Annotated in this window: 62 protein-coding genes and 1 other annotated feature (1 of these 63 running past the window's edge); of the genes, 54 read left to right on the plus strand and 8 right to left on the minus strand. The window is 37.4% G+C overall.

Annotated features, from left to right (window positions below):
• The first annotated feature begins 63 nt into the window (after positions 1-63).
• Genes G3O09_RS12670 through G3O09_RS12685 form a run of 4 tightly spaced genes read left to right on the plus strand, consistent with a single transcriptional unit; the run spans position 64 to position 756 of the window.
• A complete protein-coding gene (locus tag G3O09_RS12670) occupies positions 64-204 on the plus strand; it encodes a YrzI family small protein (protein ID WP_163101859.1) in 141 nt (46 codons plus the stop codon).
• Between the two features lie 40 nt (positions 205-244).
• Positions 245-382: a YrzI family small protein gene (locus G3O09_RS12675; RefSeq protein ID WP_163101860.1), complete on the plus strand. Its 138-nt coding sequence runs from the start codon at positions 245-247 to the stop codon at positions 380-382.
• A gap of 47 nt (positions 383-429) precedes the next feature.
• Positions 430-570: a YrzI family small protein gene (locus G3O09_RS12680; protein ID WP_163101861.1), complete on the plus strand. Its 141-nt coding sequence runs from the start codon at positions 430-432 to the stop codon at positions 568-570.
• 45 nt (positions 571-615) lie between these two features.
• Positions 616-756 carry a YrzI family small protein gene (locus tag G3O09_RS12685; RefSeq protein ID WP_163101862.1) on the plus strand — a complete coding sequence of 47 codons (141 nt, stop codon included), beginning with the start codon at positions 616-618 and terminating at the stop codon, positions 754-756.
• Positions 757-1154: 398 nt separating this feature from the next.
• Here the strand turns inward: G3O09_RS12685 and G3O09_RS12690 are convergent, their stop codons facing one another.
• Positions 1155-1343 (minus strand): hypothetical protein, encoded by a 189-nt coding sequence (locus tag G3O09_RS12690; protein WP_163101863.1) that lies wholly within the window; start codon positions 1341-1343, stop codon positions 1155-1157.
• Between the two features lie 171 nt (positions 1344-1514).
• Complete coding sequence (sigK, locus tag G3O09_RS12695; protein ID WP_163101864.1) at positions 1515-2228, minus strand: RNA polymerase sporulation sigma factor SigK; 714 nt, start codon at positions 2226-2228, stop codon at positions 1515-1517.
• Between the two features lie 196 nt (positions 2229-2424).
• On the opposite strand from sigK, the gene G3O09_RS12700 reads away from it, so the two are divergent.
• Positions 2425-4236 (plus strand): M3 family oligoendopeptidase, encoded by a 1812-nt coding sequence (locus G3O09_RS12700; protein WP_163101865.1) that lies wholly within the window; start codon positions 2425-2427, stop codon positions 4234-4236.
• A gap of 352 nt (positions 4237-4588) precedes the next feature.
• Here G3O09_RS12700 and pssA read toward each other — a convergent pair whose 3' ends face one another.
• Positions 4589-5128 (minus strand): CDP-diacylglycerol--serine O-phosphatidyltransferase, encoded by a 540-nt coding sequence (pssA, locus tag G3O09_RS12705; protein ID WP_163101866.1) that lies wholly within the window; start codon positions 5126-5128, stop codon positions 4589-4591.
• A 125-nt stretch (positions 5129-5253) separates the two neighbouring features.
• Between pssA and G3O09_RS12710 the strand changes: the two genes are divergently transcribed.
• Entirely contained in the window at positions 5254-6045 is a 792-nt protein-coding gene (locus tag G3O09_RS12710) for a phosphatidylserine decarboxylase (protein WP_163101867.1), read from the plus strand.
• Between the two features lie 102 nt (positions 6046-6147).
• Here the strand turns inward: G3O09_RS12710 and G3O09_RS12715 are convergent, their stop codons facing one another.
• The gene (locus G3O09_RS12715) at positions 6148-6288 is read right to left on the minus strand and encodes a sporulation histidine kinase inhibitor Sda (RefSeq protein WP_163101868.1); all 141 of its coding nucleotides are present in this window, start codon (positions 6286-6288) and stop codon (positions 6148-6150) included.
• A 471-nt stretch (positions 6289-6759) separates the two neighbouring features.
• On the opposite strand from G3O09_RS12715, the gene G3O09_RS12720 reads away from it, so the two are divergent.
• From G3O09_RS12720 to G3O09_RS12755, 8 genes are all read left to right on the plus strand, one after another.
• Complete coding sequence (locus G3O09_RS12720; protein ID WP_163101869.1) at positions 6760-7281, plus strand: YqeG family HAD IIIA-type phosphatase; 522 nt, start codon at positions 6760-6762, stop codon at positions 7279-7281.
• Positions 7263-8387, plus strand: a complete 1125-nt coding sequence (yqeH, locus tag G3O09_RS12725; RefSeq protein ID WP_163101870.1) for a ribosome biogenesis GTPase YqeH — start codon at positions 7263-7265, stop codon at positions 8385-8387. The genes G3O09_RS12720 and yqeH overlap by 19 nt, the downstream gene beginning before the upstream one ends.
• Before the next feature lie 20 nt (positions 8388-8407).
• A complete protein-coding gene (gene aroE, locus G3O09_RS12730; protein ID WP_163101871.1) occupies positions 8408-9253 on the plus strand; it encodes a shikimate dehydrogenase in 846 nt (281 codons plus the stop codon).
• Complete coding sequence (gene yhbY, locus G3O09_RS12735; RefSeq protein ID WP_163101872.1) at positions 9247-9537, plus strand: ribosome assembly RNA-binding protein YhbY; 291 nt, start codon at positions 9247-9249, stop codon at positions 9535-9537. The genes aroE and yhbY overlap by 7 nt, the downstream gene beginning before the upstream one ends.
• 11 nt (positions 9538-9548) lie before the next feature.
• Positions 9549-10121, plus strand: coding sequence for a nicotinate-nucleotide adenylyltransferase (locus G3O09_RS12740; RefSeq protein ID WP_163101873.1), 573 nt, complete (start codon positions 9549-9551; stop codon positions 10119-10121).
• Positions 10111-10680, plus strand: a complete 570-nt coding sequence (gene yqeK, locus G3O09_RS12745; protein WP_163101874.1) for a bis(5'-nucleosyl)-tetraphosphatase (symmetrical) YqeK — start codon at positions 10111-10113, stop codon at positions 10678-10680. Before G3O09_RS12740 ends, yqeK begins: the two co-directional genes overlap by 11 nt.
• Before the next feature lie 75 nt (positions 10681-10755).
• Entirely contained in the window at positions 10756-11112 is a 357-nt protein-coding gene (gene rsfS / locus G3O09_RS12750; protein ID WP_163101875.1) for a ribosome silencing factor, read from the plus strand.
• Positions 11109-11855, plus strand: a complete 747-nt coding sequence (locus G3O09_RS12755; protein ID WP_163101876.1) for a class I SAM-dependent DNA methyltransferase — start codon at positions 11109-11111, stop codon at positions 11853-11855. Before rsfS ends, G3O09_RS12755 begins: the two co-directional genes overlap by 4 nt.
• 83 nt (positions 11856-11938) lie before the next feature.
• Here G3O09_RS12755 and comER read toward each other — a convergent pair whose 3' ends face one another.
• Positions 11939-12766, minus strand: coding sequence for a late competence protein ComER (gene comER, locus G3O09_RS12760; protein WP_163101877.1), 828 nt, complete (start codon positions 12764-12766; stop codon positions 11939-11941).
• A gap of 89 nt (positions 12767-12855) precedes the next feature.
• Here comER and G3O09_RS12765 point away from each other — a divergent pair, with 89 nt between their 5' ends.
• The 3 genes from G3O09_RS12765 to G3O09_RS12775 all read left to right on the plus strand — a co-directional run bounded on the left by G3O09_RS12765 (position 12856) and on the right by G3O09_RS12775 (position 16476).
• Positions 12856-13494, plus strand: coding sequence for a helix-hairpin-helix domain-containing protein (locus G3O09_RS12765; protein ID WP_163101878.1), 639 nt, complete (start codon positions 12856-12858; stop codon positions 13492-13494).
• Positions 13495-13577: 83 nt separating this feature from the next.
• Positions 13578-14135: a ComE operon protein 2 gene (locus G3O09_RS12770; protein WP_163101879.1), complete on the plus strand. Its 558-nt coding sequence runs from the start codon at positions 13578-13580 to the stop codon at positions 14133-14135.
• A gap of 358 nt (positions 14136-14493) precedes the next feature.
• Positions 14494-16476 carry a DNA internalization-related competence protein ComEC/Rec2 gene (locus G3O09_RS12775; RefSeq protein ID WP_163101880.1) on the plus strand — a complete coding sequence of 661 codons (1983 nt, stop codon included), beginning with the start codon at positions 14494-14496 and terminating at the stop codon, positions 16474-16476.
• A 113-nt stretch (positions 16477-16589) separates the two neighbouring features.
• Here the strand turns inward: G3O09_RS12775 and G3O09_RS12780 are convergent, their stop codons facing one another.
• Positions 16590-16724 (minus strand): YqzM family protein, encoded by a 135-nt coding sequence (locus tag G3O09_RS12780; protein ID WP_163101881.1) that lies wholly within the window; start codon positions 16722-16724, stop codon positions 16590-16592.
• Positions 16725-17035: 311 nt separating this feature from the next.
• Between G3O09_RS12780 and holA the strand changes: the two genes are divergently transcribed.
• Positions 17036-18061: a DNA polymerase III subunit delta gene (gene holA, locus G3O09_RS12785; RefSeq protein WP_163101882.1), complete on the plus strand. Its 1026-nt coding sequence runs from the start codon at positions 17036-17038 to the stop codon at positions 18059-18061.
• A 337-nt stretch (positions 18062-18398) separates the two neighbouring features.
• Here holA and rpsT read toward each other — a convergent pair whose 3' ends face one another.
• Positions 18399-18665, minus strand: coding sequence for a 30S ribosomal protein S20 (gene rpsT / locus G3O09_RS12790; protein WP_163101883.1), 267 nt, complete (start codon positions 18663-18665; stop codon positions 18399-18401).
• A 246-nt stretch (positions 18666-18911) separates the two neighbouring features.
• Here rpsT and gpr point away from each other — a divergent pair, with 246 nt between their 5' ends.
• The 12 genes from gpr to mtaB all read left to right on the plus strand — a co-directional run bounded on the left by gpr (position 18912) and on the right by mtaB (position 33166).
• Complete coding sequence (gene gpr / locus G3O09_RS12795; protein ID WP_163101884.1) at positions 18912-20030, plus strand: GPR endopeptidase; 1119 nt, start codon at positions 18912-18914, stop codon at positions 20028-20030.
• A gap of 191 nt (positions 20031-20221) precedes the next feature.
• Positions 20222-21427 carry a stage II sporulation protein P gene (gene spoIIP / locus G3O09_RS12800; protein WP_163101885.1) on the plus strand — a complete coding sequence of 402 codons (1206 nt, stop codon included), beginning with the start codon at positions 20222-20224 and terminating at the stop codon, positions 21425-21427.
• 24 nt (positions 21428-21451) lie between these two features.
• A complete protein-coding gene (locus G3O09_RS12805) occupies positions 21452-21781 on the plus strand; it encodes a YqxA family protein (RefSeq protein ID WP_163101886.1) in 330 nt (109 codons plus the stop codon).
• Between the two features lie 152 nt (positions 21782-21933).
• Positions 21934-23769, plus strand: coding sequence for a translation elongation factor 4 (gene lepA / locus G3O09_RS12810; RefSeq protein ID WP_163101887.1), 1836 nt, complete (start codon positions 21934-21936; stop codon positions 23767-23769).
• A gap of 73 nt (positions 23770-23842) precedes the next feature.
• The gene (hemW, locus tag G3O09_RS12815) at positions 23843-24985 is read left to right on the plus strand and encodes a radical SAM family heme chaperone HemW (protein ID WP_163101888.1); all 1143 of its coding nucleotides are present in this window, start codon (positions 23843-23845) and stop codon (positions 24983-24985) included.
• A gap of 150 nt (positions 24986-25135) precedes the next feature.
• Positions 25136-26164 carry a heat-inducible transcriptional repressor HrcA gene (gene hrcA, locus G3O09_RS12820; protein ID WP_163101889.1) on the plus strand — a complete coding sequence of 343 codons (1029 nt, stop codon included), beginning with the start codon at positions 25136-25138 and terminating at the stop codon, positions 26162-26164.
• 137 nt (positions 26165-26301) lie between these two features.
• Complete coding sequence (gene grpE / locus G3O09_RS12825) at positions 26302-26868, plus strand: nucleotide exchange factor GrpE (RefSeq protein ID WP_163101890.1); 567 nt, start codon at positions 26302-26304, stop codon at positions 26866-26868.
• Positions 26869-26901: 33 nt separating this feature from the next.
• Complete coding sequence (gene dnaK, locus G3O09_RS12830) at positions 26902-28734, plus strand: molecular chaperone DnaK (protein ID WP_163101891.1); 1833 nt, start codon at positions 26902-26904, stop codon at positions 28732-28734.
• 129 nt (positions 28735-28863) lie between these two features.
• Entirely contained in the window at positions 28864-29985 is a 1122-nt protein-coding gene (dnaJ, locus tag G3O09_RS12835; RefSeq protein WP_163101892.1) for a molecular chaperone DnaJ, read from the plus strand.
• Positions 29986-30011: 26 nt separating this feature from the next.
• Complete coding sequence (gene prmA / locus G3O09_RS12840) at positions 30012-30953, plus strand: 50S ribosomal protein L11 methyltransferase (RefSeq protein ID WP_163101893.1); 942 nt, start codon at positions 30012-30014, stop codon at positions 30951-30953.
• Positions 30954-31065: 112 nt separating this feature from the next.
• On the plus strand, positions 31066-31818 hold the full coding sequence (locus G3O09_RS12845; RefSeq protein WP_163101894.1) for a 16S rRNA (uracil(1498)-N(3))-methyltransferase: 753 nt from the start codon (positions 31066-31068) through the stop codon (positions 31816-31818).
• A gap of 4 nt (positions 31819-31822) precedes the next feature.
• Positions 31823-33166, plus strand: coding sequence for a tRNA (N(6)-L-threonylcarbamoyladenosine(37)-C(2))-methylthiotransferase MtaB (mtaB, locus tag G3O09_RS12850; RefSeq protein WP_163101895.1), 1344 nt, complete (start codon positions 31823-31825; stop codon positions 33164-33166).
• A gap of 582 nt (positions 33167-33748) precedes the next feature.
• On the opposite strand, the gene G3O09_RS12855 is transcribed toward mtaB, so the two are convergent.
• Positions 33749-34696 (minus strand): Na/Pi symporter, encoded by a 948-nt coding sequence (locus G3O09_RS12855; RefSeq protein WP_338048410.1) that lies wholly within the window; start codon positions 34694-34696, stop codon positions 33749-33751.
• A gap of 204 nt (positions 34697-34900) precedes the next feature.
• Between G3O09_RS12855 and rpsU the strand changes: the two genes are divergently transcribed.
• The 24 genes from rpsU to G3O09_RS12975 form a co-directional block, all read left to right on the plus strand.
• Positions 34901-35074, plus strand: coding sequence for a 30S ribosomal protein S21 (gene rpsU / locus G3O09_RS12860; RefSeq protein WP_009333009.1), 174 nt, complete (start codon positions 34901-34903; stop codon positions 35072-35074).
• A gap of 14 nt (positions 35075-35088) precedes the next feature.
• Positions 35089-35535: a GatB/YqeY domain-containing protein gene (locus tag G3O09_RS12865; protein ID WP_163101897.1), complete on the plus strand. Its 447-nt coding sequence runs from the start codon at positions 35089-35091 to the stop codon at positions 35533-35535.
• A 133-nt stretch (positions 35536-35668) separates the two neighbouring features.
• Positions 35669-36997 (plus strand): NfeD family protein, encoded by a 1329-nt coding sequence (locus G3O09_RS12870; RefSeq protein WP_163101898.1) that lies wholly within the window; start codon positions 35669-35671, stop codon positions 36995-36997.
• A 16-nt stretch (positions 36998-37013) separates the two neighbouring features.
• Positions 37014-38006: a flotillin-like protein FloA gene (gene floA, locus G3O09_RS12875; protein WP_163101899.1), complete on the plus strand. Its 993-nt coding sequence runs from the start codon at positions 37014-37016 to the stop codon at positions 38004-38006.
• A gap of 42 nt (positions 38007-38048) precedes the next feature.
• Positions 38049-38510, plus strand: a complete 462-nt coding sequence (locus tag G3O09_RS12880; protein ID WP_163101900.1) for a hypothetical protein — start codon at positions 38049-38051, stop codon at positions 38508-38510.
• An 80-nt stretch (positions 38511-38590) separates the two neighbouring features.
• A complete protein-coding gene (yqfC, locus tag G3O09_RS12885; RefSeq protein ID WP_163101901.1) occupies positions 38591-38875 on the plus strand; it encodes a sporulation protein YqfC in 285 nt (94 codons plus the stop codon).
• Positions 38876-38889: 14 nt separating this feature from the next.
• A complete protein-coding gene (yqfD, locus tag G3O09_RS12890; RefSeq protein WP_163101902.1) occupies positions 38890-40077 on the plus strand; it encodes a sporulation protein YqfD in 1188 nt (395 codons plus the stop codon).
• A 3-nt stretch (positions 40078-40080) separates the two neighbouring features.
• Positions 40081-41043, plus strand: a complete 963-nt coding sequence (locus G3O09_RS12895; protein ID WP_163101903.1) for a PhoH family protein — start codon at positions 40081-40083, stop codon at positions 41041-41043.
• Positions 41044-41373: 330 nt separating this feature from the next.
• The gene (locus G3O09_RS12900; protein WP_240338423.1) at positions 41374-43587 is read left to right on the plus strand and encodes an HD family phosphohydrolase; all 2214 of its coding nucleotides are present in this window, start codon (positions 41374-41376) and stop codon (positions 43585-43587) included.
• Positions 43584-44054, plus strand: coding sequence for an rRNA maturation RNase YbeY (gene ybeY, locus G3O09_RS12905; RefSeq protein WP_163101904.1), 471 nt, complete (start codon positions 43584-43586; stop codon positions 44052-44054). Before G3O09_RS12900 ends, ybeY begins: the two co-directional genes overlap by 4 nt.
• The gene (locus tag G3O09_RS12910) at positions 44038-44421 is read left to right on the plus strand and encodes a diacylglycerol kinase family protein (RefSeq protein ID WP_163101944.1); all 384 of its coding nucleotides are present in this window, start codon (positions 44038-44040) and stop codon (positions 44419-44421) included. Before ybeY ends, G3O09_RS12910 begins: the two co-directional genes overlap by 17 nt.
• Positions 44422-44648: 227 nt before the next feature.
• Positions 44649-45560 carry a GTPase Era gene (gene era, locus G3O09_RS12915; RefSeq protein WP_163101905.1) on the plus strand — a complete coding sequence of 304 codons (912 nt, stop codon included), beginning with the start codon at positions 44649-44651 and terminating at the stop codon, positions 45558-45560.
• Positions 45561-45966: 406 nt separating this feature from the next.
• Positions 45967-46110 (plus strand): YqzL family protein, encoded by a 144-nt coding sequence (locus G3O09_RS12920; protein ID WP_163101906.1) that lies wholly within the window; start codon positions 45967-45969, stop codon positions 46108-46110.
• Positions 46111-46143: 33 nt separating this feature from the next.
• Positions 46144-46896: a DNA repair protein RecO gene (gene recO / locus G3O09_RS12925; protein WP_163101907.1), complete on the plus strand. Its 753-nt coding sequence runs from the start codon at positions 46144-46146 to the stop codon at positions 46894-46896.
• A 63-nt stretch (positions 46897-46959) separates the two neighbouring features.
• Positions 46960-47143: a binding site (T-box leader), on the plus strand.
• A gap of 162 nt (positions 47144-47305) precedes the next feature.
• Positions 47306-48196: a glycine--tRNA ligase subunit alpha gene (gene glyQ / locus G3O09_RS12930; RefSeq protein ID WP_163101908.1), complete on the plus strand. Its 891-nt coding sequence runs from the start codon at positions 47306-47308 to the stop codon at positions 48194-48196.
• Positions 48189-50261, plus strand: a complete 2073-nt coding sequence (gene glyS / locus G3O09_RS12935) for a glycine--tRNA ligase subunit beta (protein ID WP_163101909.1) — start codon at positions 48189-48191, stop codon at positions 50259-50261. The genes glyQ and glyS overlap by 8 nt, the downstream gene beginning before the upstream one ends.
• A 428-nt stretch (positions 50262-50689) precedes the next feature.
• Entirely contained in the window at positions 50690-51328 is a 639-nt protein-coding gene (gene ccpN / locus G3O09_RS12940; protein WP_163101910.1) for a transcriptional regulator CcpN, read from the plus strand.
• A gap of 22 nt (positions 51329-51350) precedes the next feature.
• Positions 51351-52154, plus strand: coding sequence for a pyruvate, water dikinase regulatory protein (locus G3O09_RS12945; protein WP_163101911.1), 804 nt, complete (start codon positions 51351-51353; stop codon positions 52152-52154).
• A gap of 304 nt (positions 52155-52458) precedes the next feature.
• The gene (locus G3O09_RS12950) at positions 52459-52920 is read left to right on the plus strand and encodes a YaiI/YqxD family protein (RefSeq protein ID WP_163101912.1); all 462 of its coding nucleotides are present in this window, start codon (positions 52459-52461) and stop codon (positions 52918-52920) included.
• Between the two features lie 62 nt (positions 52921-52982).
• Complete coding sequence (dnaG, locus tag G3O09_RS12955; RefSeq protein WP_163101913.1) at positions 52983-54788, plus strand: DNA primase; 1806 nt, start codon at positions 52983-52985, stop codon at positions 54786-54788.
• Between the two features lie 50 nt (positions 54789-54838).
• The gene (gene rpoD, locus G3O09_RS12960) at positions 54839-55963 is read left to right on the plus strand and encodes an RNA polymerase sigma factor RpoD (RefSeq protein ID WP_163101914.1); all 1125 of its coding nucleotides are present in this window, start codon (positions 54839-54841) and stop codon (positions 55961-55963) included.
• Positions 55964-56195: 232 nt separating this feature from the next.
• Positions 56196-56759 carry a hypothetical protein gene (locus tag G3O09_RS12965; protein WP_163101915.1) on the plus strand — a complete coding sequence of 188 codons (564 nt, stop codon included), beginning with the start codon at positions 56196-56198 and terminating at the stop codon, positions 56757-56759.
• A 219-nt stretch (positions 56760-56978) separates the two neighbouring features.
• The gene (cccA, locus tag G3O09_RS12970; protein WP_163101916.1) at positions 56979-57344 is read left to right on the plus strand and encodes a cytochrome c550; all 366 of its coding nucleotides are present in this window, start codon (positions 56979-56981) and stop codon (positions 57342-57344) included.
• 150 nt (positions 57345-57494) lie between these two features.
• Positions 57495-57671, plus strand: the 5' end (the start) of a protein-coding gene (locus G3O09_RS12975; protein ID WP_163101917.1) for a tRNA (adenine(22)-N(1))-methyltransferase. It continues 531 nt past the right edge of the window; 177 of the gene's 708 nt are visible here — the first part of the coding sequence; the start codon lies at positions 57495-57497; its stop codon lies off the right edge, out of view.

The raw sequence follows: 57671 nt of genomic DNA on the forward strand, positions 1-57671 counted from the left end.
AGAAATTTAGACAAATGCTGTAAGTAAATCAAATTAAAAATTTAGCATTGGAGGTGAACTCAAATGACATTGAACCTTATATTATTTACCATCACGATCAAAACTAATAGCACTACTCTAGAAGAGGCTATCCATCAAGAAAACATTAAAAAGATCCATGAAAACAATTTCAATAAAGCCCTAGAATTTAGACAAATGCTGTAAGTAAATCAAATTAAAAATTTAGCATTGGAGGTGAACTCAAATGACATTGAACCTTATATTATTTACCATCACGATCAAAACCAATAGCACTACTCTAGAGGCTATCCATCAAGAAAACATTAAAAAGATGCATGAAAACAACTTCAATAAAGTTCTAGAATTTAGACAAATGTTGTAACCATAATGAGAAACGATAATACACTTATTAACTGGAGGTGAATTCAAATGACACTGAACCTTATATTATTTACCATTACGATTAAAACCAAAAGCACAACGCTTGATGAGGCCATTCATCAGGAAAACATTAAAAAAATGCATGAACACAACTTCAATAAAACTCTAGAATATAGACAAATGCTGTAAACATAATGAAAAACAATAATACACTTATAAACGGGAGGTGATCATATGACACTGAACCTTTTATTTTTCACCATAACCATAAAAGCCAACCAGACTTCGTTAGAAGGAGCTATCCATCAAGAAAATATCAAAAAAATTCATGAAGAAAATTATAGAAAATCACTTGATTTTAGACAAATGCTATAATTTTTATTTTATTAAATAATGAAAGGTGGAGATTATGATGAGTAAAATTATTGCAAAAAGAAAAGAAATCATGTGGGTTTATAAGGATACCGGCTAACGGGTTTTTCTGTCACAAAGTTGTAATGGTTTCTCTATAAAATGTTCAAATCTCCGATCGTTAATAAAACCTACAGTATGGTAAATTCAAATTATCATATATGGTAAGGGGGAGATTTGAAATGTTCTCCATGGTATTTACTTTAATCATATCAGCCGCTATTGCGTTGATTATCTCAGCTGAAGTAAGTGTAGAGTAGGATAGGGAAATTTACTTCATAAAAAGGGGCCGATTCAAAATTGCACGTCAAATGCAATTTTGAATCGGCCCCTTAGTTGTTTCAAGGAACCTCCCGATATCTTTAACAGCGGAATCTGTCAAAACCGCAGCTAAAAAACCACCAGCCTCCAAATATTAATACTATTATCAATAATACAATGAATAGTGCATATGCTGCTCCAGCACCACCATACCCACCATAACATGGATAAGGTACTGGAACTGGGACTGGGACTATTGGATACCCGTAAGGTCCACAGCCATTGACCATATGTGACCCTCCCTTCATGAACACATAGCTTGCTCCTTAATAGCATATGGGATGGACAAATTATAGGTGAAAGTTTGGTAAATCGTTTAATCCTTATTTTCGTAAGTGTCCTTGTTAGTATCAGTAAAAATAAAGACGACCTGTACAAGGTCGCCAAGATGTATGAACAGATTATTTTCTTTTCTTTTCTTTTTCCGCACGATAAAATTCGTGGAACATTTTCATTAAGGCCCTTTTTTCGATCCGTGATACATAGCTTCTGGATATATCAAGCTCCTTCGCTATTTCACGCTGGGTTTTTTCTTTTTGCAAACCTAATCCAAACCTTCCGACTATGACTTCTTTTTCACGTTCATCCAGGACATCAATGTATTTTTTGACTTTTTCAATTTCCATATTCAGTTGTATCATTTCAATAACGTCCTCAGATTCTGATTTCAGGACATCGATCAAACTTATTTCATTTCCTTCTTTGTCTTGACCAATGGGATCATGTAGAGAAACATCTTTTTTTGTTTTTTTGGTGGCCCTTAGATGCATGAGAATTTCATTTTCTATACATCTAGCCGCATAGGTTGCGAGCTTTGTACCTTTTCCTTCTGAATAGCTTTCAATGGCCTTGATTAGTCCGATCGTCCCTATAGAAATCAGATCCTCGGTATCCTCTCCGGTATTCTCGAATTTCTTCACAATATGTGCAACCAATCTTAAATTATGTTCAATTAATAAGTTTCTGGCTTCTGCGTCTCCGTTAGCCATTAGTTTTAAGTATTTTTGCTCATCTTTTGATGATAATGGTTGAGGAAACGCATTATTCTTCACATAAGAAACCAGGAAAAATAATTCTTTCACCAAATAGCCGAGCGCAGTAAGAATGTCTGGCATAAAATCACCCCCGATTTATTAGACATTCGCCTATTATTAATACCTATGAAAATACTCCTTGAATCGTGTCTGTACTACACAATTATTTTTACATTTTCTAGAACTAACTGATTCAATAGTAATTATTATTGTGCAATAAAATAGAAAAATTCTGAAAAATGAGATATAATTGGAACAGTTTAGGAGGTATGTACATATGAAAACGTATTCACCGGTATGGGATTTAGATGTATTTTTCAAAGGAGGAAGTGAGTCTAAAGAATTTGAATCATTTCTTAACGTTGTAAAAGAAGATCTAAGTGTATTCGAAGAAAAGCTTAATCAATGGGAAGTTTCCAATAGCTTAGAAGATGCGGCCACTTTGGAAATGATTCTAAATCAATTTGCAAAGGCTTACAGTAAACTACGGCAGGCTGGAGCTTTTGTAAGCTGTTTGGAAGCACAAAATTCCAAGGACAAAAAAGCTACGACCTTGAGAGCGGAAATTACGGCAAATAGTGCAAATTTCCAAAATATCTTAACTAAATTAGATGAAAAATTAACAAAGATTGATGATGAAGTATTCAACAACTTAACAAATACTGATAAGTTAAGGGAACTTCAATTTATTCTTAATGAACGAAGAGCACGTGCTAATGAAAAGCTTTCTGTTGAGGAAGAGACGTTGATCACTCAATTGGGTGTAGATGGATACCATGGCTGGGGACAGTTATATGATACGATTGTAGGAACAATTACAATTCCTTTTGAAGTTGATAGGGTAGTTCAACACCTTTCAGTAGGTCAAGCTTCCAATAAGTTTTCGCATCCGAAACGTGAAGTACGCCAAGCAATTCTCAAGGAGTGGGAAAAAGCTTGGAGTGATAAAGAGGAATTGTTTGCAAAGGCATTGAACCATCTGGCAGGATTCCGCCTTTCTGTCTATAAAAAACGTGGATGGGAAGAGGTTCTTAAAGAGCCATTAGAGATCAACAGAATGCAAAAAGTAACCCTGGAAAGCATGTGGGGGACCATTGCAGAAAATAAAGAGCCACTAGTGAAATTTTTAAATCGAAAAGCGCAATTGCTAGGTGTGGAAAAGCTAAGCTGGAGTGATTTGGATGCACCTCTTTCTGAAAGTGAACAATCAACTGTTAGCTATCAAGAAGGGGCAGAGTTCATCCTAAAACATTTTGCTAAGTTTGGTGAAAAGCTGACAGCGTTTACTGAAAAAGCTTTCGAAAATCGCTGGATTGAAGCGGAGGATCGTCCTAACAAGCGTCCAGGTGGTTTTTGTACAGGATTTCCAGAAGATGAACAATCCCGTATTTTCATGACATATTCCGGAACTCCATCCAATATCTCAACACTTGCGCATGAACTAGGCCATGCCTTCCATTCTTTTGCCCTTAAAGGAACACATCCATTAAACAGAGGATATGCGATGAATGTTGCCGAAACAGCGTCAATGTTCGCTGAAATGGTAGTTTCGGATGCATCGTTGAAGGAAGCGAAAAATGAAAATGAAAAACTGGCATTGCTTGAAGATAAAATCCAACGCACAGTTGCACTATTGATGAATATACACGCTAGGTTCCTATTTGAAACGAGCTTTTACGCGGAACGTAAGAAAGGAATGGTCAGTGCTACAAGATTGAACGAGTTGATGCTTGAAGCACAAAAGGAAGCATATGGAGATGCATTGTCTGAATACCATCCGACTTTCTGGGCATCCAAACTGCATTTTTATATCACAGGCGTACCATTCTATAATTTCCCTTATACGTTCGGTTTCTTATTTTCACTAGGTATCTATGCCCTGGCTCTAGAGAACGGGGGAGACTTCGAGGAAGCCTATATGAACTTGTTGAAGGACACTGGTTCAATGAGGGTGGAAGAGTTGGCTAAAAAGCATCTTAATGTTGATTTAACACAAAAGGATTTCTGGAAAAAAGCAGTTGACGTTTGCTTATCGGACATCGAAGAATTCTTGCAATTGACAGATGATCTCGTAAAGCAGACAAACTAATAAAAATGCTCCCATGTCTGGGAGCATTCAGATTGTCGACAAAAGGTATCGAGAGTACGCTCTCTCGATACCTTTTGACATTTTTGATAAGTATGGTAGGCGAAAAGGTTGATTTCCGCTCCAGCCGCTTGCTTTCCGGGGGGAGTTCGCCGAGCCTCCTCGTCGCTACCGCTCCTGCGGGATAAGCGTGAGCCTTGAGACCCCGCACGAGCGTAGCGAAGGAGGAGGCTCAAGCCACGCCCGCGGAAAGCGTTCGCCCTTCGCTGCAATCACCTTCTCTAGTTCTTAGTTAACTTCTTTCATTGTAAAAAAATGCTCCCATGTCTGGGAGCATTTTTTTACATTTTAAGCATTACACTTTTCTCAACTTAAATGGACTGACCATTAATAAAGCCAGTATAAGAACAAAGAATAAATAAAATACAGGAGGGAAAATAGACTGTCCTAAAAAACTCAAAGTTGCAAGGCACCCTGCTGCTGTTATTGGCAACCCAACAAAAAAGCCATTGCTTTCGGTGATATTGAATCTAGCTAAACGGAAAGCCCCGCAACCAATATATAAAACTGTAAAAAACATTCCTGGTGCTCCAAAATCAAATAGAATGCCTTGATATAATAGTAGAGCTGGTGCTACCCCAAAAGAAATGATATCACTCATGGAATCCAGTTGTTTACCAAGTTCAGATTCAATATTGAATTTACGTGCAATCATGCCATCAAATCTGTCTGCCAATGCAGCCACAAAAATCAATAATAGTCCTAAATGCAGCTGTCCTCGAACGACAGCCAGTATGGCAAACCCACCAAGGGATAAATTAGTTAATGTCATGACGTTAGCCGTTTGGGCCTTTAATTTTTTTATTGTATGATCGAAAACTTCGGATAAAAACATAAATTTTCACTCCTTATTCAAAAACAGAAGGGACATAAACAGGTTGTTTATTATATAATAATATTTTATTCTGTACAGGATATGCAATAGGTTATGAATTATTTTACCTTAATGGAGGTTCTACCTTGATCGAACCATTATATAAAGCGATGATTGAATTGACGAATGGAAAGCTGACATCTCAGTTTATGAAGAAATTTTCACAATCCAAACTTAGTAAGAATGTGATTCCTTCATTTTCCAAGCTGTATCGCATAAATCTTCAAGAAATGAAGAGAGAATTACATGAATTCGAGACTTTGCATGATTTTTTTACAAGGACCTTGAAAGCAGATGCCAGATTCATTGATCAACAAAAAAATAGCTTAATTAGTCCGGTAGATGCGGTTTTTGAGGATTTTGGGAGTATAACGGATACGAGTGAAATCACTGTAAAAGGTAAAATTTATTCGATTCATGAAATGCTCGGTAATGAAGAGGTATTGAAAAAGTATATAGGTGGAAATTATGCGGTCCTTTATTTAAGCCCGAGTCACTATCATAGAATTCATTCACCAATTGAAGGACAGATTAAAGGGCGTTGGACACTAGGTGGGAAATCCTATCCAGTCAATAAGGCGGGATTGAAATTTGGAAAGGCCCCTTTATCCAAGAACTACAGAGTCATAACTGAAATCAAGCATGCAGAAGGGCATGTTGCTGTCGTGAAAGTGGGAGCGATGTTTGTGAATTCAATAGAAATAACCAATCCAAAAGACAAAATTGAAAAAGGTGAGGAAATCGCGTACTTCAGCTTTGGCTCTACTATCGTTTTGCTTTTTGAAAAAGAGACTTTTATTATGGAGAAAAGCCTGCCCCTTCCTGCAGACATAAAGCTAGGACAGGTTTTAGGATATGTAGGTAAAATCAATTCCTAAGAAACGGCTACTACTTACATGCTTTGTTCATTAGTAAATACAAAAAAACCCGGGCGCCTTTATGTGGCGTCCAAGTTTGTTATCAACATGCTTTTTATATTTTTATGAGGAAACTTTAATGCTGTTAGATAAAGAGCGCCGGTGAATTTCTTTTTCAATTAATCGAATAAACTCTTTGCTTAGTTTTAATTCTGTAGCTTTGTAGTAGGATTCAATTAATAGATCATCTGATAGTTTATTCATAGAGAAGCCTATCGGCTATTCACCTCCATAATTTAATAGGAACTTCAACAAGAAAATACATAAAATGGTAGGTTCTATGTTGTACCCTTACTCTATCAAAAATAAACGTATAGAACAACCGTTCCCTTATCCACAGCTTTAGGTGGATAAGTTGTTAATAAGTTGTTTATAACTATAGGGTTTGTGGATGTATCAAAGGGAATAATGTTAATAAGGTTATCCACACAAAAAAGACCCTTGAGTTTTGTCGAAAAATATTCTGCTTTTTTTTGGAATAACTCATAAAATAGTCATTTACAGAGAAAAAATACCCTAATGAAACCATACAGGTAGATGTAGAAAAATGGAGGATTTTGAAAGAAACATGGAAATTCGATATGATGTATATGTCCAGAAAAGTATATTAGGGTGTGTTTCTCGTTTTATTAATAGATAAAAATCAAATTGTAGTGTGAATGAGGTGTATACCGAATGTTAAAAAATTTCTTGCCAAGCGAACACGTAAAAAGCATATTCGATATTAATCCTGAAAGTCTGTTGGAAAAAGGCATAAAAGGAATCATTACGGATTTAGATAACACATTGGTTGAATGGGATCGACCTACAGCTACACCGAAGCTTATTGAATGGTTCGAAAATATGCGCTCACATGGAATCCTTGTAACAATTGTTTCTAACAATAATGAGAGACGAGTGCGTACTTTTTCCGATCCACTTCAAATTCCCTTCATATTTTTGGCGCGTAAACCAATGGGACGAGCTTTTCGTAAAGCAATTCAACAAATGGGAATTAAAAGGGAAGAAGCTGTCGTGATTGGTGATCAGCTCTTAACAGATGTTTTAGGTGGTAATAGAAATGGTTTTCATACGATTCTTGTCGTGCCTGTTGCACAGACAGACGGTTTAATAACAAGATTTAATAGAAAAGTTGAGAGACGGATCCTTGCGTTTTTTAGGAAAAAAGGGTTGCTGCAATGGGAGGACCAAAATTGAATAATATTGAACTTATTAGCTGTATCGGATGTGGAGTAGAAATCCAAACAGAGGATGCGACGAAATTAGGCTATGCTCCAAAATCTTCATTGGAAAAAGAAACAATCATTTGTCAACGATGCTTTCGATTAAAAAATTATAATGAAGTTCAAGATGTTTCTTTGACTGATGATGACTTTTTAAAAATTTTGAATGAAGTTGGAAAAAGGAATGCCCTTATCGTTAAGATTGTCGATATCTTCGATTTTAACGGTAGTTGGCTGCCTGGCCTTCATCGGTTCGTCGGAAACAATGATGTCCTTTTGATTGGAAATAAAGTGGACTTGCTACCGAAGTCAGTCAAGCATAACAAAGTGATCAACTGGATGAAGCAAGCCGCTAAGGAATTGGGCCTAAAGCCAATTGACATAATGTTGGTAAGCTCCCACAAAGGGAGTTTTATTAAAGAAGCTGCGGAAGCGATTGAGCAATATCGAAATGGTAAAGATGTATATGTGGTAGGATGTACGAATGTTGGTAAATCAACATTCATTAATCGAATTATTAAGGAAGTGACGGGCGAAGGCGATATTATTACTACTTCACACTTCCCTGGCACTACGCTTGATACAATTGAAATCCCACTTGATGACGATAAAGCATTAATCGATACTCCTGGTATTATCAATCATCACCAAATGGCACATTTCGTTGATAAAAGAGATTTAAAGTTTATTACTCCCAAAAAAGAAATCAAACCTAAAATTTATCAACTGAATGAGGGTCAAACCTTATTTTTTGGAGGTTTAGCCCGATTTGATTATATAGCTGGAGGGCGAAAATCCTTTACGTGCTACTTATCAAATGAACTGATGATTCATCGTACGAAGCTCGAAAAGGCGAATGAACTTTATAAAAATCATGTAGGTGAGCTTTTGACTCCACCTAGACCTGAGCAGTTGGAAAACTTCCCGGAAATGGTCGCGCATGAATTTTCAATCAAAGAGCCGAAGACAGATGTTGTTTTCTCAGGATTAGGCTGGGTTACAATCAATGAGCCTGGGGTAAGAATCGTTACGCATGTACCTAAAGGCGTTTCAGTTATGATAAGAAAATCATTAATTTAATATAGAAGGGGATGGAAAGTGTGAAGCAACTCTATGGTGTGATAGGCGACCCAATTAATCACTCTATGTCCCCTGCAATGCACAATAGTGCTTTTTCAGCTTTAGGAATGGATGCGTATTATCATCCTTTTCATGTAAGGCCTAGTGAGTTGACTGATGCCATTAAGGGATTGAAAGCCTTAAATATAAAGGGTTTTAACGTAACAGTCCCTCATAAAACAACGATCATCCCACTACTGGATGAAATTGACCCCTTGGCTGCAGCAATTGGAGCTGTCAATACAGTCGTGAACAGAGATGGGAAATTGGTCGGCTTCAATACTGACGGTTTAGGGTTTGTGTCGGCTCTTTTACATGAAATGGGTAATCTTATTAATCCAGAATGCAAAGTCTTGATCGTTGGTTCTGGGGGGGCGGCAAGAGCGATTTATTATACTTTGTTAAGTGAAGGTTGGAATAGGGTCGACATTTGCAATCGTACAATCCAACGTGCTTGGGATTTAATCAAGGAATGCCCAATTGAGGGGAAATCCATTGCACTTGATATGCTAGAAGCTCAAGAAAATCTGGATAAGTATGATCTAATTATCCAAACTACGTCAATTGGGATGAGTCCCCTCACCAATGAGTCCCCGATTGACTTGGAAAAATTAAAGTCAAATAGCGTTGTTTGTGATATCATATACAATCCATTAGAAACAGAGTTTTTAACAAAGGCTTCACAAAAAGGATCTAAGACTCAAAATGGTATTGGAATGTTCGTTTATCAAGGCGCATTGGCCTTTGAATTATGGACAGGAATGAAACCGGACTCGGAGAGAATGAAAAAAGTTGTCTTGCAACAATTAGGAGGAACAACATGTTAACAGGAAAGCAAAAAAGATTCTTACGTTCAAAAGCACATCATTTAAACCCTATTTTCCAAGTAGGTAAGGGTGGGGTAAATGATAATATGATTAAACAAGTAGCAGATGCATTGGAAGCTAGAGAGTTACTTAAAATCAGCGTTCTACAGAATTGTGAAGATGACCGCGATACAGTAGCTGAAGAGTTGTCAAAAGGTGCACGAGCTGAGCTTGTACAAATCATTGGAAATACAATCGTTTTATATAAAGAGTCAAGGGAAAATAAACAATTACAATTACCATAAGGAATGGGTCTATGAAAAAGAAAATTGGGATACTCGGAGGAACATTTGATCCTCCCCATATCGGACATTTAATCATAGCAAATGAGGTCTTACATTCACTTGGATTAGAAGAGATTCGATTTATGCCTAATTCTGTTCCTCCTCATAAGGAAAAGACAGAACGAGTATCCAATCAGGCACGTGTAGATATGTTGGAACTTGCAATAAACGGCAATAATCAGTTTCTGGTGGAAGCAATTGAACTTAATAGGGAAGGCCCATCCTATACTTATGATACGATAAAATTGCTAAAACAAAAAAATCCTGACTTAGACATCCATTTTATTATTGGTGCGGACATGATAGAATATCTGCCCAACTGGTATAAAATTGATGAATTAGTGAATATGGTCCAATTTGTTGGGGTGAAGCGGCCGACCTATAATGAAGCCTCTGCTTATCCAATCAAGCATGTCCAAACCCCTGAACTATTCATATCCTCATCGATGATAAGGGAAAGATTAAATATGGGAATGAGTATTCGATATTTAGTTCCAGAACAAGTGGAATCTTATATCAAGGAGCATGGTTTATATGAATCGTGAAACTGCTCTCTCTTTAGTTAAGAGTCAGATGACTGAACATCGCTACCTCCATACATTAGGGGTAGTGGAAACTAGTATTAAGCTTGCAAATCAATTTGGGGCAAATTCATACAAGGCTGAGTTTGCGGCCATCTTCCATGATTATGCGAAGTTTCGTCCTAAAGATGAAATGAGAGAAATTATCATATCCCAAGGCATGTCTAAAGACCTTCTTGAGTACAATGAGGAGCTATGGCACGCTCCGGTGGGAGCATATTTAGTGGAAAAAGAGGCTGGAATCACAGACAGAGAAATCCTCGATGCCATTAAGTATCATACTTCTGGAAGGATTGGGATGGCTTTACTTGAGAAAATCGTATTCTTGGCAGATTATATTGAGCCGGGTAGACATTTTCCGGGAGTTGAAGAAGTCAGGGATGCTGCTGAAGAGGATTTGGATAAAGCCTTGCTTCTTTCTGTACGTAACACGATTATTTTTTTAATGAAAAAAAACCAACGCATTTATCCAGATACTTTTTATATGTACAATGACATTCTAGGGTCTATAAAACAAAAATGAATGATTTATGGGCATGTCTTTTTAGGGTAAAATAAACAAGACATGCTTGAAACTTATTTTGGAGGAAAACCATACATGAATGAACGTGAACTGCTATTAACAGCGGCTAAAGCTGCAGATGATAAGAAAGCAGAAGATATGATAGTTTTAAATATGAAAGGGATTTCCCTTGTAGCGGATTATTTCTTAATTTGCCATGGGAATTCAGATAAACAAGTACAGGCCATTGCAAGAGAAATGAAGCAAAAGGCTGAAGAAAAAGGGGTTACAGTCAAAAGGATTGAAGGTTTTGATGAGGCACGTTGGGTCCTGGTTGATTTAGGGGACGTAGTTGCCCATGTCTTCCATCGTGAAGAGAGAAGCTACTATAATCTTGAACGTCTTTGGGGAGACGCTCCAACTGAACACATCCTTAATGAGCTTAACCAATGAGTTACCATCGCTTTGCAGAAGTCTATGATGCGCTAATGAAAGATGTTCCATATGACCTTTGGGTTGAACGATTTGTGGAACAAGCACAAAAACTTCGTAAAGAATGTAACACCATCTTGGATATTGGCTGTGGTACAGGTGAAATCGCTATTCGGTTTGCCAAGAAAGGGTATAATGTGACTGGTGTTGACCTTTCAGAAGAAATGCTTATGATTGCATCTGAAAAGTCTGCACAACATGATGTAAATATCCCTTTTTTTCAACAGGATATGAAGGATCTAGAAGGGTTAGGAGAATTTGATGCTGTAGTCATTTTTTGCGATTCTTTAAACTATTTATTGGATGAAAATGACGTAAAATCAACCTTCAGTAAGGTTCATCAACATCTTGTGCCTGGCGGACTTTTTATGTTCGATGTCCATTCTTTATATAAAATGGAGCATTTATTTCACAATCAGACTTATGCGATCGCAGATGATGATGTATCTTACATTTGGAACTGTTTTGAAGGCGATCATCCTCACAGTGTAGAGCATGAATTATCCTTCTTTATCCTTGATGAAGAAACTGATTTTTATCGACGATTTGACGAGCTTCATCATCAAAGAACCTTTAAAGTTGAATCGTATAAACAGTGGCTTGTTGATGCAGGATTTGACCTATTAGATACCCTATCTGATTTGGAGAATCTTCCTCTGCATGACTCCACAGAACGAGTTCTGTTCGTAGCGAAAAAACGTTAACCAAAAATGGGGACAGCAAATTATGCTGTCCCATTTTTTTATTTTTTATTAAATTAAAAAGGATTTAATGAATTCTTGTCGAATCAATATTTAACCCCAAATTGTTCTTCTATCTCTTCTATATCTTCATTAAACTTCCTATGAGTTGCCTGAATCAAATGATCAAAAACTTCGCCTAGTTCTGCTTCCAATACTTTAATGCCTTCTCCTGTAATTCCACCCTTTACGCAAACTTTTTCTTGCAATGTTGGTAAAGAATAGTGCCCCTTTTTTAAAAGCTCTCCAAAGCCAATAAACATCTTTTCGGTCAATACAGTAGCGGTTTTTTTGTCGATACTAGTCTGTCTACAAGCGGCGTTAATGAATTCCTGTGCTAAATAACTGAAAAACGCTGGCCCACAGCTTACGATGTCTGATGAAATTCTTGTAATTTCATTTTCAATTTCAATTGGAATCGAGATTTTTGTGGAAAGTTCATGGATGAAGTTCTTCCAATACCCTGAGCATGATTGGCCAAAACTGATTAATGAAACCCCAGATAACGCTCTATTTGTAATGCTTGGTATAAGTCGGGCACATGAACATTCTATATATTGCTCCAATTGGGAGACGGAAATAGGACTAGTGATGGAAACAACACATTGTTCTTTGTTTAAAAGTGGCTTTATAGTTAAAAGGACATTATAGATATCCTTTGGTTTGACACAGACAAAAATAAGATCGGTCAATTGGGCGATTTCTAGGTTGGATTTAATGGGTTGAATGCCTTGAAAACGTTCCTTCAGGCCATTAACCTTGCCTACGCTGCGATTGGTTACGAATAGATCGGTTTGTTCCACTGCCTTTGACTCCACTAGTGCTTCTACGAGTATGGTCCCCATATTACCAGTTCCGATTACCCCTATCTTCATCAGTTTTCACCTCCTGAGAACACACTTCTCCTATAACGATATGAATGGAAAAATTAATTTATACCTTTGACGAAAAAGGAGGGGCTTCAATGCTTAATAACAAGAAAAAAATATTTTTTGGAGTAATCCTATCATTATTAATTGGAGGTTCTATGTTCTTTTTACATGATAAAAAGAAAGCGGACCCACCGACCGAGGAATTCTTCATTGAAAGTCAAATAGAGGAAGATAGTATCGTTGAAACAGAAAAACAACCTATTACCGAAAAAGGAAGCACAGAAATAAAGATCGTAGTTGATGTTAAGGGTGCAGTGGTAAAACCGGGAATTTATCCATCTAAGGAAGGTGAACGTGTACATGACTTAATCCTGAAAGCTGGTGGTGTTGTTGAGAATGCAAACATTAATGCTATTAATCTTGCCCAAAAGGTAGAAGATCAAATGGTTATTTATGTACCTGTTAAAGGAGAGGTTACCAACCAATCCGTTGTAAGTACTGTACAAGTGAGTTCAAATAGTGAAGACCAACCTTCAGACAAGGTAAATATTAACTTGGCGGATGAAACAACTTTACAAACGTTACCAGGTATAGGTCCTTCAAAAGCGGCTGCTATTCTGGAATATAGGAAACAGAATGGCTCGTTTAAGACTGTGGAAGATTTAAAGAATATCTCTGGAATAGGTGATAAAACCTTTGAAAAATTTAAAGATGTTATAACAGTAGAGTGAATTTTGTCTCTATTCAAGGAGAAATTGGTTGTGTAGAATGAAAGTAGATTTTTGACGAATGATGTATAAGGGGTGTTTGGAAATTGGAAAGAATTAGTTGGGATCAATATTTTATGGCACAAAGTCATTTACTTGCTATGAGAAGCACATGTACAAGACTTGCGGTTGGGGCAACAATAGTAAGGGATAAACGTATCATTGCAGGAGGTTATAATGGTTCTATCGCAGGTGGAGAGCATTGCATCGATGATGGATGCTATGTGATTGACAATCATTGCGTCCGTACCATTCATGCTGAAATGAACGCGATTCTTCAATGTGCTAAATTCGGTGTCCCTACATCAGATTCAGAGATTTATGTAACACATTTTCCTTGCTTGCAATGCTGTAAATCCATCATTCAAGCAGGAGTTAAAGCAGTCTACTATGCTATAGATTATAAAAATCATCCCTATGCGATAGAATTGTTCCAAAGAGCTGGCATAATCGTGGAACAGGTTCACTTGGAGGGAAATATTCTAGATCCGACATCTCCGGAAAAACGAGCTTTAATGAATCAGGTACTGAATGAGCTTGAAAGCAAGGGTGTAGACAAAGGAAAACTGAATATTTATAAAGAAAAAGTAAATGAGTTATTTTAGTATGGGAAGCTGGAAGTTAATCTTTCCGATTTTATGGACCGTTTCTGCTATTTTAGGCATAGCGGTCTATTCTTTCCATAACACCTACACGTTTATTCCATTGCTTTTCTTCCTCTACCTTTCCTATAAAATCCTCCCCCTTAAAATTTACTTACTTACATTTTGTATAATCCCCATATTCACCCTTCTTTCTTATTTTCATGAAGACACACACCAAACTAACTTCACAGAAGGTAATACGACAATCCCGGTAAGATTCACTGATTTATACAAGTTGGACGGAAACTCTTTAAAAATGGTTGTGAATAGTAAAAATGAAAGACTCTTACTTTTATACACTTTCCAATCAGAGGAGGAGATGCTGTATTTTAAGAAATCTTTCTCCCTTGCCATGACATGTAGAATGGATGTTACTTTTGTATACCCTGAAGAGGCTCGAAATCCTAATTCGTTCAATTATCGATTGTACTTAAAGAGGCAATATATTCATTGGATTATTAAACCACATAATAGCTTAATGGAATCATGTCTGAAAAATAAGAAAACCTCGCATGAATTGGTTAAAATGATACGGAAAAATTTCATTGATACTATAGAAGAAAACGCTGAAGGAGAAGTTAAAAGTTTTGCTATAGCTATGTTATTTGGAGATACAGGTTCTATGGACGATCAAACCTATAGAGATTATCAAAAGTTAGGTTTGGTTCATTTAATCGCAATTTCTGGCTTGAATATTGTTTTGTTAGTATCGGCTGTATTTTACCTAGGCATCCGTTGTGGGATCACAAGACAATCCATGAAAGCCTGCATACTTTCTCTATTACCTATTTATTGTATTTTAGCTGGAGCTACTCCTTCTGTAGTACGGGCTTGCTTAATGGTAGGTTTGTATATACTCATGTCTTTCATTCGGGCAAATGTACCAGCAACCTCAATAGTGTCCACCATCTCCATCACTGTCTTAGCATTAAAACCAACCATTTTATTTGATATCGGGTTTCAATTATCATTTGGAATTACGTTCGCGCTTCTTATATCCCAAAAAATTTTATCCAAATCCTACGGAAAGTACACGTTCATCATACAAAGTCTTAACATCAGTTTGATTTCTCAACTAATTTCCACTCCCATTATCCTCTTTCATTTTTCGGAAATCACTTTCATTGGAATCCTTCTAAATGTTATCTATGTACCAATCTTTTCTCTAATCATCCTTCCTGGTTCAATTTTTCTATTTCTCTCCATGGTCCTTTTTCCATGGATTACGCCTACCATACATTGGCTATTAGAAATTGTTTTGGGGATTTGTAATAGTCTGGCCCATTGGATTAGCTCTTTGCCTTTTTCTTCATTCGTCTTCGGGAAAATTGGATTGCCATTTATTGTCCTTTACCTAATTTCTGCTTTATGTCTATTTATTAGTTGGGAAAAGAAGCACATCCAACAAATGATTCTGGTAGCTAGCCTAATTATGTACTTAGTCCTGGGACAATATTTTTTTAATGAACGATCATTAAAAGGAGAAATAGTTTTTATTGATATTGGACAGGGAGATTCGATACTTATTCAACAGCCATTGGGCAGAGGGACAACATTAATTGATACAGGTGGAGTATTACAATATAAAGGTGAAAATTGGGAAGAGAGAAAAACGTATTTTGACCCAGGTGAGGATATAGTGATTCCCCTATTGAAGAGCAAAGGTATTCGAAAAATCGATCGGCTAATATTAACTCATGCCGATCAAGACCATATTGGAGGAGCGAAAGGAATTGTTGAGAATATACCAGTGGCGGAAATAATAATAGCTACACATTCAAAAGAGGATTTCAGGAAGATACCCTTCATAACAAATGGGGTACGAAACGGGATAAAAATAACATTAGTCAAAAGAGGGGATATCATTCCCATTGGTAATAATGAATCCTTGTTTGTCTTGGGTCCTAATGCAGACCATGAAGAAAAGAATGAAGAATCCATCGTCTTAGTGGGTGAAATAGGGAAATTGGTCTGGTTGTTTACGGGTGATCTTGGAAAGCCAGGAGAAGAAGAAATACTTTCAACCTATCCAAAGTTAAAAGTGGATGTTTTAAAAGTGGGGCACCACGGAAGTAAAAATTCTACCTCAGAAGTTTTTCTTAATCAATTGAATCCGAAATACGCCATTATCTCTGTAGGGAAGAACAACAGATATGGACATCCTCACAATGAAGTTCTAAAAAATTTAGTTAGTGAAGAAATAATCCATTATCGAACAGATTTAAATGGAGCCATTACTTATTCATATCGAGTAGGAGGTAAGGGAGGAACCTTTTCAACACAAATTCATACTATAAGGTGAACCTTGAGAAAATGAAGATAAAAAAGAAAAAAACTGCTATAACGCAGTTTCGTGGTAGTGCCACAGGGGCATAAGGGAGGCCTTCTGAGTAGAAGGCCTATGTAAAGATTAAATTATGACCCAAAGAAATGGATAACTGTTGCGATAACGAACATAGTAGCGAAGAATCCAAAAGAAACGATGAATCCTACACCGGAATCAATTGCATCATTACGCTTTGATTGTACATTCTTTTCAAATTGATTCATGTCTAAACCCTCCTATTTCTATTTTAGTATAAGCGATTCCAAAAAAAAAATCTACAACTCACGATTTGTTTTCCTATACTGACAAGAGTTGTCACAAATAGTTTACAATTGTGGGGTAAAAATAATACCACAAAGCGGTTCAAATCACCAGCCGCTCTTCCCGTCTGAGGAAGTAAGGGACCCGGGTCTTGCTTTCCTGACGTTTATATAGATTGAGGGAATTGATTATTCGTATCAATTCCCTCTTATACTTGCCAAAATGTACAAGCATGGCTACCATTGTAATATGAAAACAAAAGAGGCGATGCATTTTGGTAACAGACGTTTGGAAAAGCTTAAAAAAACAACAATTTCAGCCCATTTATTTACTATTCGGCAACGAGCCATTTCTAATAAATGAAACAAAGAGAATTATGGTGGATCATGTCCTCCAACCGGAAGAATTAGATTTTAATTTTTCCGTATTCGATCTTGAGGAAACTCCAGTCGAAGTAGCGTTGGAGGAGGCGGAAACACTTCCATTCATGGGAGAGAAACGAATCGTATTTTTACAAAACCCGGTCTTTTTGACGGCTGAAAAAACGAAAGAAAAAGTGGAGCATGATATAAAAAGGTTAGAGCAATATATCGACAATCCAGCTCCTTTTTCAATTGTAGTTATTGTGGCCCCTTATGAAAAGCTTGATGAGCGGAAAAAAATAACGAAAGAATTGAAGCGAAAAGCTACCATTGTAGAAGCAAAAAAGCTTTCCGAGAATGACCTGGTAAACTGGATCCAAGAACGGGTGATTGCCCAAGGGATAGCAATCGATAACGATGCAGCGCAAGCACTAATGGCTTTGAATGGAACAAATTTGATGATGTTGTCGAGTGAAATAGATAAAATGGCATTATTCTTCGGTGGAAATGGAAGGATCACAGTGCCAATCGTTGAAAAGCTCGTATCAAAATCATTTGAACAAAATGTCTTCACACTTGTTGAAAAAATATTAAATCGGAATGTCGCAGAATCAATTGAAATCCTACAGGAATTATTGAGGCAAAATGAGGAACCGATAAAAATTGTCAGTATCATGGCCGGTCAAATTCGATTATTATACCAAGTGAAAGAGCTAACTAATCAGGGCTACCAACAACAAAGGATCGCTGGTTTACTTAAGGTGCATCCATATCGTGTAAAACTTGCGATGGAAAAAACAAGAATGTTTCAGACAAAAGAATTGCTGTACCTGATTAATGAATTAGCAGATGCGGATTATAAAATGAAAACGGGGCAAATGGACAAAGCATTATTGATGGAATTGATCATTTTGAAATTGCATAGGGCTCATTCATAGTGGATTAGAAAAAGACCTTCATTGGTCTTTTTTGTTGTAGAGGAAGAAAATAATTTATGGTTTTTCTTAGAAAAAAGTCTAAAACAAGGGTTCTAAATTAGTTTTTAAGGCAAACGGATAAAAAGCAGGTTGATTGAAACGGAAGGTGCGAGACTCCTGCGGGAACAGCGGGACAGGTGAGACCCCACAGGCGTAAAGCGCCGAGGAGGCTCACCGCCCGCCCCGCGGAAAGCGAGCATCCTGGAGTGGAAATCAACATTTCCCTTGTTAAATAGGAACATAGTTTACGGATATAACCAAGACAAAAGAAAAAACGATCCAAGGAGGATCGTTCTCATTAAGCGTTTGTTACTGCATTTAGCTTTTTAGTAAGACGAGATTTCTTACGGGCTGCCGCATTTTTATGGATTAATCCTTTAGATGCAGCTTTGTCTAATTTCTTAACAGCCAATAAAAGAGCGTCTTTTGCGTTTTCATCATTGTTAGTAATAGTAGCTTCTGCATTCTTAACAGCAGTACGCATTGCAGATTTAGCAGTAGCGTTTTGAAGTCTATTTTTTTCGATAGTTTTTACGCGTTTGATGGCAGATTTAATATTTGGCATTCCGTTCACCTCCTACAAAGACATCGAGATTATATTAACTCGACAAATCATAAACAATTCGCAACAAAAGATATTCTAACAGACTGTCTTTTATATTGCAATACCATTCGTTCAAGTATCTTTGAGGGATAAAGGAACGATAGCTTTTATTATAGCTCTATTTTTAAAAATAATCTACAAAAAAATGCAGAATGAGAAATCAATGATTGGAAAAAATAATCCTATATATGTTGGGAGGCTATCGAATTGAATAATAACCTGGATTTATCTAAATACTCGATCCGAACTGACTTAGCTTTAGAAGCCAATGAAATGGCCATTGCTGAAAGAGGAGTCACAAGTACAGAAAACCTTTCAAAAATTGAAGGGGTCATTATTAAGGAAAAAGATGTAGATGATATAAAGGTTTCATTAGTGGAGATTACTGAAGAAGGGGAAAAGGCGATTGGGAAAAAGAAAGGAAGTTACATAACAATAGAAGTGCAAGGGATTCGTGACCAGAATACGGATATTCAACAAAGGGTTGAAAAAGTATTTGCCGAGGAGTTCTCTTATTTTTTGCAAAAGCTTAACCTGACAAAGGATAGCAGTTGTTTAGTGGTTGGATTAGGAAATTGGAATGTAACTCCTGATGCTTTAGGACCTTCTGTCATAGAAAACTTGTTGATTACTCGGCATATGTTTGAATTAGAGCCTACACAAGTGGAAGAAGGGTTTCGTCCAGTTAGCGGAATCTCACCTGGTGTCATGGGGCTTACGGGAATTGAAACAAGCGATATCATTCATGGCGTTATCGAAAAAACCAAGCCGGAGTTTGTAATAGCCATCGATGCATTGGCTGCAAGATCTTTACAACGTGTCAATTCAACGATTCAGATATCTGATACGGGTATCCACCCTGGCTCAGGTGTAGGTAACAAAAGAAAAGAGTTAAGTAAGGAAACTTTAGGCATACCGGTCATTGCAATTGGTGTTCCTACCGTTGTGGACGCTGTTTCTATTACGAGCGATACAATAGATTTCATCCTAAAGCATTTCGGAAAGGAAATGAAAGAAGGAAATCGTCCTTCTAGGTCCCTTGCACCTGCTGGATTCAATTTTGGGAAAAAGAAAAAGCTAACAGATGAAGATTTACCGGAAGAAGAACATCGTAAAACATTCCTTGGTATGATTGGGACTTTACCCGATGAAGAAAAGAGAAAATTGATATACGAAGTATTATCACCGATTGGCCATAACTTAATGGTCACTCCGAAAGAAGTGGATGTATTCATTGAGGATACGGCAAACCTTATTGCCAATGGTTTGAATGCAGCGTTACATGAAGCAGTAAATCAAGATAATACAGGATTCTACACTAGATAAGAGAGGTGGCGAAAACCGCCTTCTCTCTTTTTTTGTGCAGAATTTCTTTTTGAAAATGGTAATACTAGATATGTTCTTTTTATAGTATTCAAGAAGTTCTATCTATTTCAAAACAAGATACAAAATTTTCGTTCTATCTACTCTAGTAAATACATAAGCATTTAATAGACAAGCTTGGAAAGGGTGATAGTATGAGACGTAATTTAGACGTAGAACGATTTACAATTATCCAAGGAAATACCATAGTTAAAGGATTCTTTTCCGTTGTCATTTTGATGTTGTTTATATTCTCAGTCAGTGGGATTTTAACTTCTATGAAACCAGAATTAAGATTTTCTTCTCAATCAGTCAATGAAGCGACTAGTATATTTTCCGGTGAAATGCTTTATTCTCTCCTTGCACAAGAAAATCAATATTTTAAACAGGCCATTCCAGCCAAGAAAAAAGTGTCAATCCAAAAAGAAATGTTAAAGTATAGTGCCAATATTTCATTAGACGATCCGAGGAGCCTGCTTGGTAGGGAACTTCCTGGATTCTCCATTTTTGATAGTGATATCTTACTTGCTGGTATGGGAACAAACTATACGAATATGCCATATGAATCTGCTCCTCCACTTGCGGTTTTAACAGCTGAAAGAGATGCTGCTTTACAGAATCTTGAGGAGCTCGCTGAGACTATCAAGGATAATCCGAACCCTACACCTCCTGCAACTACTAACGGGAAAAAAGTGGTTTACGTTTACCATACTCATAATAGAGAATCATTTCTACCTTACTTAAAGGGCGTCACGAATCCAAATAAGGCACAACATTCACAAATTAATATTACTAAGATAGGGGAAAAGATGACCAAAGAGCTCCAAGAAAAAGGAATCGGTACAGTTGTTGATACTACAGATGTGATGGGAAGCTTAACTAAAAAAGGCTTAACCTACCCTAAGGCGTACCAAGAATCAAGAGGGGTCGTTCAACAAGCAATGGCTTCAAACAAAGATTTAACTTATTTAATAGACATTCATCGTGATTCTAAAAGAAAGAAACACACTACAGTGAACATCAAAGGGAAGAACTATGCAAAACTTGCTTTTATCATTGGCGGTAATAATGCGCAGTATAAAAAGAATTACGCTGTTGTTGAAAAGCTACACCATCTAATGGAAAAGAAATATCCAGGATTATCAAGGGGTGTCATTAAACAACAGGGAGCAAATTTCAACGGAAAGTACAATCAAGATCTTTCAGGAAATGCCATGCTTATAGAATTTGGCGGAGTTGACAATACTTTTGAAGAGCTCTATGCATCGGTTGAAGCTTTCACCACTGTTTTCAGTGAATATTACTGGGCTGAAAATGATGCAGAACCGGTCAATGCTTCGGCTGAGTCAGAAAAAAAATAAACGGCATTCTAGAGAGGTGTTACCTTGATCAAATTTATGTTGAAAAGCATGCTTGTTGTATTGATATTGTTTTTTGGAGTCCTGTTCGGTATGCAAAAAGCCAACGAAGGCATGAAAAATATGAAGGGTTACGATGATCCTGCTCTCTATAGTGCTTTTACAGTTGATGAGGGGAAAAAGGGCGTTGAAGCTTCGGTGTTAGGACAAAAAGTGACAAGCCATGATCTTGAAACAAAGAAAAAACAATTGGAAGACATGGAAGCGTTCAATTTGTTCTCTTCAATTGGAAAAAAGTTGTCTAATGGTATAAGCGAGATTGTCCAATCTATAGTTGGTTTATTATCAGGTTCATAATTTTTCTAAGCAGCCAATAGGCTGTTTTTTTTTGTTTTGCTTTCGCTTTTCTACGCCTTCCTCTTTTCTTACAATCATACATTGAATGTTGTAACCTGTATTGATATAATCAATGCTAGTGTATTTGTGTCGAATTACAGGAGTGAAAATAGATGAATTTAGAAGATAAATTAAAAAGACAGAAAAATATCCGCAATTTCTCCATCATTGCACATATCGACCATGGTAAATCAACGTTGGCCGATCGTATCCTGGAGAAAACAAATGCGTTAGCTCAACGTGAAATGAAAGCCCAGTTGCTAGATTCAATGGATCTTGAGAGAGAACGTGGTATTACCATTAAGCTAAATGCTGTCCAATTGAAATATAAAGCAAAGGATGGAGAGGAATACACTTTCCATTTAATCGATACCCCAGGTCATGTAGACTTCACTTATGAAGTCTCTAGAAGTTTGGCTGCTTGTGAAGGAGCTGTCCTAGTCGTAGATGCTGCTCAGGGAATAGAAGCCCAGACATTAGCAAATGTGTATCTTGCATTGGATAATGATTTGGAAATTCTTCCAGTCATTAACAAGATTGATCTTCCAAGTGCGGATCCTGAGAGAGTAAGAAATGAAATCGAAGAAGTGATTGGATTAGATGCTTCTGAAGCGGTTTTGGCTTCCGCAAAGGCTGGTATCGGAATAGAAGAAATTCTTGAGCAAGTGGTGAAGCAAGTGCCACCTCCACAAGGAGACCCTGAAGCTCCATTAAAAGCTTTGATCTTTGATTCCCTCTATGATGCTTACAGAGGTGTTATCTCATTCATCCGTGTTGTTGAAGGGTCAGTGAAGGTAGGAGACAAAGTAAAAATGATGGCAACTGGTAAGGAATTTGAAGTAACCGAAGTTGGTGTATTTACACCAAAAGCAGTGCTTCAAGATGAACTTACAGTGGGAGATGTAGGTTATTTAGCCGCATCGATCAGAAACGTTGGGGATACTCAGGTTGGTGATACAATTACCAACGCGAAGAATGGTGCTACTGAGGCACTTCCAGGTTACCGTAAGTTGAACCCTATGGTATATTGTGGACTTTATCCAATCGATTCTGCTCGTTTCATTGACTTACGTGAGGCACTTGAAAAGTTGCAGTTAAATGACTCTGCATTACAATTCGAGCCAGAAACTTCACAAGCACTAGGGTTTGGTTTCCGCTGTGGTTTCTTAGGATTGCTTCATATGGAAATCATCCAAGAACGTATTGAGCGTGAATTCAAGATTGACCTGATCACTACGGCACCAAGCGTTATCTACCATGTGAAACAAACGGATGGAACTGAAATTCGGGTAGATAATCCTTCTGATATGCCTGATGCCCAAAAAATTGAATCGGTTGAAGAACCTTATGTAAAAGCAACCATGATGGCTCCTAATGATTATGTGGGTGCTATTATGGAACTTTGTCAGGAGAAGCGTGGAATTTTCATCGACATGCAATATATGGATGAGACCCGTGTTAATATTGTTTATGAAATTCCGTTATCTGAGATAGTTTATGATTTCTTCGACCAATTAAAATCAAGTACAAAAGGCTATGCTTCTTTCGATTATGAATTAATTGGATACAAAGCCTCTAAGCTTGTGAAAATGGATATCCTTTTGAATGCTGAAAAGGTCGATGCGCTAAGCTTTATTGTTCATAGAGACTTTGCTTACGAAAGAGGAAAAGTCATCGTTGAAAAATTGAAAGAACTAATTCCTAGACAACAATTCGAAGTGCCAATCCAAGCTGCCATTGGCCAAAAAATCGTTGCACGTTCAACCATTAAAGCAATGCGTAAAAACGTATTGGCAAAATGTTACGGTGGAGATATCTCCCGTAAGCGTAAATTGCTTGAAAAGCAAAAAGAGGGTAAAAAACGCATGAAGCAAGTAGGTTCTGTAGAAGTTCCTCAAGAAGCTTTCATGGCAGTATTAAAAATGGACGACACTACACCGAAAAAATAACGATGCATGGAGGCTAGAGGGGACTTAATATCCGCTAGCCTCTTTTGTTTCAAATGGAAAGAAGGAATGCAAAATGACAAAAAGCGCCTATATCCATATACCTTTCTGTCAGCATATTTGCCATTATTGTGATTTTAATAAAATGTTTGTTAAGGGCCAACCAGTAGATGAATATTTAGACGCCCTTAAAATGGAAATGAAACTAGCCTTAGAAAAATATCCTACAAAGAAGCTTACCACCATTTTTGTAGGTGGTGGTACCCCTACTGCACTTGATGAAGCACAGCTTGAAAAGCTTTGTCTCTCAATAAAAGAAATACTTCCTTATGACGAGCATGACATTGAATATACTTTTGAGGCAAATCCAGGGGACCTTTCGGATGAGAAGCTACAGGTTTTATTCAAGTTAGGCGTAAATCGTCTTAGTTTTGGAGTCCAAAGCTTTAATGAGGAGCTACTAAAGAAAATTGGTAGGACCCATAAGCCTAAGGATATTTATGAGTCTATAGAAAAAGCTCAAAAAGCAGGTTTTACTAACATCTCGATTGATCTTATTTATGGACTTCCAGGCCAAACTTTAAATGATTTTAAGGAAACGCTAAATGAGGCATTGGCTCTTGGACTACCTCATTATTCTGGCTATTCGTTGATCGTGGAACCAAAAACCGTATTTTACAACCTCCAGCAAAAGGGTAAACTATCGTTGCCTCCTCAAGAAACTGAGGCAGCTATGTATGAACTGCTTATGGAACAGATGGATAAACGGGGTTTAAGACAATATGAAATCAGTAATTTTGCGAATCCAGGATTTGAGAGTAAGCATAATCTTACTTACTGGAACAATGACCAATATTTTGGTTTCGGAGCCGGTGCACACGGTTATATTGAAAATACAAGGGTTGCAAATTACGGTCCATTAAAAAAATACATGGAACCAATTCATCAAGGAAAACTTCCGTTTATTGATGTCCACGAAGTAACAATCGTTGAAAAAATGGAAGAAGAAATGTTTTTAGGCTTGCGTAAAACCGAAGGGGTGTCCATGGAAGAATTTTGTCGTAAATTCGACAAATCTCCAATTGATTTGTTTAAAAACCAAATTAACGAATTGTGTGCGAAACAGTTGATAAAAGTGGATGGGGATTCCATTTGCCTTACCCATCAAGGGAAATTGCTTGGGAATGAAGTATTTCAAGCATTTATCGGGGTATTATGATCCATATAGAGAAGGAAGTTCCTCTTTGAAAAATTGACATTGAATTTGAATTTTTACTAAGCTAAACCGTTGACAGCGTAAGTGCCATCTGATAATTTATTAATAGATTTAGCACTCAGTACATAAGAGTGCTAACAGGGGTGATCATTCATGTTAACTGATCGTCAGTTATTAATTTTACAAGTTATCATCGATGATTTTATTCAATCAGCTCAACCGGTTGGATCTCGTAGTTTGTCGAAAAAAGAGGAAATTACCTTTAGTTCGGCAACTATTAGGAATGATATGTCTGATTTAGAAGATTTAGGGTTTATTGAAAAAACCCACACTTCTTCTGGACGAGTACCATCCGAAAAAGGGTATCGCTATTATGTAGATCATTTGCTAGCCCCAGAGAAGCTTAAAACTGATGAAGTTGTGATGTTGAAATCAATTTTCGAGGAACGCATTTATGAACTAGAAAAAGTAGTCCAGCGTTCAGCCAAAATATTGTCCGAAATGACCAATTATACAGCCATTGCCCTTGGACCAAAGATGCTGGACCATAAGCTTAAGCGTATTCAGATCATCCCAATTAATCAGGAGACCGCGGTTGCAATTATTGTTACAGATACGGGCCACGTGGAAAATAAAATGATTAATTTGCCTCCAGGATTCAATATGATGGAGATTGAGAAAATGGTCAATATTTTGAATGAGAGGCTTGCTGGTGTCCCGTTGATTGAGCTTCGTGACAAGATCTATAAAGAAGTAGCGATTTTGTTGCGTCAGCATATAAGCAACTATGATTCGATCATCAATACAATAGCAGACTCGATTGTTATTCCAACGGGGGAAAAGCTGTTTTTTGGTGGTAAAACAAATATGCTTAGCCAACCAGAATTCCATGACATTGAGAAGGTACGTACGTTGCTATCTCTTATTGAACACGAGAAAGAAATGTACCACCTAATTAAAGAAAATCCGCTTGGGATTCATGTCAAGATTGGCAAAGAAATCAAAGACCCCGCCATGGTAAATTGCAGTTTAATAACTGCCTCCTATTCCATGGGGAATGAACAGGTTGGGACGATAGCCATCCTCGGACCTACTCGTATGGAGTATTCTAGAGTAATCAGCTTATTAAAATTATTCTCAGACGATATTTCCAAGCTGATGACAAACCTGTATCAAAAATAAACTCCATGGAAATAGTGAGTATGGACTGCTTATGTGAATGCAATGCAAGCTATACCTAATTGAAACGGATGGCTTGCATTTGTTAATAGAATTTTAATATGTACTTTTAAGTGCAGAATTTCAGGGAGGTGAGATTGATGTCAGAAGAAAAAAAGAATGAAACGTTAAACGAAGAATTAGTTCAAGATCATGATACTGTTGAACCTGTATTCGCTGAAGAAAGCCAAGAGGCTACTGAAGAAGGTACTAGTGTACAGAATGTACTAGCTGAATTAGAAGCGAAGGCCAGTGAATGGGAAAATAGATATCTTCGTCTACAAGCCGATTTTGAAAATTCAAGACGCCGTTCTAAGTTAGACCTTGAAGCGGCACAAAAATATAGAGTTCAGAATCTTGCATCAGACCTATTGCAATCTCTAGATAATTTTGAACGTGCATTGAAAGTTCCAGCTGAGCACGAAGAAACTAAGTCTTTAATGCAAGGTATGGATATGGTGTATAAAGGATTCATGGAAGCTTTGAAGCGTGAAGGTGTTGAAGCTATGGATTCGGTCGGGCAACCTTTCGATCCGCATTTACACCAAGCTGTTATGCAAGTCCAAGATGAAAATTTTGAATCCAATGTAGTCGTAGAAGAGTTTCAAAAAGGCTATATTCTCAAGGATCGTGTGTTACGCCCTGCAATGGTCAAAGTGAACGAATAGACTACATAATATATTTTAGGAGGTTACTATAACATGAGTAAAATTATTGGTATTGACTTAGGTACTACTAACTCCTGCATTTCCGTTTTAGAAGGTGGGGAGCCAAAGGTAATTCCAAATCCAGAAGGCAATCGTACGACTCCTTCTGTTGTAGCGTTTAAAAATGGTGAAAGACAAGTTGGGGAAGTGGCAAAGCGTCAATCAATCACAAACCCGAACACTATTATGTCAATCAAGCGCCATATGGGCACTAATTATAAAGTAGAAGCAGAAGGTAAGGAATATTCTCCACAAGAGGTTTCTGCTATCATCCTTCAAAACTTAAAAGCTTATGCCGAAGAATACTTAGGTGAAAAAGTAACCAAAGCTGTCATCACTGTTCCTGCATATTTCAATGACGCTGAACGCCAAGCGACTAAAGATGCAGGTCAAATCGCAGGATTAGAAGTTGAGCGTATCATCAACGAACCAACTGCTGCAGCATTAGCATATGGTCTAGATAAGACTGATGAAGACCAAACGATCCTTGTTTTTGACCTTGGTGGCGGAACGTTTGACGTTTCTATCCTTGAACTTGGCGATGGTGTCTTTGAAGTAAAAGCAACTTCTGGGGACAATCGTCTTGGTGGAGATGACTTTGACCAAGTAATCATCGATTATTTAGTAGAACAATTTAAAAAAGAGAACGGCATTGATCTTTCTAAAGACAAAATGGCGCTTCAACGTTTAAAAGATGCTGCTGAGAAAGCGAAAAAAGACCTTTCTGGTGTAACATCAACTCAAATTTCACTACCATTCATCACTGCTGGTGAAGCTGGACCGTTGCATTTAGACCTTTCTTTATCACGTGCTAAGTTTGAAGAATTGTCTGCAGGTTTAGTTGAGCGTACGATGGGACCTACTCGTCAAGCTCTTAGAGATGCAGGATTAAATCCGTCAGAAATCGACAAAGTCATTCTTGTAGGTGGATCAACTCGTATCCCGGCTGTTCAAGAGGCTATTAAAAAGGAAACCGGCAAAGAACCACATAAAGGAGTAAACCCAGATGAGGTTGTAGCGATGGGTGCTGCAATTCAAGGTGGTGTCTTGACTGGTGATGTTAAGGATGTTGTATTACTTGATGTAACACCTCTGTCACTTGGTATTGAAACAATGGGAGCTGTATTTACAAAGTTAATCGATCGTAATACAACAATCCCTACAAGTAAGTCTCAAGTGTTCTCAACAGCTGCTGACAACCAAACAGCGGTAGATATCCATGTTCTTCAGGGAGAGCGCCCAATGGCTGGCGATAACAAAACGCTTGGACGTTTCCAATTATCTGATATTCCTCCAGCACCTAGAGGGATCCCTCAAATCGAAGTAACATTTGATATTGATAAAAATGGTATCGTAAACGTTCGTGCAAAAGACCTTGGCACAAACAAAGAGCAAACCATTACAATTAAGTCTTCTTCTGGACTATCTGATGATGAGATCCAACGTATGGTTCGCGAAGCGGAAGATAATGCTGAAGCTGACAAACAACGTAAAGAAGAAGTTGAACTACGCAACGAAGCGGATCAATTAGTGTTTGCTTCAGAAAAGACACTAAAAGACCTAGAAGGAAAAGTGGATGAAGCTGAAGTGGCAAAAGCTACAGAGGCTAAAGATGCTTTGAAAGCTGCGATCGAAAAGAACGACTTAAATGATATTCGTGAAAAGAAAGATGCACTTTCAGAAATCGTCCAAAACTTGACAGTGAAGCTTTATGAAGAGGCTGCAAAAGCACAACAACAAGCAGGAGCAGAAGGTCAACCTGCAGGTGCAAAAGACGATAACGTAGTTGATGCTGAATATACCGAAGTAAACGATAAAGACAAGTAAGGAACCTAATTTCAATGCTGAAAAAGTCAAAGTCATACTATTAGGCTTTGGCTTTTTCCATGTTGCGACATGCGATATTAGAGTGGTAGAATAATCTTTATGTGAAAGAACTCGGGAGATGGATAACTTATGAGTAAACGTGACTTTTATGACGTTCTTGGAGTTTCAAAGGGCGCATCAAAAGACGAAATAAAAAAAGCATATCGAAAGCTTTCAAAAAAATACCATCCAGACATCAACAAAGAAGCGGATGCGGCGGATAAATTTAAAGAACTTACAGAAGCCTATGAATCATTAAGTGATGATCAAAAGCGTGCTCATTATGATCAATTCGGTCACACTGATCCAAATCAAGGCTTTGGTGGTGGATCTGACTTTGGTGGATTCGGTGGTTTCGAAGATATTTTCAGTACTTTCTTTGGTGGTGGCGGTGGTCGTCGCCGTGACCCGAATGCCCCACGCCAAGGAGCAGATTTGCAATATACAATGACATTGTCCTTTGAGGATGCTGCTTTCGGAAAAGAAACAGATATCGAAATCCCTAAGGAAGAAAACTGTGATACATGTAAAGGAACTGGAGCTAAACCAGGTACACATCCTGAAACCTGTAAACATTGTAGTGGTAGTGGACAGGTTAGTGTTGAACAAAACACTCCTTTTGGACGCATCGTGAACAGAAGAGCATGTCATGTATGTCAAGGAAAAGGTAAAACCATTCCGAATAAGTGTACGACATGTGGTGGAGCAGGAAAGATTAAGACACGTAAGAAAATCAATGTTAAAATTCCTGCAGGTATTGATGATGGTCAACAGCTACGTGTGTCAGGACAAGGTGAACCTGGTATAAATGGTGGCCCTCCTGGTGACTTATATGTCGTATTCCACGTAAGGTCCCATGAATTTTTTGAGCGCGATGGAGACGATGTATACTGTGAAATCCCACTTACATTTGCACAGGCAGCTCTAGGGGATGAAATTGAAGTCCCTACCCTGCATGGAAACGTGAAACTAAAAATTCCAGCAGGTACACAAACTGGGACTCGATTCCGATTAAAAGGAAAAGGTATCCAAAATGTACGAGGTTACGGTCAAGGTGACCAGCATATTGTAACGAAGATTGTCACTCCAACTAAACTGACCGAAAAGCAGAAGCAATTATTGCGTGAAGTCGCAGAAATAAGTGGACAGCACCATGATGAACAGGCAGATAGTTTTTTTGCGAAAATGAAACGGGCATTTAAAGGCGAATAGGTGAAGAACAGATAGGAGCGGTTAATATGAAATGGTCAGAAATTGCGATCCACACAACAAATGAAGCGGTTGAACCTATATCGAATATCCTTCATGAAGCTGGGGCTAGCGGCGTTGTAATTGAAGATCCTGCTGAATTGGTGAAGGAAAGACAAGACCAATTTGGGGAAATTTATCAGCTCAACCCAAATGATTATCCAACTGAAGGAGTTATCGTCAAAGCATATTTGCCTGTGACGAGTTTTCTAGGTGAAACAGTAGAAGAAATCAAAGAGGCAATTAATAATTTGATCATTTATGATATTGACCTTGGCTTGAATTCTGTCACTATTTCGGAAGTGAATGAGGAAGAATGGGCAACTGCATGGAAGAAGTATTATCACCCAGTTAAAATCTCTGAAAAGTTCACCATTGTGCCTACATGGGAAGAATATGAACCGGTTCATAGTGATGAGTTGATTATCGAATTAGATCCAGGAATGGCATTTGGCACTGGTACTCATCCAACGACAGTAATGTGCATCCAAGCTCTAGAGAAAACAGTCAATGCAGGAGACACCGTTGTCGATGTAGGAACTGGTTCAGGTGTGTTAAGTATTGCAGCTGCTTTATTGAAATCAAAAAGTGTTACTGCATTAGATTTAGATGAAGTTGCGGTCAAATCTGCAAAGCTAAATGTGAAGTTGAACAAAGTTCAAGATGTAGTATCTGTTTCTCAAGGAAATCTATTGGATGGAGTCAAGGAAAAAGTGGATGTGGTGGTTGCAAACATCTTAGCGGAAGTCATCGTCCGTTTTACAGATGATGCAGCAAACATCTTAAAGCCAGAAGGATACTTTATTACTTCAGGAATCATCCAGCAAAAGAAACAGGATGTAAAAGATGCGCTATTAGCATCCGGATTTGAGATTGTAGAAACCTTGGCAATGGAAGATTGGATTGCTTTCATTGCGAAGAAAAAAGGTTAATGAAAAAGAGCGCAGGCCACTCATAAGTTGTTTGGGTTTGCGCTTTTTTTTCCTTCCTGTATAATATCACCATGATTAAACACGTGGACTTTTCTTAGGAGCGGGTGCAGTAGTGCAAAGATATTTTATTGAGGAATTTGATCCAAATAGTGGGCAAATAAATATTTCTGGTGAAGATGTCAAACACATTAGTAAAGTTATGCGCATGTCTCCAGGAGACATGATTCTATGTACTTTAACCACTGGAAAAACATGTAGAGTGGAGATACAAGAAATTACCAATGAACAAGTAATATGTAACGTTATAGAATGGATAGATGAAACGAATGAACTACCGATAAAGGTCGTTATTGCGAGCGGTTTGCCTAAAGGGGATAAGCTTGAGTACATTGTCCAAAAAGGGACTGAGCTTGGAGCCAGTGGGTTTGTCCCTTTTATTGCTGATCGTTCAATAGTCAAATGGGATGATAAGAAGTCACAAAAAAAACTTGAACGCTTGCAAAAGATTGCAAAGGAAGCAGCTGAACAGTCCCATCGCTCTTTTTTACCAATCATTTATGATTCTAAAAAATTGAAGGACTTACTAGCTTTTTCTACAGAATTTACACATAAAGTTGTTGCATTCGAGGAGCAGGCAAAACAAGGAGAGGTTTCAGCACTCGCCAAAGTTTTAAAATCCGCCAAAAGCGGAGATAGTCTGCTATTTGTATTTGGACCAGAGGGAGGATTATCCTCTTCCGAAATAGATGAATTAGAAAACAATGGTTTTATTTCTTGTGGATTAGGACCTAGGATTATGCGTACAGAAACAGCTCCGTTATACGCATTGGCTGCTGTTTCGTATCAATTTGAACTTTTGGGGTGATTATATGGCAACTGTTGCTTTCCATACATTAGGATGTAAAGTAAACCATTATGAAACGGAAGCCATTTGGCAATTATTTAAAGCTGATGGCTATGATCGTGTTGATTTTGAAGGTAGCTCAGATGTTTATGTCATCAACACGTGTACGGTTACGAATACAGGCGATAAAAAAAGTCGTCAAGTTATTCGTCGTGCGATCCGAAAAAATCCAGACGCTGTTATTTGTGTAACTGGATGCTATGCTCAGACTTCTCCAGCAGAAATTATGGCGATTCCCGGAGTAGATATAGTAGTAGGTACTCAAGACAGAAATAAACTTCTGGGATATATTGAGGAGTTCCGCAAAGATCGCCAACCAATTAATGGCGTAGGAAACATCATGAAAACAAGAGTATATGAAGAGTTAGATGTCCCTGCTTTTACGGATCGAACAAGAGCTTCGCTTAAAATCCAAGAGGGCTGTAACAACTTCTGTACTTTCTGTATCATTCCTTGGGCTAGAGGTTTAATGAGATCTCGTGATCCTAAAGAAGTGATTAGACAAGCACAGCAATTAGTGGAAGCTGGTTATAAAGAAATCGTTCTTACTGGTATCCATACAGGTGGATACGGTGAAGATATGAAGGATTATAATCTGGCTATGCTTTTAAGAGATCTGGAAGAACAGGTGGATGGTTTAAAACGAATCCGTATTTCTTCTATTGAAGCAAGTCAAATTACTGACGAAGTAATTGATGTATTGCGCAATTCTAAGAAAGTTGTAAGGCATCTTCACATTCCGTTACAATCTGGCTCTAATACAGTCCTTAAAAGAATGAGACGCAAATACACAATGGAGTTTTTCGGAGAGAGATTAAACCGTCTAAAAGAGGCTCTACCTGGTCTGGCGGTAACTTCAGATGTAATTGTAGGATTCCCTGGAGAAACAGAAGAAGAATTCATGGAGACTTATAGTTTTATTGAGAAACATCAATTTTCTGAGCTTCATGTCTTCCCATATTCTAAGCGTACTGGAACTCCTGCAGCACGCATGGATGACCAAGTGGATGAAGAAATCAAGAATAATCGCGTTCACAGATTGATTGCACTTTCCGATCAACTTGCAAAAGAATATGCTTCCAAATTCGAAGGTGAAGTATTGGAGGTCATTCCAGAAGAACGCTTTAATGATGGAGAACAGAACGATCTTTATGTTGGATATACAGACAACTACTTAAAAGTTGTATTCCCTGCTACTGAAGAAATGGTTGGGGAAATTGTAATGGTGAAAATTGCAAAGGCAGGCTACCCTTACAACGAAGGTCAATTTGTCAAAGTTGTAAAAGAAGAAATTGTTTTTGCCGTATAAAATATAAAAGAAAAGACCAATCCGAGGATTATTTTGACTGGATTGGTCTTTTTTTATTAAAAACGATGCATTTTTTCTTATATCTTCCGAGCTTGTGCACGGTAATCAAGTTTTATGCTTTTTACTAGGGATTTGTGCACGGTAATCAAGTTTTATGCTTTTTACTAGGGATTTGTGCACGATAAATCAGATTTATGCTTTTTACTAGGGATTTGTGCACGGTAAATCCAGTTTTATGCTTTTTACTAGGGATTTGTGCACGATAAATCAGATTTATGCTTTTTACTAGGGATTTGTGCACGGTAATTCAGTTTTATGCTTTTTACAAGGGATTTGTGCACGGTAATAAAGATTTATACTTTTTACAAGGGATTTGTGCACGACAATTCAGGTTTGTGCTTTTTACAAGGGATTTGTGCACGGTAATTCAGCTTTAAGCTTTTTATTTGAGATTTATGTACAATAATTCAGGTTTGTACTTTTTATTAGGAATATCAGCACAGTAATTCAGATTTGTGCATTTTAAGAAAAGGATCCTGTTTTTAAAATTTTTATTCTTTTACGAAAACCCTATTACATATATCATTCACGGCCATGCATCTTAATTAAGAATTTGCTAAATACTGCCGAAAAAGGCAACATGACAGATGAGCAAATGACATTGTAAATCACACTCGCATGGGCCAGTTGGACGCTTTTTACTTCCGTTAAAAAGGCAGCAGCTGCTTCAAGTTGTCCTATGAATGGGAAGAAGAATATCGCTCCCAATAAATTTAACCAAATATGTGCGTAGGAGGTAAGTTTCGCTTCTTTCCCTGCACCGACGCTTGCAAGATAAGCAGTCACACAAGTTCCGATATTCGCTCCAAGCATAATGCTGATCGAAGATTGAACGGATAGGTCTCCGCTGGCTAAGAAACCCATACAAATGCCTATGGTGGCCGAACTCGAGTGGATAATGGCAGTTAGAATTGCTCCTACAACTAATGCAATGAATAAATGCTGCTCCATTTCATTCATTATGGTTGAAAAGTATTTGTATGAAGATAAAGGGATAGCTAGTGACTTAAAACCCTCAATGGCAGAGAATATTGAACTTAGACCGAATATGATGAAACCTATGCTGCGTAAATAGTAATGGGAGAAAAGAATTAGGACTGCACCTATGATTGCACCCGGTACTATTCCTTTTTCTAAAGGAAATGTCATGAATTCAGCCGTAACGGTAGTACCGATATTAGAGCCTAAAATGATGCCAATACTTTGTTGGAAACCCATGCTTCCTGCAGATACCAATCCAACTGTCATTACTGTCACAGCAGAGCTGCTTTGCAAGATTCCAGTTATGAAAGTCCCAGCTAAAAATCCTTTCCATGGTTTATCTGTTATTGATTTTAGTGCCTCGTTCATACGTTTTCCTGATAAATTAAATAAACCTGATCTTAATAAATACATCCCGAATAAAAAAATTAAAATAAATAAACAAAAAAGCATTAGCTCTTTCAAATTCATCACCCCGGCAAGTCTCATACTTCATTCATATGGACGAGCCGAGAGGTTCATGAATATTTTTCAAATCTATCTCCAAACTATACATAATTAATCGACTGGTTGGCTCATATTTTTGGAATAGTAGTTGACCTTGAAATATCAATATATTATAATCGGTAGGTACATGATTTAATCATGATTCAACTATGAGTTAGTGTGTTGTGTTCGGAGGGAGGGAAAGAGATGTCTAAAACCGTCGTTCGTAAAAACGAATCGCTTGAAGATGCTCTTCGTCGCTTCAAACGCTCTGTATCTAAAACGGGTACACTGCAAGAAGCTAGAAAGCGCGAATTTTATGAAAAACCAAGCATAAAACGTAAGAAAAAGTCAGAAGCAGCTAGAAAACGTAAATGGTAAGAGAGGGTGGAAATATGAGTCTTCTCGAGCGTTTAAATGATGATATGAAACAAGCGATGAAGAACAAGGAAAAAGACAAGTTATCTGTCATTAGAATGCTTAAGTCATCCCTTCAAAATGAAGGAATTAAACTTCAAAAGCAGGAAATGACAGCTGACGAAGAGTTAACGGTCCTTTCTCGCGAATTAAAACAACGCAAAGACTCCCTCCAAGAGTTTCTTAACGCTGGTCGTGATGACCTCGTTGAAAAAACCCGTACCGAAATCAATTACGTTGAGGTATATATGCCACAGCAGCTATCAGAGGAAGAGGTTTCTGCGATTGTACAAGAGACAATTGCTGCAGTAGGAGCTACTTCTAAAGCTGACATGGGTAAAGTAATGGGAGCGCTTATGCCGAAAGTTAAAGGTAAAGCGGATGGTTCTCTAGTTAACAAATTAGTACAACAACATCTTACTTAAACTCGCTTTTAAAGCCGTAAGCATTATGCTTACGGCTTTTTAGTATGTATTAATTAAAGAAGTTAATTCTTTCATGTCGTGAAACTTTTTATAAACATATTCGTAGAAACTAGTAATCGTTTTTTAGGTAATTATGAAGGGGGGGATTCTTATATTACGTAAAATCATTTCAACAGTGGCATTATTATTAGGATTAGTCCTTTGTATTCTTCCACAAACATCCAAAAGCTCTAATGACCTTGTTTACATAGTACCAGTTGAAGATACAGTGGAAAAAGGGCTCTATGCGTTTTTGGAAAGAGCGATTAATACAGCTGAAGAAAATGGGGCAGATGCAGTTATCTTGGAAGTCAATACACCTGGTGGAGCAGTAGATGCAGCTGCGAAGATTGGTAAACTACTGTCTGATTCACCCATAAAAACTGTAGCATGGGTTAATAACCAAGCCCTTTCAGCTGGAGCTTACATTTCATTGAACGCAGACGAAATTTATATGGTACCAGGTTCGACAATGGGATCAGCTGCAATTATTGACACAGAAGGCAACGCTGCAGATAAAAAAGCTCAATCATATTGGTTGGCAGCGATGAAAACAGCTGCTGAACAGTACGGAAGAGATCCCAAGTTTGCACTAGCTATGGCAGATGAAAATATAGACCTACCTGAATTAGGGGCAGAGAAGGGCAAATTGTTAACCCTAACCGCTGAGCAGGCAGAGGAAATCGGCTATAGCGAGGGAACGGTTACAACAAAAGAAGAACTTTTGAAGAAAATAGGTTTGGAATCTGCGGAAGTTAGAAGTGTTGAAGAGAGTTTTGCAGAAAAGCTGGCCCGTTTTATAACACATCCCGTGGTTGTTCCTATTTTATTAACAATCGGGAGTTTAGGTTTAGTAGTTGAATTATATTCCCCTGGTTTTGGGTTACCAGGCTTTATGGGGCTTTCCTCATTATTGCTATTCTTTTATGGCCACACAGTCGCAGGGTTGGCAGGGTATGAAACTTTGTTATTGTTTGCGTTAGGTATTGTATTAATCGTCTTAGAGTTATTCCTCCCAGGGGCCATTTGGGGTGTTCTTGGGGTAATTGCGGTAATAGGCAGTTTATTCCTGGCTAGTGGAAATATTGTCCATATGACGATATCAATTCTGATAGCCATTGTGGTATCCTTAGTGGTATCAATCCTAATGGTAAAGGTGTTTGGTAAAAAGATGAAATTTTTAAGACGTATTATCTTAACCGATGCAACCAAAACAGAACAAGGCTATGTTTCAAACAAAAACCGTCTTGATTTAATTGGTATGGAAGGCGTGGCATTGACAGACCTACGTCCTTCAGGGACTGTCCTTTTTGAAGAAGAAAGAGTGGATGTCGTGACAGAAGGCTCCTTTATTAAAAAGGGAAGTAAAGTAAAAGTGCTCAAAACAGAAGGAGCTCGAATTGTCGTAAGGATTTTAGAATAAGAAAGGGATGATTGATATGGTTTTAGCACCAGGAACGGTATTTTTATTAGTTGCTGTTTTCATTGGCATTATTTTGCTAGCAGTATTATTTACGTTTGTTCCAGTAGCACTATGGATTTCCGCTATGGCAGCTGGAGTTCGTGTTAGTATTTTCACACTGATTGGTATGAGGTTACGTCGCGTTATTCCAAGTCGTGTAATTAATCCATTGATAAAAGCACATAAAGCAGGATTATCCTTAACAACAAATCAACTGGAAAGTCATTATCTTGCTGGTGGAAATGTGGATCGAGTAGTTAATGCATTAATTGCAGCACAACGAGCAAATATTGAATTGAGTTTTGAACGAACAGCTGCTATTGACCTTGCAGGAAGGGACGTATTAGAAGCAGTTCAAATGAGTGTAAATCCAAAGGTTATCGAAACTCCATTTATTGCTGGTGTGGCAATGGATGGTATCGAAGTAAAAGCGAAGGCAAGAATCACCGTTCGTGCCAACATTGAGCGTCTTGTTGGTGGTGCAGGAGAGGAAACAGTTGTCGCCCGTGTAGGGGAAGGTATCGTATCGACAATAGGTTCTTCATCTAATCACAAAAAGGTATTGGAAAACCCAGATATGATCTCACAGACCGTTTTAAACAAAGGGTTAGATGCAGGTACAGCTTTTGAAATCCTGTCGATTGATATTGCGGATGTTGATATCGGTAAAAATATTGGAGCGATTCTTCAGACTGACCAAGCTGAGGCTGATAAAAAAATTGCCCAAGCAAAAGCTGAAGAAAGAAGAGCAATGGCTGTTGCGCAGGAACAAGAAATGCGTGCTCGCGTAGAAGAGATGAGGGCAAAAGTAGTGGAAGCAGAAGCTGAAGTTCCTCTTGCCATGGCTGAAGCATTGAAGTCAGGTAATATCGGGGTAATGGATTATATGAATATTCAAAACATCTCTGCAGATACAGAGATGAGAGGTTCAATTGGGAATATTTCTAAAGACGATAATACTAAGAAATAAATGTACGGAAAAAAACGGATTTAAGGAAGGAGGTTCCTTTCTATGGGTGATTTCATAGAGGTATTAACGAGTAATCCATTTATTATAATCATTCTGATAGGGTTTATTAGCTCGTTATTCAAAAGGTTTAAGGCTACACCTGAACCTCCTGCAAAGAAATCAAGACCTGCTAAAATCCCTGACATTACAATCGAAGACTATTTTCCTGTCCAACCAAAAAAGGTAGAACAAAAAAAGGAAATATCTACGTATCATCAAGAAGTACTAAAGAAATTAAAAGAAAAAACGAATTCAGAAGCCGAGGAAGAAGAAAAAATTTCTTCAGGTATGGTACCCAGTTTCATTAAGGTTGAACCTAAGCCTATACAGGTCCCAGTACCGACACGCTTAGATCATTTACCTTCTAAACCACAATTTTCAAGAAATAAATTAGTAGAGGGTATTATTCTCTCGGAAGTATTAGGTCCACCAAGATCTAAGAAACCTTATTTCCGTACCAGGTAATTTTTAATACTTAACAATAAAAATTTGTGCTAGAACCCCTTTTCATTTCATACATTTGAGATGAAAGGGGGTTCTTTTTTATGGCACGAAATTGGGGGCAAACATTTAAACAACTTGTTGAAAAATCGATAGACCTTCCTAAAGATGTCATGATGGACCTTCCAAGGATCACAATGATTGGACAAATTCATATTTACATAGAAAATCATCGAGGATTGTTGGCTTTTTCAGACAAGGAGATTCGCCTATTGTTAAAGCAAGGCCAGCTTTTAGTAAAAGGTAATGGATTTGTCATCAGGACCATTCTTCCGGAGGAAATATTGTTAGAAGGAAAAATTGAATCTGTATTATTTATCAATGAGTAGCTCAGGAGGGGCCCATGAAGAATCATTGGATAAACTTTTTTTCAGGATATGTACAAGTGAAGGCACTAGGGATTGGGATCGAACGGTTTATCAATGAAATGGTTAGACGGAACATACCGATTTGGAATGTTAAACGGGTTGGGAATGAAATCGTCATTTTTTATATATCTCTAAAGGATATCCATAAACTGCGAGCCATTGTAAGAAAAAGCGATTGTAAGGTTACCTTTAAACAACGTAAGGGAGCCCCTTTTTTAACAAAGAGGCTCTTAAAGAATAGTGGCTTTTTATTAGGTTTTATTTCCTTCCTACTCAGCTTATTCATTTTGTCCAACATGGTATGGGGAATAGAAATCAAGGGTGCAAAGCCTGAAACTGAATATCAAATCAAACAAGAGTTGGACAAGATGGGTGTCGAAATTGGCAAAATACAATTTTTCCTGGATGACGTTGAAACGATTCAAAGGAAACTATCTGACCGGATAGGAGCGATTACATGGATAGGTGTGGAGTTAAAAGGGACAACTTATCATTTTGAGGTAGTTGAAAAGAAGCAGCCGAAGGAAGCAGCTAAAATTTCAAGGCAACATCTTGTGGCATCCAAGAAAGCAATCATTCGAAAACTGTTTGTTGAAAAGGGCCAAGCCGTTGTTTCAATCAATGATTATGTACAAAAAGGGCAATTGTTGGTGTCTGGCATTTATGGAAATGAAAAGAATCCTGAAATTGTGTCGGCTAAAGGTGAAATTATGGGTGAAACATGGTACAAAACAAGTATTGAAGTTCCGCTCAAAAGTACCTTCTCTGTTTTTTCAGGTAAAGAACAAACTAAGCACTACATTACTATCTATGGTTTTGAAGTACCGGTTTGGGGCTTTAAAAAAGTGGATTATCCTCAATTTGAGACTGATGTTACAGTAAAACCATTTTCTTTTCTTAAATGGAAACTTCCAATTTCTTATTCTAAAAAAGTGATCCGGGATAAAGAAGAGGTTACGAGAGAATATAAAAAGGATGAAGCAATTAAGCAAGGAATTCGTATGGCAAAGCAAGATCTTTCTAAAGTCATTCCATCTGATGCCAAAATCATTGGAGAAAAAATTTTGCACGAAAGCATTGATAATGGTAAAGTTAATTTATTAATCCATTATCAGGTAATCGAAAATATAGCGATTGGGCAACCCATCATCCAAGGAGACTGAGTAATGACAGAAGATCAGAAGATGTTAAATTTACAGCTTGAATCCCCAAATGAAGCATTATCATTATTGGGTATTTCAGACTCGAATTTAAAAGTCCTTGAAGAAGAATTGGACGTAACCATCATTACTAGGGGAGAATCCATTTCTATTGGAGGGGAATTATCTTCAGCTGAGCAAGCGTACAAAATTATTGCTGCTTTGCTACAAGTCATCAGAAAGGGAATTGCCATTAGTTCCCGCGACGTCACATATGCAATTCAATTATCTAAAAGGGGTACACTAGAGTACTTTCATGAAATATATGAAGAAGAAATTGCCAAAAATGCAAAAGGAAAAAGTATTCGAATTAAAACACTTGGACAAAAACATTACATCCAGGCCATAAAGAACAATGATTTGGTATTTGGAATCGGTCCTGCAGGGACAGGAAAGACTTACTTAGCTGTCGTCATGGCAGTCACTGCACTGAAGAACGGTGCAGTGAAAAAAATCATCCTAACAAGACCTGCAGTTGAGGCTGGTGAAAGCCTAGGATTTTTACCAGGTGATTTGAAAGAGAAAGTGGATCCTTACTTACGTCCATTGTATGATGCACTTCATGATGTTTTAGGATTGGATCAAACGGCAAGATTGCTTGAAAGGGGCATTATCGAAATAGCTCCGCTAGCCTATATGAGGGGAAGAACGTTGGATGATGCATTCGTTATTCTCGATGAGGCACAAAATACGACACATGCACAAATGAAGATGTTTTTAACGAGGCTTGGTTTTGGTTCGAAAATGGTCATTACAGGTGACAAATCACAAATTGACCTTCCTAGAGGTGTAAAATCAGGACTAGTCGCAGTAGAAGAAATTCTAAAAGAAGTAAATGGTCTCCGCTTTATCTATATGGAGCATAGCGATGTAGTAAGACATCCGTTAGTCGGACGTATTATACAGGCATACGATAAAATAGAGCAATAAAAAAATTCGCTGGATTACCCAGCGAATTTTTTTGCACTTTTAGAAACTGTGAATGGGTTGGAAGAACAGAGAATCTAGGCAATAGTCAATTCTAGGAATAAAGTACATGGGCAACCTCCAAATTGTCTTCACCTTTAGCTCGCCAATTGGCGGGTTTTCTAACATAAATAATAAAAAAGAGTTAAAAGCTCTTGATTAAATATCTAGTCGTTTAGGGTCTTTTCTTTTTAAGGATGAAACTTGTCCCAAAAACTGTTATGATTTTTAGAAAGTACATATAGCATCCTACCTATAGAAAAAAGCAATGGTTTGCAAGTATGGGAGGTCAAAATGGATTTAACGATATTGATAGAGAAAACGAAAAACCTGCTTCAAAATAGGTTTTTTCAAATGCTGTTATTTTTAATACTAGGCCTATTCTCTTTTATTCTTATGTATAACAATGTTAAGCCTGAGAAAGTGGATGTCCGACTCCTTGAGGCATCTCCTCAAACCATTCGTGCTCCCAAAACAATCGAAGATATAGAGAAGACAGAATTAGAGAAACAGAATATTCTTAAGCAAGTCCCTGATGAATATGTCTTAAAAAGGGAGGTTACACAAAATCGTCTCGACTTACTAACATCTATCTTTGATGCTGTTAAAGAGGTTCAAGCTGAAAAAGAGAACCTTTTAGAACAACAAGAAAAAATTAATCAACTAAATGCACAGGCGACAGAAGAATCCACAAAGTTACCGGATGCTAAGATACCAACGGTTGATGAACAGTTGAATTCTGTGAAGAATAAAATGACTGAAGACATAAATAAATCTATACCTGACTGGGCTTATCGTTCAATGATTATGGCAAAGCCTTCAGACCTGCAAACAGCACAAGATGCAACCTTAACTGCCGTAAATACTGTAATGAGTAACCAAGTTTCTGCAGATGAAGTAGAAAATGCCAAAAAGAACGTTGAACAACAATTGCAATACACAAGTTTGAATTCAGAATTAAGAAGAGCTTCCATAGAATTAGGAAGATTTGTTGTTACGCAAAATTATTTCTTGGACCGTGATAAAACAGAGGAAGCAAGACAAAATGCTATCGAAAGTGTTGAACCCGTAAGAATTTTACAGGGACAAGTCATCGTAGAACAAGGGCAGCTAGTTGATCGTGAAATATATCGACAACTTGAATTAACGGGATTGTTGGATACGAATAATTCCATTTTTCCTTTTATTGGATTGGGTTCCTTCCTGTTTTTATTAATGGGGGCCTTGTATCATTACTTCCAAAACTATGTTGATGAAGATGGTGAAAATAATAAAACGACTCAGCTTCTTATTTTTAGCTTAGTGTTTATGTTAGCTATCATTATCATGAAAACCCTTAGCCTTTTCACTAAGAATGATTTAATTGAATCAGGCTACTTCTTCCCTGCGGCTATGGGAGCGATGCTTGTCAAGATTCTTTTAAATGATCGATTTGCGACTGCATTCACAATTGTGATGAGTCTTTTTGCAACTCTCATATTTAATGTAGGTACAACGAGCCAGCTTAATTACGTTATTGGAATTTATGTGCTTTTAAGTGGTTTGGCGGGAATTTTGTTATTATCAACCCGAAACTTCCGTTCGAAAATCTTACAGGCTGGCCTACTTTTATCGTTAGTGAACTTAACGATCATTTTTTCAATATTATTTATCATGGATGTACAATTCAGTAATATGGAATATGCCTTCTATACACTGGCAGCATTTGTTTCAGGACTTGTTTCTTCTGTACTGACCATTGGGCTGTTGCCGTTTTTTGAAGCAGGGTTTGGTATTATCTCCACTATTAAGTTGATTGAATTATCCAACCCAAATCATCCATTGCTAAGAAAGATCCTTACTGAGGCACCTGGAACCTATCATCACAGTGTAATGGTTGCGAATTTAGCAGAGGCAGCCTGTGAGGCAATAGGTGCGAATGGATTATTGGCGCGTGTAGGCTGTTATTATCATGATATTGGAAAGACGAAAAGACCACAGTTCTTTATTGAAAATCAAATGAATATAGAAAACCCACATGATAGGCTGGCACCGGCTACAAGCAAGGACATCATTGTTGCACATGCTGTAGATGGAGGGAAGATGTTAAGAAGATATAAAATGCCGCAGGAAATAATCGATATCGCTGAACAGCATCATGGAACCACATTATTGAAGTTCTTTTATCATAAAGCGGTTAATGATGGAGAAAATGTTAGTGAAATAGAATATCGTTATCCTGGTCCAAAGGCACAGACAAAAGAAACGGCAATTGTCGGTATTGCAGATAGTGTAGAAGCGGCAGTCCGTTCATTGAAACAGCCAACACCTGACACTATTAAAAAGCTAGTGAAAAGCATTATTCAAGACCGTCTTAAGGACGAGCAATTTGATGAATGTGATATTACGATGAAGGAATTGAATATCGTTGAAAAGTCATTGTGTGAAACAATGAATGGAATCTTCCATTCACGTATCGAGTATCCAGAGTTTAATAATACGAACCAAAAGAAGGGTGATAAACTGTGAGATTGAATATAGATTTCACTGATGAGACAAGTCAGGTAGAAGAAAAAGATATGGACCTTGTTAGTAGAGTTTTACTGTTTGCTGCTGAAAATGAAAATATCGGACCCGAGACGGAAATTTCGATTACTTTTGTAAACAATGAGCAAATTAGGGAAATCAACAAAGAGTACCGTGGAAAAGACGCCCCTACCGATGTCATTTCTTTCGCAATGGAAGAACTGGGGGAGGACGAAATACAAATTGTTGGGATGGAAATGCCTAGAGTTTTGGGGGATATCATCATTTCCATTGATCGGACGAAGGAACAGGCGGAGGATTATGGACATACCTTCGAACGAGAACTCGGCTTTTTGGCACTTCATGGATTCCTGCATTTACTTGGCTACGATCATATGACTGAAGCTGATGAGAAAAAGATGTTCTCTAAACAAAAGGAAATATTGGATGCTTATGGACTACAAAGATAATAAACATGATCAAAATAGATTATTTCATAGTTTTGGCTTTGCCATATCCGGTATTTTCCATACAGTGAAAAATGAACGTAATATGCAGATACATGTTTTTGTAACTGTTCTAACCATAATCTTAGGATCCATGCTATCCTTATCAATCATAGAATGGTTATTCATTTTGTCTGCGATTGCAGGGACTTTATCATTAGAATTAATTAATACGGCCATTGAGAATACAGTAGACTTAGTAACTGAAAAGCGGCATCCGCTTGCAAAGATTGCCAAAGATGTGGCTGCAGGTGCCGTGCTTATTTATGCACTCTATTCTGTCATTATCGGCTGTATTATTTTCTTGCCTAAAATTTATCGTTATTTATAAAATATGGTAGACTAATCCATGTTAAAGGTCTATAAGTGCTTTCAAGTGGAATGAAAAATATTGTTAGAAAATTCTGACAAAAATATTACACTTTTGCTACATTCAACATTGGACAAGGAAATTAATGTAAAATAAATTTACATCCCCTTTGGTCATATTAACTAGTAAAAATGATGGCAAAAACTTTAACATTAAAAATATCATGACCAATTTCACCGGAGGATTACATGACAACTAAACAAAGTTATAAATCAGGATTTATTTCAATCATTGGACGACCTAACGTTGGGAAATCTACTTTTCTAAATCGGGTTATCGGACAAAAGATTGCTATCATGAGTGATAAACCGCAAACAACAAGGAATAAAGTACAGGGTGTATTGACAATAAATGATGCACAAATGGTTTTTATCGATACACCTGGTATTCACAAACCAAAGCATAAGCTTGGGGACTTCATGATGAAGGTTGCTACCAACACCTTAAAGGGAGTTGATTTAATTCTATTTATGATAAATGCAGAGGAAGGGTGGGGTCGTGGAGATGAATTCATAATTGAAAAATTAAAAACGGTCAAGACACCAGTTTTTCTAGTCATTAATAAAATAGATCAAGTTCATCCTGACACATTGTTGCCTCTTATTGAAAAGTATAAGGAACAATTTGACTTTAAGGCAGTTGTCCCGATTTCTGCTTTAGAGGGTAATAATGTAGATACACTATTAACCCAAATTAAGGAATTATTGCCTGAAGGACCACAATATTATCCAGCAGACCAAGTAACAGACCATCCTGAGCGATTTATCATTTCAGAATTAATTCGAGAAAAGGCCCTACACCTTACAAGAGAAGAAGTTCCTCATTCAATTGCCGTCACTATCGAATCAATTAAAAAAGCGGATGACAGTGAAAAAATTCATGTCATGGCTACGATTGTAATCGAGCGTGATTCCCAGAAAGGTATTGTGATTGGAAAGCAAGGGAAAATGCTCAAAGAAATTGGGCTGCGTGCTCGAAAGGATATTGAGCAATTATTAGGGTCTAAGGTTTATCTGGAATTATGGGTCAAGGTCCAAAAGGATTGGCGCAACAAGATGTCCCAATTACGTGATTATGGATTTAGAGAAGATGAGTATTAATTGTAGCTTTTTGATACTAATTGTTGATTTGGCACTTGGTTGATTGGAGCGGAAGGTGCGAGACTCCTCGAAATTACATTCGCATTTCCTTCGTGCGGTGTAATTCAAGGATGTTTATTCAATGTCCTGCAGGAGCAGCGGAACAGGTGAGATCCCACAGGTGTAAGGCGTAGAGAATGCTCATCGGCCGCCCCGTGGAAAGTGAGCATCCTCTCGCTGCAATCAACAGGCTAGTTTAAAAGAGCAAAATCTTTTGTTCTGACTATTCGTGTTTAGTGAAAGTACCATTCTTCTTGAAACTTGGCTATTTACAAAAATTGTATCTCATGAAAATTTAAAACATCGGTCAAGATAATCTTAAGGTTTGGGATTTACATGCTAGTTTTACACGAAAGGTGGGCTTAACATGTTAGATTTTACTTGGAAGGTTTTTTCTCAGACAGGTAATATTGACACCTATTTACTGTTTAAAGAGCTACAAGTGGAGAGACAAGATGGACCCGAATTAATTCAGGAAGAGCTAGCAGAAATGGATTTTCCAATCTCCTAATAAGATATCTGGCTGGATGGAAGGTGGCTTGTCTTGTTGCAAAAATGTGAAGGCATTGTCATTCGCCGGACAGACTATGGAGAAAATAATAAAATTATAACTATTTACTCAAGAGAAATGGGTAAAGTCGGAGTGATGGCAAGAGGGGCAAACAAGCCAAATAGTAGGCTCTCTTCCGTCACTCAATTATTTTACTATGGGTATTTTCTCTTTCAGTCTTCAACTGGTTTAGGAAGCCTAAATCAAGGGGAATCGATTGATTCGTTTCGTCATATCAGAGAAGACATTGTAGCAACCGCATATGCTTCTTTTGTGGTTGAATTGCTTGATAAGGCTACGGAGGACAAGAAGCCCAATCCTTTTTTATTTGAATTGTTATATCAGACATTACATTACATAGATGAAGGATATGATCCTGAAATTCTAGCTTTTATTTTTGAAATGAAACTATTGCCTTTATTCGGCTTAAAGCCGATTTTAGACCATTGTGCAGTATGTGGTGCAACAGAAGGTGAGTTTTCTTTTTCGATAAAGGAAGGCGGCTTCTTGTGTCATAGATGCTTGGAAAAGGATCCTTATCATAAAAAAATTTCACAGCAGATTGTTAGATTACTTCGTTTGTTTTATTATTTCGACTTGAATAGATTAGGCAATATTTCATTGAAAGACGAGACGAAGGCACAATTAAGAGTCATATTGGATGCTTATTATGATGAATATGCAGGGGTTCAATTAAAATCAAAGAAATTCTTAAAACAAATGGATCAACTGAAAGGCTTGTTTTAAATAAAAAATGGTGGCTAAAAGTTGACATTCATCTATGAGTTGTATACAATCCTTAGTATTAAAATAGTTGCGACGAAGGAAAGGAGTACCTGTCGATTCTATAAAAGCGAACCTGGGATGGTGTAAGCCAGGGTATAGGACAACAGGGAAGGGCATTCCAGAGCAAATGAAGCCTGTTACTCAGGCAAAAGAGGTCGTCTATTGACGGCAAATAGGGTGGAACCGCGGGTAAACTCTCGTCCCTATGCTTATGCATAGTGATGGGAGTTTTTTTGTTCTACTTTACAGATTAATTGCCATCAATGGAATATGTTGACTGCTGATTGAAAGCTGAGAGTATTAGAGCAAATAACGTTTTCATGACTCGCCACTTGTGTAATTTTTACCTAAAAATATTTGGAGGTGCTTTATGAATATTCAAAACATGATATTAACTTTGCAAAAGCATTGGTCCGATCATGGATGCATTCTTATGCAGGCTTATGACACAGAAAAAGGTGCCGGAACGATGAGTCCTTATACGTTCCTACGCGCCATTGGACCAGAACCTTGGAATGTGGCATATGTGGAGCCATCCAGACGACCTGCTGACGGACGTTACGGAGAAAATCCAAACCGTCTTTATCAACATCATCAATTCCAAGTAATTATGAAGCCATCACCTGACAACATCCAGGAGCTCTATTTGGATTCATTAAGAGCACTAGGCATCAATCCTTTAGAACATGATATCCGTTTCGTAGAAGACAACTGGGAGAATCCATCTCTAGGTTGTGCGGGACTTGGATGGGAAGTCTGGCTTGATGGGATGGAAATTACTCAATTTACTTACTTCCAACAAGTTGGAGGATTGGAATGTAGACCAGTCTCTGTAGAGATTACATATGGTATCGAAAGACTAGCTTCTTATATCCAAGACAAGGAAAATGTATTTGATCTGGAATGGACAGAGGGGTTTACTATTCGAGATATTTTTGGACAGCCTGAGTTTGAGCATTCGAAATATACATTTGAAACTTCGGATACAGACATGCTTTTCTCGTTGTTTTCAATTTATGAAAAAGAAGCTCATCGACAGATGGAAGAGGGACTTGTCCATCCTGCTTATGATTATGTATTAAAGTGTTCTCATACATTCAATTTACTGGACGCAAAAGGGGCTATTTCGGTAACAGAAAGAACAGGTTATATAGCTAGATGCCGTAACCTCGCTCGTAAAGTTGCAAAAACCTTTTATGATGAACGGGAAAAGCTTGGCTTCCCAATCTTAAACAAGAAGGGAGAGGACACTAATGAGTAATCGTGATCTATTGATAGAAATCGGATTAGAAGAAATGCCTGCAAAGGTAGTCACTGCATCTATAAATCAATTTGCTACTAAGGTAGAAAATTGGCTTTCTGAGAAAAAGATTTCATTTCACTCCGTAAAAACATTTTCTACTCCTCGCCGATTGGCACTAGTAATTAAAGCTGTAGTAGAGACTCAAGAAGATAATACAGAAGAGGCAAAAGGTCCAGCGAAAAAAATTGCCCTTGATGCTGAAGGGAACTGGTCAAAAGCTGCTATTGGTTTCACAAGAGGGCAAGGAGTATCGGTTGAAGATATTTTCTTTAAAGAAATTAACGGTATCGATTACGCGCACGTCATAAAGTTCACTAAGGGTCAGCAAGTAGTGGAGTTGCTTCCGGAATTGAAGGAAGTTGTTACTGGGTTAACATTCCCTAAGAACATGCGATGGGCCAATCAAGAAATGCGTTATGTACGTCCAATCAAGTGGATCGTCGCTTTGTTTGGCCAGGATATCATCCCAATGTCTATTACAACAGTAGAATCAGGTAAAGTAACTCAGGGTCATCGTTTCCTTGGAGAAACGGTTGTGGTAGATTCTCCTAGTGCATATGAACAACAGTTAGAAGAGCAGTTTGTTATTGTAGATTCTGAAAAAAGAAAAAGTATGATCCTTTCACAGCTGAAAGCTTTGGAAACAAAAAACGGATGGACAATTCCAGTCGATGAGGACTTATTAGAAGAAGTAAATAACTTAGTTGAATTTCCTACAGCGTTATTTGGATCTTTCGAAGAAGAATTTCTAGAATTACCAGATCGAGTATTAATCACGTCCATGAAAGAACACCAACGCTATTTCCCTGTAAAAGATAATGAAGGGAAGCTACTGCCTCATTTCGTGACAGTACGTAATGGAAATGATCAAGGACTGGAAATCGTAGCAAAAGGAAATGAAAAAGTGCTACGCGCCCGTCTTGCGGATGCTGCATTCTTCTATCGTGAAGACCAAAAATCAACGATCGAAGCTTCTCTTAAAAAGCTTGAAACAATCGTCTACCACGAGGAAATTGGAACGATTGCTCAAAAAGTTGAACGTGTAAGATCGCTTGCTGGTCAAATAGGTAGAGCACAAAATATCTCTGAAGCTAAATTGAAATTAACTGATCGAGCTGCACAAATAAGTAAGTTTGATTTAGTTACAAATATGGTATATGAATTTCCTGAACTTCAAGGTTATATGGGTGAGCGCTATGCGCGTATGAAAGGGGAGGAAGAGGAAGTCGCAGTTGCAATTAACGAGCATTATATGCCGAGACATGCTGAAGACTCTATTCCTCACGGCACAGTAGGAGCACTTGTGAGCATTGCAGAAAAACTGGATACCATTGTATCCTGCTTTGCTATAGGGATCATTCCTACTGGATCACAAGACCCTTATGCATTACGTAGACAAGCTAGTGGAATCGTTCAAATCCTTTTAGAGAAACGTTGGTCCATTACGATTGAACAACTGCTAAAACTTAGCTTAGGCTTGGCTGAGGAAAGTGGTCTATTGAAGAATGACCTGTCCGATGTATATGAAAATCTTATCTCTTTCTTTAAGGCAAGAGTTAAGCATTTACTGAGCGAGAAAGGCATCCGTTATGATTTAATTGACGCAATGCTTGAAAATGAAATGGGGCACATCCATACTCTGGTTGAAAAGGCACAAGTTCTGGAAGAGCAAAAAAATGCACCGGATTTTAAAGGAAGCATGGAAGCACTAAGTAGGGTCATGAATATTGCAGTTAAAAGGACAGTTACTACTGATGTGAACCCGGATTTATTCGATAATGAATATGAGAAGGGCTTATATCAAGCTTTTGAATCTGTGAAAAATGAGTATTATTCTGCTGAAAATGAAGAACAAAAATATCGACTTTTACTGACTTTGAAGGAACCAATTGAGAATTATTTTGAGCATACAATGGTTATGGCTGAAAATGAAGAAATACGTAATAATCGTTTATCCTTCATGCATGTAATGAGCATGACTATTTCTAGCTTTGCAGCAATGAATAAGATTTTAACTGCATAATAAAAAAGCAATTTTCGAAATGTTTGTTGTAACTTTAAATATCTGATTTGATTGTAGCGGAGGGCATATTTGACTCCTCTAAAATGCATTCGCATTTTCTTCGTGCGGTGTTCATTCGAAGAAGCATATTCAATGTCCTGCGGGAAAATGAGGGAAGTAGTTGCCCCCCTCAGGCGGTAACATAGAGAAGGCTCACACCCTTCCCAGCGAAAATAAGTGTCTCTCGCTTCAATCAATGGACACTTTATAGTCTAAAAACGACAATCTATACGAAATTAGCCTAAAAAAGAGGTGAAAAGAAGGAATGAAGATTTCCTTACTTTTTCACCTCTTTTTTAATTTCTTTTAATAAGATAAATTTGCAGCAATAAATAAAAAGGTTATAATATTCATATATAGTATGACGTAATTATGCGATGTGTAGTTGGGTGGTGAATATTATCGAACTGAATAAAAGACAGGAGATAATCCTGCAAATTGTTAAAGATCAAGGTCCCATAACTGGTGAAGCTATCGCTGATCAACTAAACTTAACGAGGGCAACCCTTAGACCAGATTTAGCTATTCTTACAATGGCAGGTTATTTAGATGCAAGACCTAGAGTAGGATACTTCTATTCTGGAAAGTCTGGCACTCAATTATTAACTGACAATCTTAAAAATATTCATGTCAGGGATTATCAATCGATTCCCGTTGTAATAAATGATAGCATTTCAGTCTATGATGCAATCTGCATGATGTTTTTAGAAGATGTGGGGACATTATTTGTAGTAGATCAACAGTCGTTTCTTGTAGGAGTTCTTTCAAGGAAGGATTTGCTGAGAGCCAGTATTGGAAAACAAGAACTTTCTAGTATACCGGTCAATATCATTATGACACGCATGCCAAACATCGCCATGTGTGAAAAAGATGACTTGATGATCGACGTAGCAAAAAAATTAATCGAAAAGCAAATTGATGCCTTGCCTGTTGTGAAAAAAGTTGATAAAGGCTATGAAGTAACAGGTAGAATAACGAAAACAAATATTACGAAAGCTTTTGTGGCGTTAGCTACAGAGGATCTGTAATAGATGTGGGGGAGTATATCTTATGGAATCACCTATTATTTATGTTGTTTCCGATTCAGTCGGTGAAACTGCCGAACTTGTCACAAAAGCTGCAATCAGCCAATTTATTGGCTCTGATTTTTCCATTAGAAGAATTCCATATGTCGAGGACGAAGCCAATGTTGACGAAGTCATCTCACTTGCGAAGCTGAATAAAGCACTCATAGCATACACTCTTGTAAGACCTAGGATAAGAGAATATATGAAGTTACAGTCTAACAAAGAGAATATATTTGCATTTGATATCATTGGTCCATTAATGGATACACTTCAACAAAGGTTTAACCTACAGCCAGTTCATGAACCAGGTTTAGTTCGTAAATTGGATGATGATTATTTCAAACGAGTCGAAGCTATTGAATTCGCTGTAAAATACGATGATGGCCGTGATCCACGTGGGATTCTAAGAGCTGATATCGTACTGGTAGGAGTTTCAAGGACATCCAAGACACCATTATCTCAATATTTAGCCCATAAACGCTATAAAGTTGCGAATGTTCCACTGGTACCTGAAGTTGAACCTCCAGAAGAGCTTTTCCTAGTTCCTCCCGAAAAATGTATAGGGTTGAAAATCATGCCTGAGAAATTGAATAATATACGTAAAGAACGATTGAAATCTTTGGGTTTAGGCGATCATGCTATATATGCGAATATGGAAAGAATCAAAGAGGAACTCGATTATTTTGAGGGAATCATTGGAAGATTGAAGTGTCCAGTCATCGATGTAACGAATAAAGCAGTCGAAGAAACTGCCAATACCATCATAAATCTTATACAAAAAAAGTAAAAAAAGCACTTAGGTGCTTTTTTTGTTGGATAGCATTAATTTCAGATTGTTCAATTAGTTTTTTGATATATCTTTTTTAAATGATTTTTTTATAAAAAGTATATAGCAATTTGAAATAACTTGTTCTATAATAAAAAATTGTGATAAAAATAAAATATTTAGGTTTAGACTTAATAATTAAGGAATAAACTATAAACTGTGAGAAAGTCAAGTAAGAGTAGTGAAAAAAATTCGACATTTCTTGTACCCTTAAACTTCCATTTGGAAAAGAAGGATTATGAGGAATCATGGAGAATTATTGTGTATGATGAGAAAGCCTGTGATTTACATTGATGCTGATGCATGTCCAGTTAAAAGTGAAATCAATGATTGTGCAAAGATATACAATCTTGAAACGGTATTTGTAGCTTCGATAAAGAACAGTATGAAAGAACCAACCGAAGGAAGGTGGGTATACGTCGACTGGGATAAGGAAGCAGCCGATCTCTACATAATGAACCATGTACAATCCTTTGATATTTGCATTACAGCAGATATTGGGCTAGCGGCGGGTTTACTGGGAAAAAGGGTTTATGTGATTTCCCCAAAGGGAATAGAATACGATGATTTCAATATTCAATCCATGCTTGCATTAAGGCATATTTCTGCCAAAAATAGGCGAAGTGGAAAACATTCTAAAGGCCCAAAAGCATTCACCAGTGAAGATAGAAAAGTTTTTTCTCAAAACTTATTAAAAATCTTGTCGAATCATGCAGGAATTCTTTAAGCTTTATTGAATTAAAGAGGTATGAATTAAAAGTATCACCTCAATAAGTGAATGGTGATGATATGTCAAATACACGTATATCAGAAGAACAATTAAATCAAATTCGTAATGCTGTCGATATCGTGGATTTGGTTAGCGAATACGTTCAGCTCAAAAAACAAGGGCGAAATTATTTCGGCCTTTGTCCTTTTCATGGTGAAAACTCACCATCTTTTTCAGTGGCGCCAGAAAAACAAATTTTTCATTGTTTTGGATGTGGAGCCGGAGGAAATATCTTTACGTTCCTCATGGATATAGAAGGGCTTAGTTTTCTAGAGGCTGCTAAAAAGCTGTCAGAAAAAGCTAATGTCCCGCTGGATATTGTATTGAATCAATCTGATTCAAGCCAACAAGATTCCTCGCCTTTTTACAAAATGATGGAGGCTCATGAGTTATTACGTAAATTTTACCATCATTTGTTAGTAAACACAAAAGAGGGTGAGAATGCATTGGAATACTTGCTTCAAAGAGGTTTTACTGAAGAAGCAATTGAGAAATTCCAATTAGGTTACTCACTTGGTTCATGGGATTTCGTTTATAAGTTCCTAACCAAAAGGGGTTTTGATGAAAGTTTGTTGGAGGAATCCGGATTGATCATAAAGAGTGATCGGGAAGGAAAATACTTCGATAGATTTAGAAATAGAATCATGTTCCCTATCTTTGATACAAAAGGTAATACGATTGCTTTTTCAGGAAGGTCATTAGGGGACGATGAGCCCAAATATTTAAATAGTCCTGAAACGCCAATCTTTCATAAAAGCAACATCCTATATAATTTCCATTTGGCAAGGTCTCAAATAAGAAAGAAAGAAAGAGCTGTTTTGATGGAGGGCTTCGCTGATACCATCACTGCTTCCATGGCCGGTGTAGAAAATGTAATAGCCACTATGGGAACGGCATTAACAGACGATCACCTTGCATTATTAAAAAGGAATACAAATGAAATTCTGATTTGCTATGATTCGGATTCTGCCGGAATTGAGGCGGCAAATAAAGCCGCAAAAACGATTATTGAATCCGGCATGAATGTAACCATAGCAGTCATGCCTGACGGTTTAGACCCTGACGACTATATAAAAAAATACGGTGCACAAAGTTTCGCGCAAGAAGTAATTGGAAATAGTCTGACTTATATTGCTTTTAAAATGAAATATTTGCGAAGGGGTAAGAATCTAAACAATGAGGGCGACCGGCTTTCGTATATACAAGAGGTTCAAAAAGAAATAGTTAAAATTAAGAATGAGGTTGAAAGAGAGCACTATTTACGACAGCTTTCAACAGAGTTCACATTATCTTTGGATTCTTTATTACAGCAGCAGAAAAAAATCTTCTTTTCAGAGAGAAAGAAAGGCAATATAGCTGTTGCAAACACAGTAGACATACAAACACAAGCACCTTTGCAATATGAGCATAAATTAAAACCAGCTTATATGAAGGCTGAAAGACTATTGATCGCCCACATGTTGCAAAGTAAGGATACATTCTTTAAAATATCGAATCTCCTTCAGGGAATAGACCTGAACATTGATGAACATCAAGCTATCATTGCTTATATTTATGCTTATTATGAAAAATATGAGAATCCAGATGCAAGCTTACTGATGAACACCATACCAGATGTTGATTTACGGAGAATTCTTTCCGAAATAGAAATGATGTCTGTCAATGATGAGGTTACAGACCGAGAATTAAATGATTATATAAATTCCGTTTTGAAATATAAAAAGATGCTAATCATAAAAGAAAAAGAAGCGGAAAGAGACGAAGCGATAAAAAAAGGCGACTATCTTAAGGCTGCTTCAATCGCTAATGAAATTCTTAAATTATAAATTTTTTATATAGGTTGTTATGTGGTGAAAGTTTGGAAGGAGGGGAACAAATGGCTGATAAATCAGCTCGTTCCAAAGACATTGATAATGAATTAAGCATAGACCAAGTAAAAGAACAGTTACTTGAGAAAGGTAAAAAGCGCGGAGTACTTACTTATGATGAGGTAAGTGACCGTCTCTCAGGTTTTGAGCTTGAATCTGATCAGTTAGATGAGTTTCTTGAATACTTGGGTGAGCAAGGTGTAGAGGTACTTTCTGAAACAGATGAGGATGAAAATCCAAATATACAAGAATTATCCAAGGAAGAAGAATTTGATTTAAATGATTTAAGTGTTCCTCCTGGTGTTAAAATAAATGATCCAGTACGTATGTACCTTAAAGAAATTGGTCGAGTCGATCTTCTTTCTGGTGAAATGGAAATTCAATTAGCTAAACGTATTGAGGAAGGCGATGAAGAAGCAAAACGTCGCCTCGCAGAAGCTAACCTACGTCTTGTAGTAAGTATTGCGAAGAGATATGTGGGTCGAGGCATGTTATTCCTAGATCTTATCCAAGAAGGAAACATGGGCTTGATAAAAGCAGTTGAAAAATTTGATTACCGTAAAGGGTATAAGTTTAGTACGTACGCAACATGGTGGATCAGACAGGCAATTACCCGTGCTATTGCCGATCAGGCACGTACGATTCGTATCCCAGTGCATATGGTGGAAACAATCAATAAACTAATCCGAGTCCAAAGACAATTATTACAGGATTTAGGTCGTGAACCATCACCTGAAGAAATAGCTGAAGATATGGATTTAACACCTGATAAAGTTAGAGAAATCCTAAAAATCGCACAAGAACCTGTGTCGTTAGAAACACCAATCGGTGAAGAGGATGATTCTCATCTTGGGGACTTTATAGAGGATCAAGATGCAACATCTCCTTCAGAGCATGCTGCTTATGAACTTCTTAAAGAGCAATTGGAAGATGTATTGGATACATTAACTGACCGTGAAGAGAATGTTTTACGTTTACGTTTTGGTTTAGACGATGGGCGCACACGTACACTTGAAGAGGTTGGGAAGGTTTTCGGTGTAACGCGTGAACGTATTCGACAAATTGAGGCGAAAGCACTTCGTAAACTAAGACACCCAAGTCGTAGTAAGCGTTTAAAAGATTTCTTAGAATAGAATTATGAGTATTTTCAAAAAAGGTGACTTTAAATCGTTGATAGGGCGATTTAAAGTCACCTTTTCATTTTATGGTTCATTTTAGTCAAAACTCAAAGAATGGTTGCCGATATTAATAGAGGTATAATCAATTATTTAAAAATAGAGTAGCGACTTGATCAGACGAAACATACGCTTAGGCTGATTATTGGATAAATATTGGTTATGCGCTATTCTTTTAGGATGTGATGGTTTGAACGATACACGGAAGAAGATAGTTGTTAATGAGATTTTATATTGGAAGAAAAATCGATTGCTGCCTGAGCATTATTGTGATTTTTTATTGGCTTTATATACTGAAGGAAATGACAGAGAAGATAATGAAAGGGGCAATAATACGATTCTGTCATCTAAAAAATCTATATTGGGTAATCCTTTATATATTGCAGTTATGGTCCTTTCGATTGTTGGTTTAGTTATATCAGAATTTACATCCTTTAATTTTGTATTCCAAGGTATTATCTTATTGATGATTGTAAGTTCACTAATTGGAATAACTTATATTTTCTCAAAGAAGTCGTTAAATTATCAAGTTCCTTTAATAGCATCAGCTTTCATTTTGCTTCTATTTACCGTTAAAATGATTGAAGTATTGTTCCCTCAACAACTCCTTATTCTTTATATTTCATTATTCATTCATTGTATACTATGGATTGTTTTGGGGTGGAAGTTAAAATTGATATACTTTAAAATTGCAGGACTTTTTGGAGGGATCTTGATCCTTTATTTTTTAGGTAAATTTACTGGGGTTCTATAAGAAAAGCTGAAAAAATTTTAAAAATGGACAATAATTTACCGTTTTTGTAGAATAATAAAAGAAGTAATGAATATTGGAATGGCCAATTTTTGTCTAAATTCCGAATTTCTATTATATCTTATCGTTTAGGGCTTTTCCTAAGTAATAATTTCAAGTAAAATAATAATTGCTTGTAATTAATTAGACAGTCAGGTTTATACATAGGGGAGGTAAACTACTATGAATCGCAATCCAATTATTCCATTTGTACTTATTATGGTTTTTGGTATCGGCTTGGTTTTTGCTCTATCAATCAATGGCCTTGGAAATGCAAAAGAACAAGCAGCTGAAAAAGAAGGCGGAGAAAAGAAAGAAGAAGTTGCAGCAGGTTCTCCAGAAGAGATTTACAAAGGTACTTGTATCGGTTGCCACGGGGATCAATATCAAGGTGGCGTTGGTCCTGCATTAAAAGGTGTAGGAGATAAGTACACTCCAGACCAAATCAAAGACATTTTAGTAAATGGTAAAGGATCAGGAATGCCAGCTGGTCTAGTGGCTGAAGGCCAATTAGATGATATGGCAAAATGGTTATCTGAACTAAAATAATGCTTCATGATAAGATGGACGGCTGAACTAAGCATCAGCCGTCCATTTTTCATGGGAAGAAATTTGTTTCAAGTCCCCCTTTCCTTGCAACAGTAAAGAAACATTCCTTATACTAGAGGGACAAATAAATGGTGATAGGAAGGTCTAGATATGAATATTGAGAAGTTATCAAAACGTTTAGAAGCAGTTGCTTCTTATATACCATCAAAAAGCATCCTGGCTGACATAGGTTCTGATCATGCTTATTTGCCATGTTATGCTGTAATAAATGGGCTTGTGTTAAAGGCAATCGCAGGAGAAGTGGTTGAAGGACCCTATCAATCCGCT

It is taken from the genome of Peribacillus alkalitolerans (assembly GCF_010882125.1).
Classification (GTDB): Bacteria; Bacillota; Bacilli; order Bacillales; family DSM-1321; genus Bacillus_BN; species Bacillus_BN alkalitolerans.

Excerpts from the sequence above, each read along its gene's own strand:
- glyQ (WP_163101908.1), top strand. The coding sequence starts at position 47,306 with ATGAATATTCAAAACATGATATTAACTTTGCAAAAGCATTGGTCCGAT.
- yqfD (WP_163101902.1), top strand. The coding sequence starts at position 38,890 with ATGAAGAATCATTGGATAAACTTTTTTTCAGGATATGTACAAGTGAAG.
- dnaK (WP_163101891.1), top strand. The coding sequence starts at position 26,902 with ATGAGTAAAATTATTGGTATTGACTTAGGTACTACTAACTCCTGCATT.
- floA (WP_163101899.1), top strand. The coding sequence starts at position 37,014 with ATGGTTTTAGCACCAGGAACGGTATTTTTATTAGTTGCTGTTTTCATT.
- yqeH (WP_163101870.1), top strand. The coding sequence starts at position 7,263 with ATGGGAGGACCAAAATTGAATAATATTGAACTTATTAGCTGTATCGGA.
- cccA (WP_163101916.1), top strand. The coding sequence starts at position 56,979 with ATGAATCGCAATCCAATTATTCCATTTGTACTTATTATGGTTTTTGGT.
- G3O09_RS12865 (WP_163101897.1), top strand. The coding sequence starts at position 35,089 with ATGAGTCTTCTCGAGCGTTTAAATGATGATATGAAACAAGCGATGAAG.
- yqfC (WP_163101901.1), top strand. The coding sequence starts at position 38,591 with ATGGCACGAAATTGGGGGCAAACATTTAAACAACTTGTTGAAAAATCG.
- G3O09_RS12950 (WP_163101912.1), top strand. The coding sequence starts at position 52,459 with ATGATGAGAAAGCCTGTGATTTACATTGATGCTGATGCATGTCCAGTT.
- era (WP_163101905.1), top strand. The coding sequence starts at position 44,649 with ATGACAACTAAACAAAGTTATAAATCAGGATTTATTTCAATCATTGGA.
- G3O09_RS12670 (WP_163101859.1), top strand. The coding sequence starts at position 64 with ATGACATTGAACCTTATATTATTTACCATCACGATCAAAACTAATAGC.
- G3O09_RS12920 (WP_163101906.1), top strand. The coding sequence starts at position 45,967 with ATGTTAGATTTTACTTGGAAGGTTTTTTCTCAGACAGGTAATATTGAC.
- lepA (WP_163101887.1), top strand. The coding sequence starts at position 21,934 with ATGAATTTAGAAGATAAATTAAAAAGACAGAAAAATATCCGCAATTTC.
- grpE (WP_163101890.1), top strand. The coding sequence starts at position 26,302 with ATGTCAGAAGAAAAAAAGAATGAAACGTTAAACGAAGAATTAGTTCAA.
- G3O09_RS12880 (WP_163101900.1), top strand. The coding sequence starts at position 38,049 with ATGGGTGATTTCATAGAGGTATTAACGAGTAATCCATTTATTATAATC.
- G3O09_RS12740 (WP_163101873.1), top strand. The coding sequence starts at position 9,549 with ATGAAAAAGAAAATTGGGATACTCGGAGGAACATTTGATCCTCCCCAT.
- dnaJ (WP_163101892.1), top strand. The coding sequence starts at position 28,864 with ATGAGTAAACGTGACTTTTATGACGTTCTTGGAGTTTCAAAGGGCGCA.
- G3O09_RS12720 (WP_163101869.1), top strand. The coding sequence starts at position 6,760 with ATGTTAAAAAATTTCTTGCCAAGCGAACACGTAAAAAGCATATTCGAT.
- G3O09_RS12855 (WP_338048410.1), bottom strand. The coding sequence starts at position 34,696 with ATGAGACTTGCCGGGGTGATGAATTTGAAAGAGCTAATGCTTTTTTGT.
- mtaB (WP_163101895.1), top strand. The coding sequence starts at position 31,823 with ATGGCAACTGTTGCTTTCCATACATTAGGATGTAAAGTAAACCATTAT.
- G3O09_RS12870 (WP_163101898.1), top strand. The coding sequence starts at position 35,669 with ATGAAGGGGGGGATTCTTATATTACGTAAAATCATTTCAACAGTGGCA.
- G3O09_RS12675 (WP_163101860.1), top strand. The coding sequence starts at position 245 with ATGACATTGAACCTTATATTATTTACCATCACGATCAAAACCAATAGC.
- glyS (WP_163101909.1), top strand. The coding sequence starts at position 48,189 with ATGAGTAATCGTGATCTATTGATAGAAATCGGATTAGAAGAAATGCCT.
- G3O09_RS12685 (WP_163101862.1), top strand. The coding sequence starts at position 616 with ATGACACTGAACCTTTTATTTTTCACCATAACCATAAAAGCCAACCAG.
- G3O09_RS12680 (WP_163101861.1), top strand. The coding sequence starts at position 430 with ATGACACTGAACCTTATATTATTTACCATTACGATTAAAACCAAAAGC.
- rpoD (WP_163101914.1), top strand. The coding sequence starts at position 54,839 with ATGGCTGATAAATCAGCTCGTTCCAAAGACATTGATAATGAATTAAGC.
- hrcA (WP_163101889.1), top strand. The coding sequence starts at position 25,136 with ATGTTAACTGATCGTCAGTTATTAATTTTACAAGTTATCATCGATGAT.
- rpsT (WP_163101883.1), bottom strand. The coding sequence starts at position 18,665 with ATGCCAAATATTAAATCTGCCATCAAACGCGTAAAAACTATCGAAAAA.
- G3O09_RS12755 (WP_163101876.1), top strand. The coding sequence starts at position 11,109 with ATGAGTTACCATCGCTTTGCAGAAGTCTATGATGCGCTAATGAAAGAT.
- yhbY (WP_163101872.1), top strand. The coding sequence starts at position 9,247 with ATGTTAACAGGAAAGCAAAAAAGATTCTTACGTTCAAAAGCACATCAT.
- G3O09_RS12690 (WP_163101863.1), bottom strand. The coding sequence starts at position 1,343 with ATGGTCAATGGCTGTGGACCTTACGGGTATCCAATAGTCCCAGTCCCA.
- G3O09_RS12895 (WP_163101903.1), top strand. The coding sequence starts at position 40,081 with ATGACAGAAGATCAGAAGATGTTAAATTTACAGCTTGAATCCCCAAAT.
- G3O09_RS12910 (WP_163101944.1), top strand. The coding sequence starts at position 44,038 with ATGGACTACAAAGATAATAAACATGATCAAAATAGATTATTTCATAGT.
- G3O09_RS12900 (WP_240338423.1), top strand. The coding sequence starts at position 41,374 with ATGGATTTAACGATATTGATAGAGAAAACGAAAAACCTGCTTCAAAAT.
- G3O09_RS12945 (WP_163101911.1), top strand. The coding sequence starts at position 51,351 with ATGGAATCACCTATTATTTATGTTGTTTCCGATTCAGTCGGTGAAACT.
- rsfS (WP_163101875.1), top strand. The coding sequence starts at position 10,756 with ATGAATGAACGTGAACTGCTATTAACAGCGGCTAAAGCTGCAGATGAT.
- dnaG (WP_163101913.1), top strand. The coding sequence starts at position 52,983 with ATGTCAAATACACGTATATCAGAAGAACAATTAAATCAAATTCGTAAT.
- hemW (WP_163101888.1), top strand. The coding sequence starts at position 23,843 with ATGACAAAAAGCGCCTATATCCATATACCTTTCTGTCAGCATATTTGC.
- G3O09_RS12700 (WP_163101865.1), top strand. The coding sequence starts at position 2,425 with ATGAAAACGTATTCACCGGTATGGGATTTAGATGTATTTTTCAAAGGA.
- G3O09_RS12775 (WP_163101880.1), top strand. The coding sequence starts at position 14,494 with ATGCTGTATTTTAAGAAATCTTTCTCCCTTGCCATGACATGTAGAATG.
- pssA (WP_163101866.1), bottom strand. The coding sequence starts at position 5,128 with ATGTTTTTATCCGAAGTTTTCGATCATACAATAAAAAAATTAAAGGCC.
- yqeK (WP_163101874.1), top strand. The coding sequence starts at position 10,111 with ATGAATCGTGAAACTGCTCTCTCTTTAGTTAAGAGTCAGATGACTGAA.
- spoIIP (WP_163101885.1), top strand. The coding sequence starts at position 20,222 with ATGAGACGTAATTTAGACGTAGAACGATTTACAATTATCCAAGGAAAT.
- sigK (WP_163101864.1), bottom strand. The coding sequence starts at position 2,228 with ATGCCAGACATTCTTACTGCGCTCGGCTATTTGGTGAAAGAATTATTT.
- G3O09_RS12715 (WP_163101868.1), bottom strand. The coding sequence starts at position 6,288 with ATGAATAAACTATCAGATGATCTATTAATTGAATCCTACTACAAAGCT.
- G3O09_RS12765 (WP_163101878.1), top strand. The coding sequence starts at position 12,856 with ATGCTTAATAACAAGAAAAAAATATTTTTTGGAGTAATCCTATCATTA.
- G3O09_RS12780 (WP_163101881.1), bottom strand. The coding sequence starts at position 16,724 with ATGAATCAATTTGAAAAGAATGTACAATCAAAGCGTAATGATGCAATT.
- prmA (WP_163101893.1), top strand. The coding sequence starts at position 30,012 with ATGAAATGGTCAGAAATTGCGATCCACACAACAAATGAAGCGGTTGAA.
- comER (WP_163101877.1), bottom strand. The coding sequence starts at position 12,766 with ATGAAGATAGGGGTAATCGGAACTGGTAATATGGGGACCATACTCGTA.
- rpsU (WP_009333009.1), top strand. The coding sequence starts at position 34,901 with ATGTCTAAAACCGTCGTTCGTAAAAACGAATCGCTTGAAGATGCTCTT.